This window comes from Nonomuraea cavernae, from assembly GCF_014646355.1.
GTDB lineage: Bacteria > Actinomycetota > Actinomycetes > Streptosporangiales > Streptosporangiaceae > Nonomuraea > Nonomuraea cavernae.
In genome coordinates this window covers 134,975-192,645 of the sequence record NZ_BMNH01000001.1, presented here as the reverse complement: position 1 = coordinate 192,645, position 57,671 = coordinate 134,975, and the positions used below count along the sequence as shown (strand labels likewise).

Below are 57,671 nucleotides of genomic sequence, written 5' to 3'. Positions count from 1 at the left end.
GATGTACCCCACCCGCGACGGCATCGCCGCCGCGCTCCGGCGGGTGACCGGTCTCAAGCCGGCCTAACGATAAATCGGATATACAGGAAAGGAACTGACAATGAGGGTTGAAGTCCTCCTCCCGCAATGGGGAATGGGCATGAGCGAGGGCACGATCTCCACCTGGCTCAAGAAGGTCGGCGAGCGGGTCGTCGAGGACGAGCCGCTCGTCGATGTCGAGGCCGAGAAGGTCGAGGAGACCGTGGAGGCTCCGGCGACCGGCACTCTCACCGAGATCCTGGCGACCGAGGGAGAGACCGTGGACGTTCGCGCGGTCATCGCCGTCATCGAGACGGACTAGGGCGATGACCGTGGACGGGAACGGCCCCGCCGTTCGCGACGTGGTGCCGCTGACCGGCATCAGGCGGACCGCCGCGCGCAGGATGATCAAGGCGTGGGAAGCGCCGGCCTTCACTCTGACGATCACCGTGGACATGTCGGCCGCGCTCGCCGTGAAGCGGCGCGCCGCCGGGGCGACCGTGACCGACAGACTGATCGAGTGCTGCGCGCGAGCACTGGTGGAGCACCCGCAGCTCAACGCGTGGTACGACGAGTTGACGGTCACGCGGTTCGACGAGGTCAACATCGGGGTGGCGGTCGCGACCGACGCGGGCCTCATGGTCCCCGTCGTCCAGGGCGCCGACCGGCTCGCGCTGCCGGAGATCAGGGCCGCCCGCCGTGATCTCGTCTCCCGGGCTCGGGAGGGCCGGCTCGGCAGGGCCGACGTGACGGGCGGCACCTTCACGATCTCCAACCTCGGCATGCAGGGCGTCGACCGGTTCACCGCGATCCTCAACGTGCCGCAGGTGGCGATCCTGGCGATCGGCGCGACCACCGAGCGGTACGTCCGCCGTGACGGGGTGGCGGAGTGGGTCCCCCAGGCCGACTTCACGCTCACCTGCGATCACCGGGCGGTCGACGGCGCGACGGGCGCCGCGTTCCTCGCCGAGTTGCGCGCCCTGATCGAGACGCCTTGATCCCCATGCTCCCCGCCGATCGGACCGGCCCCCCGGAGGGAGACCCGTTTCGGCATGTCGCGGGTCTCCTGCTGAAGCTCTCGCGAGAAGAGCGGGCATCCCCCATCCTGCATGTCCGTCGGTTGCCGCCGGTCGTCGCCTTCAGCCGCCGCGACACGAGGAACCCCCGATTCGAGTCCGCCGCCGCGGCGGTCGCGGCACATGGCTTCGCCGCCCACGTTCGCCCGGTCGGGGGATCGGCCGCCCCTCTGCATGAGGGCAGCCTGGTGCTCGATCACTACGGCGTCGACCCGGTCGGCGTCGTGTCCCCGCACCACCGCTTCGCCGCGGTCGCGGAGGCGCTGCGCGCCGCCCTGGCCTCCCTCGGCCTGGACGCCCGCGTCGGTCCGGTGCCACGGGAATACTGTCCGGGCGACCACAGCGTCAACGCCCGGGGCCGAGTCAAGATCGCCGGCATCGCCCAGCGCATCCGGGGGCGTTCCTGGCTGGTCAGCTCCGTTGTACAGGTCAACGGCGGCGCCGCCCTGCGCGACGTGGCTCTGTCCTGTTACGACGCGCTGGACCTCGAACTGGACCCCTCGACGATCGGCACGGTCGAGGAGGAGACGGGCATCTTCCAGCCACACATCGTCGCCGCCGCGATCACCACGGCGTACGTCACGCACGGACTCGTACGCTCCGGCGACATCCTCGACACCACCACCCCGGCCCCCGTGGGAGCCCGCGGCTAGCCGGCGGCCGGTGCCGTGTGCGGACGGCGGGCCGCTCGCGCCGCCATCCGCCGTTCGAACCACAGCGAGGTGAACGGCGGGACCGCGCACGCCAGGCCCAGCAGCACCGTGCCCCGGCTCCAGCCCGCCTCTCGGGCCGCGAGGATCACTCCGGCCGCGTACAGCACGAACAGCGCCCCGTGGGTCGGCCCGAACACCTTCACCCCGAGGTCCCCGGTCGCGGTCACATACTTGAAGAACATCCCGATCAGCAGTCCCGCCCATGAGCAGGCCTCGGCCACCGCCACGGCTCGGAACCAGCGCAGCATGTCTCTCCCTTTCACCCGAACACCGGCGCATACTCTACAGCCTGTAGAGGAAGGTGGTCGCTGCGGCTCCGGCGCCCGGGACAGTGATCGGAGAGACGGGTCAGCCGCGCCGGTCAGCCCGGTCGGCCCGATCAGCCCAGTCAGTCCCGTCGGTCGGGTCGGTCAGCCCGTTCAGTCCCGTCGGTCGGGTCGCGCCGGTCGTGCCGGGTCGGTCCGGCGCGCGGCCAGGCGGTCGGAGGACGGCCAGTGCACGTCGTGCGCCCAGCCCGCCCGCTCGAACCAGCGGATCAGCCGGGCGCTCGGGTCGAGCTGGCCCCGGAGCACCCCGTGCCGGGCGCAGGTGGGTTCGACGTGATGCCAGTTGTGCCAGCCCTCACCGAGCGTCAGCAGCGCCACCCACCGTACGTTCGACGAGCGGTCCCTGGTCCGGAACGGACGGTCGCCGAAAGTGTGCGCGACGGAGTTGACCGACCAGGTGACGTGGTGCACCACGGCGTAGCGGACCAGCCCGCCCCAGAAGAAGGCGGTCCACGCGCCCGTCCAGGACATCGACCACAGCCCGCCCACCACGGCGGGCAGCGCGAACGACAGCGCCGCGACGGCCGGGTAGGCGGCGTCGAACCGGCGCACGTCCGGATCGGCCAGCAGGTCGGGCACCCAGTGCCGTGGGCTGGAGCGCCGGCGGGCCGTGAAGAACCAGCCGATGTGGGCGTGCGTCATGCCGCGCAGCAGGGCCAGGCCGTCGTCGCCGTAGCGCCACGGTGAGTGCGGGTCGCCTTCGCGGTCGGCGTACTTGTGGTGGCGGCGGTGCTCGGCCGTCCACAGGGTGACCGGCCCCTCGACCGCCATGCCGCCGGCCAGCATGAGCGCGATGCGCAGCGGCCTGGCGCACTTGAAGGCCCGATGGGTGAAGAGCCGGTGATAGCCGATGGCGATCCCGAAAATGCTGATCAGGTACATCACGACCGCGATGACCACGTCGCGCGGGCCGATGCCCCAGCCCCAGGCGGCGGGCACGGCCAGGGCCGGCAGCAGCACCGGGAGCACCACGAGGACGATCAGGTAGACGGTCCGGCGGCCGGTGGTGACCGGCGCCGTCTCCGCCGTGCCCGAATCCGGCTGCGGGATGGAGGACGAGTTCACGCTTGCTCCCGTGATCGGCGAGGACGATACGGCTCCTCATTCAACGGTCGTCCGCCGGGATCACGGCAATGGCCGCCGAGTGATGAAGCCATCACCCAGAGGAAGCAGAACACTCCATACGGTAGCCATCAGGGGAGGGGGTTTCGGCCGCCTAGATTGTGGTGGCCACACAACGTGATGATCTCTGTTCGGTCCGACGTCACAACGGAAGGGGCCACGGCATGGGCGCTGTCGATCAGGCAACCACGGGCAGCCATCTGGAGAGATACGACGAGGCACTGGCCCGCGACCCGATGTCCGCGTTCGGCCTCGTCCGCGAGTGGATGCGCACCGACTGGCGCGCCCTGTTCGCCGAGCTGCGCGAGCGACGCCCGGTCTTCGTCACCCCCGCCTTCACGGTCGTGACCCGCTTCGCCGACGTCACCGAGGTGCTGTCCCGCGAGGAGGTCTTCTCCGTCCGGATCTTCGGCCCGCGGCTCGACGCCGCGCTCGGCGGCCCGTTCATGCTGGGCCGCGACGCCACCCCGACGAACTGGCGGGACAAGGGCCTGATGAGGGTCATGCTCGACCCGCGCGACACGGCCGGTGCCCGCGAGCTGGCGGGTCGCATCGCGGACGAGCTGCTCGACGCCGCCCTGCCGTACGGCCGAGTCGACGCGGTCCAGGCGCTGTTCCGTCCCGTCGCCCTGGGCGTGTCCGCTGGCTATTTCGGCTTCCCCGGCCCGGACCAGCAGACCCTGTCGCGGTGGACCCGGGCCATCGTCACCGACGGGTTCGCCAACTTCCTGGGCGACCCGGAGATTCAGGCCGCGTCGATCCGCGCGGGCGCGGAGATGATCGACTATCTGCGCGGCCGGCTCGCCGAGCACAGGGCCGCGTTGCGGGCGGGGCTCGACCTGCCCGACGACATCTTCACCCGGCTCGCCCGCACCACCCTGCCGTCGGAGATCGGCCTCGACGACGAGCGCATCCTGATCAATATGGCCGGCCTGCCCCTCGGGTTCGTGGAGAGCGGGCCCGGAGCCATGGTCGAGGCCGTCGAGCAGCTCCTTCTGCGTCCCCAGGTGCTCGCGGAGGCCGTCAAGGCGGCCGCCGACCCCGACCCGGGCCGCTTCGACCGCTACGTCTGGGAGGCGCTGCGGTTCAACCCGTTCTTCAAGCTGCTTCCCCGGCTGTGCGAGCGCGACTACGTGCTGGCCGCCGGCACCCCGCGCAGCACCCTGATCCCCGCCGGCACGGTCGTGCTCGCGGCTCCGGCCTCGGCCATGTTCGACGCGGACGTGGTGACGGCGCCCCACGAGTTCCGCCTCGACCGGCCGGGTCACCACCAGCTGTTCTTCGGCTACGGCCATCACGCCTGCCTCGGCGTGCATCCCGCCAGGGCCGTCGTCTGCGAGGCGGTGCGCCGCCTGCTGTTGCGCCCCGGCGTGCGCCTGCTGCCGCCGCCGGAAGGCCGGATCGCCCGCTCCCAAGGGATCTTCCCCGACCGGTTCCTCCTCGGACTCGGCGCCGACGGTCAGGAGGGATGAGCATGGCGGCAGGCAGGACGACGGCACGCGGCATCGCCACCGACGGAGCGGCCAACCGGCTCAGGTTTCTGGCTCTGACCAGCGGCCGGCCGTTCTGGGAGCTCGTACAGACCGTCCAGCCGCTACGGTCGCGGCTCAACGCCTCGTTGATCGACCACGCGATCCGCGAGATGCCGCCCCGGCCGGAGCCGCTGAGCACGATGGCCGACTACACGTCGTGGGTCTCGCTGACCGACCGCACCTACAGCGGCAGGCACCTGCCCCCGTTCGCCGGGGACGAGAGCGGGCGGCCCAGCCCCCAGCGCGCCGCCGACCTCTTCACCCGTGGCGACACCATGATCCCCTGCCCGCGCTCGACGGTGCTGTTCGCCTACTTCGCCCAGTGGTTCACCGACGGCTTCCTGCGCGGTGACGTCAACATCCCGCGCGACCCGCGCCGTAACACCTCCAACCACCAGATCGACCTCAACCAGGTCTACGGCCTGCACGCGGAGATGACGGCCGCGCTGCGCACGTTCGACGGCGGGCTGCTCAAGAGCCAGATCATCAACGGCGGGGAGTTCCCGCCCTACCTGTGCGAGAACGGCAAGATCAAACCGGAGTTCGCCGCGCTGAGCGTCATCCGCTTCGCGGAGATGACCGACGAGCAGCGTGACACGCTGTTCGCGACCGGGAGCGACCGGGGCAACATCCAGATCGGCTTCACCATGCTGACGGTGTTGTTCCTGCGCGAGCACAACCGGGTGGCCCGCCTGCTGGCCGCCTGCCATCCGGGCTGGGACGACGAGCGGCTCTTCCAGACCGCGCGCAACATCCTCATCGTGCTGCTGATCAAGCTGGTGGTCGAGGAGTACATCAACCACATCACCCCCTACCACTTCCGCTTCACCTTGGACTCGGGGCTGTCGTCGATGCTGGCCCGTGCGCCCTGGCACCGCGAGAACTGGGCCTCGGTGGAGTTCAACCTCGTCTACCGCTGGCACAGCCTGATCCCTTCCTGGCTGTCCGTGGGCGAACGCGAGCTGCCGATGGAGCAGACTCTGGTCGCCGGCGCGCTGATGCCCGAGCCCGGTCTCGGCCGGCTGTTCGACGACGCCTCCCGCCAGCGGGCCGGCCGCATCGGCCTGTTCAACACCGATCCCGTCCTGCGGGAGGTCGACGTGGCCAGCATCGCCGACTCGCGCGCGCTCAGCCTGGCCCCCTACAACAGCTACCGCGAGCACTGCCGCTTCCCCCGCATTCGCCGCTTCGAGCACGTCTCCGGTGACGAGCGGGTCAGCGGCGCGCTGCGCGAGCTCTACCGCAGCGTCGACGACCTCGATCTGTACGTCGGCCTGTTCGCCGAGGAACCCGGCGCGCCCGACGCCATCCTGCCGCCGCTCCTCACGAAGATCATCGCCATTGACGCCTTCTCCCAGGCGCTGACCAACCCGCTCCTGTCCCCACGGGTGTTCAACGCCGAGACGTTCTCCGCGCACGGCCTGCGGATCATCGCGACCACGAAAACCCTGTCCGACGTGCTACGCCGCAACGTCCCGGAGGATCCGCGCCCCCACTTCGTCAGCATGTCCCGACGGGCCGAGCGGTGAGCGGGGAGACCGGCCCGGCCGCCGGGTCGCTGCGCGCCGCGGCCCGCGAGCTGGTCGACATCGGGGTCATGATCCGTGAGGCGTCGGTCCACGCCACCGCCGCGCTCACGGACGGCGCCCTGCTCCGCGCCCTGCCGCACGCCCCCTCGGCGGCCTGTTCGGCCCACCGCTCGTTGCTGCGCTCCCTGGCCAACGGCGACGGCCTCGGATACGCGCTCGCCGGCGGCCGGTTGGGCGCGCTGGCGGCGGCCTTCGGCGCCATGGCGGGCACGGAGAGCCTGGCGGTGCGCGTGCTGGCCACCTCGCTGCGGCTGCGGATCGCCGCAGTGGCCGTCGACCACCCCGAGCTGACCGGCGACCCCATGCTCGGCCGGCTCATCGAGGCGGTCGCGGCCGACCGCGACCTGGCGGCCTTCCGCGCGCTGCGCGCCCTGCTCAAGGATCGGGGCGCGGTGCGCGCGCTCAGCGAGCTCGCCCCGGTCTTCGGCGAGGTCCTCGCGCTGCGGGCGCTGCTGGACGAGAACCCACTCAACGACGACGCCGCCTGGCTGATCGCCACCGGCGGGGGCTATGCCACCGCCGACCCGATCACCGGCCTGAGCAACCGGGCCATCGCCGTCCTCGACACGGGGGAGGGAGCCGCCCGCCGCGTCGACCTGACCGACGCCGAGTCCGCGCGGCTCTGCTCGCGGGGGTCGCTGCTCGGGTTCCTGCGCAACGTCAGCGCGGTGGGCACGACGGGGCGGGTGCTCATCCAGAGCGTCGAGGGCCCCGACGGGGTGGTGCGCCACATCGTCCAGGCCCCCGGCATGCGGGCGGGACGGCCTGACCTCGACTCGCCCCAGGACCTGCTCGGCGCCTTCAGCAGCGCCGTGCTGGACAGCAGCCCCTACAGTCGCGCGCTGGCCGAGGCCGTGGCCGACTACGGCCTGCCCCAGGGGGCCGAGCTGGCGCTCATCGGGCACAGCGCGGGTGGCGCGGCCATCATGAACCTGGCCCAGGATCCGGAGTTCTGCGCCCGTCACACCGTCACGCACGCCGTGGCGGTCGGCTCGCCCATCGACTTCAAAAGACCAGCCGACCCCCGCACCTGGGTCGCCAGCGTCACCAACCAGCACGACATCATCCCCACCCTCGACGGGCAGGGCGCGGGCGGCTGCTTCGACCTGCATCCCGGCTGGTACGTGGTCGACTACTTCGACTCCACCCACCTCTTCCCGCTCTGCCACAGCATCGACCACTACATCGCCAACATCGCCGACGACCTGATCGAGGCCCGTGACCGGATCGACGGGCAGCTCGCGCCCTACCACGGGCCGGTCGTCCGCTCGCAGGCCTACCTCCTGTTCGACCGCGCGCCCGACCCTGAGGGGTTCCCCTTCCTCACCGTGCCCACCTACCCGGTGGACGGCCCGGAGGGCCCCGTCGAGCTGCCGATCAGGTGTCACGACGGCAGCGCGCTCACGGCGTACTTCGCCGCGGATCCGGGTGCGGCGGCGGAGCTGCTGGCCGGCACCGGGTTCGGCCCCGCCGTGCGGCTCGCGGGCCGTGCCCTCGTCGCCCTGTACGCGTCCTGGAACCGGCGCACCAGCGTGGGCGGCTACCGCGAGCTCCACCTGGGGATCGTCGTACCCGGCCCGTGGTGGACACGGTCGTCACGCGTCTGGCCCGACCTGCTGCGCGGCGCCGACCGGCGGCGCTCGGGCAGCTACCTGGCCGGCTCGGTGGTCGACGCCGCCGCCGTCTCGGCCGTGGCGCCGCGGTTGTGGGGTGGCGAGCCGTACCTCGCGCCTCTGGAGTTCGAGCTCACCAACAGGTCCGCGCGCGTCACCGCCGGCGCGGCCGACGACTGGGTGCTGTCTCTGCGCGGCCTCCTCGGCCCCGGGCTGCCCGCGAGCGACCCCGACCTGGTCGGCTACACGTGGGAGGCGGGCACGACGCTGCGTTCCTGCCTGCGGACCCGCGGCCTGGGTCGTCTCCATCCCGTGCCACGACTGCGGCTGGCCGTGGCGCCACGGTCGGCTCACCCGCTGGCCCGCCGGCTTCGCGAGCTGGGTCTCGACGGCGCCCGTCCGCTGCTCTGCCTGTCGGCCGGTGCCCGCCAGACGCTCCGGCACGCCGCCACTCCGATGCCGCCCCTCTGACCGGAATGCCGTTGTCAGCCGGGCGGCCGTTGTCCTGCCGTTCCTTAACCGGAGGACTCATCTCAGGCGAACCGGGCGACCGCCGCCTGGTTCCGATCTTCTGACCGGAGGAGCCATGTCAGATGAAGCCGCGGCGATCGCCGCCCATGCCGTCGTGCTGCAGTCCGACGCCCGGACACTCGCCGAGTGCGTCGAACGCCTGCGGAAGATCGAGGCCGGGCTGGAGGCAGGCGGCCTCGCGCCTCCGTGGCTGCGCGAGGCGGTGACCGCACACCTCGGCGCCTGCGTGGCGGCCGCGGCCGATCTGAGCGTGGCCGCCGCGCACCTGCACCGTTGCGCCGGGCGGGTGCGCTCCTGAGCCGTCCCACCTGCCGTTTGCGGTCATCAGTGATATTCAAGACGGTTGCAAGTAGATGGCGACATTCTGATGGGGTTTGACCGCCAGAATGAGGAGACGCCTTGCTCTCGCATCACCCGACCGGAGGCTGCTCCCGGAGGACGCGGCGTCCGGGCCGACGGCCGCCCTCCTGGCTCCGCCGGTGACGACGACCTCGGCCGCCTCGGGGGCGGAACCGGTGACGATCAGGCTGCTCGGGCCGCTCGACGTCATCTTCGGCGACTCCGTGCGATGCGTCTCGGGGATGCGCAGGAAGACCGCGCTGGCCACGCTGGCCCTGAGGGTGGGCGAGGTGGTCAGCACCGATCGGCTGATCGACGTCGTGTGGGGCGGCCGATCGCCGGTCACCGCGGTGAACACGTTGCAGAGCCACATCTCCTACCTGCGGCGGCTGTTCGGGGCGTGCGAGTCGATCGTCACCCGCCCGGCCGGATACTGCCTGGAGCAGGGCGAGATCGCCACGGATGTGCAGCTGGCCGAGCGGCTCATCGACCAGGCGCGGCGGTCGGCGGACGCGAGCGGTCGCGCGGCCAAGCTCAGAGACGCGCTCTCCCACTGGCGGGGACGGCCGCTGGACGACCTCAGCGCCCACCCCTGGCTGGACGAGCAGGCCGAGCGCCTCGAACGGGTCCGTCTGATGGCGGTCAACATGCTCACCGACGCTCGGCTCGACCTGGGCGAGCACGCGTCGCTGATTCCCGAGTTGGAGGACCTCACCCGGCGCTATCCGTTCGACGAGGCCGTGCACCGGCAGCTGATGCTCGCGCTGTACCGGACCGGGCGGCAGGCCGACGCACTGTCCGTCTTCCACCAGATCCGGAGCAGGCTGGGGGACGAGCTGGGCATCGCCCCCGGCCGGTCGCTGCGCGCACTGGAGGAGGCGATCCTGCATCACGACGCCGCTCTGGACCCGCCCGTGCCCGCGCCCGTCGCCCGCACGCCGAACCCGGTCGTTCCGGTCGTCCCCGTCACTGCCGGGCACCTCCTCCCCGTCCTGCCCGGCCAGGTCATCCCGGCGCAGCTGCCGGCCAGGGAAGGCCGGATCGTCGGCCGGCTGGCCGAGCTCGACCAGCTCGATCACGCGATGGCACGCGGCCGCGGCAGCGAGTTGCCCAGCACCGTCATCCTGACCGTGTCCGGAACGCCGGGAGTGGGCAAGACCGCGCTCGCCGTTCACTGGGCGCAGCGGGTGGCCGGGCAGTTCCCCGACGGGCAGCTCTACGTCGACCTGCGAGGATTCGATCCCAGCGGAATGGTGATGGATCCGGCTGACGCCCTGCGCGGCCTCCTCGACGCCCTCGGTGTGCCGCCGCACGCCAGCCCCGCCGGACTCCAGGCCCAGGTCGGGCTCTACCGCAGCCTGCTGGCAGGCAAGCGGATCCTGGTGGTGCTCGACAATGCCAGGGACACGGCGCACGTCCGTCCGCTGCTGCCCGGCTCGCCCGGGTGCGTGGCCGTGGTGACCAGCAGGACCGACCTGACGCCGCTGGTCATCACCGAAGGCGCGCAACAGCTGACTCTGGGTCTGCTGTCGCCCGCCGAGGCGTACACGCTGCTGGCCGGTCGGCTCGGCGCGGACCGGGTGCGCGCGGAGCGCGAGGCCGCCGAGGAGATCATCGACGGGTGCGGCGGGCTGCCACTGGCGCTGGCCATCGTCGCCGCGCGGGCCGCCGCCTACCCCGTGCGTCCGCTCACGCGGCTGGCCGCCGACATGGGCTCGGCGCCCCTGGACGTTCTCACGGGTGGTGATCCCGCCACGGACCTGCGGGCCGTCTTCTCCTGGTCGTACCGGTCGGTCGGCTACGACGCGGCCAGGCTGTTCCGCGCTCTCGGGTCGCATCCGGGGCCCGCCACCGCGCATCACGCCGCGGCACTGACCAACCTGTCCGTGCATCGGGCGCGCCTGCTGCTCGACGAGCTCGTGGGCGCGCACCTGCTCACGCGGCACGCGCCCGGCACGTACGTGCTGCACGGGCTGCTGCGGGCGTACGCGGTGGAGCTTTGGCGGCAGCGTGAGAGCGAGAAGTGCCTCCCCTGCCGCTGAGCCGAGCCGACGACGGCCGCGTCATCGCGCGAAGCGCCCCACCGCGTGCACCGCGCCGAGAAACCGGTTGACCTCCCGTACCGTCCGGGTGTTGCCGACGGCTCCCTCCCGCAGCGCCCGCACACCCTGGGGCACGGTCATGCGCTCGGCGTGCTGCCGCCCCGAGGACCACGCGTCCGACAGCGCCCGCCGCCACCCCTTCCCGTTGCGGTGCGCGATGACCAGCTCCGGCCGGAACCGCACCGGGCTGCCGCGCTCGGCCATGGACTGGGCGAGGCTGTTGTCCCCGCCGGTCCCCTCCCTCGCGAACCCGCCCACCTCATGGAAGACCTCGGTCAGGACCGAGCTGTTGCCACCGGCGAAGAAACCGACCGGCGCGTCGCGCTCCAACCGGGCGTAGCGGACGTCGTAGCGGGCCTGGCGGGCCTGTGACAGCAGGCTGTCGTCGAAGCAGAGCACCCGCCCGGTGATCGCGGGCCGCTCATCGTCCACCGCCGCGGCCTGGATGAGCCAGTCGCCTCGCGGGGCCGCGTCGTCGTCCAGGAAGGCCAGCAGGTCGCCGGTGGCCAGCTCGACCCCGCATCGCCGGCTGGCGCCGGCTCCGATCTGGTCGCGGTTGCGCAGCACCTCGACAGGCAGCGTCGAGGAGCTGGCCGCCGCGGTCGCGTGCCCGGAGGCCGAGGCGTCGTCCACGACGATCACTTGGTGCAGCTTCGCCCGGCAGTCCGAGCCGTCCAGCCGGCGGGCGCACTCTGCCAGCGCGTCCAGGCACCGCCGCAGGTCAGAGCTCCTGTCGCGGGTGGGGATGATCACTGAGATTCGAACCACTGCTTTCTCCAACCAATAGCGAGGCCCGCCCACCGCGCCACCTGGCCGACCGGCAGGTACGTGCGGCGGATGTGCAGCGGGCGGTGTGCCCAGGACGCCGGCGCGGCCTTGACCGTGCCGAACGCCAGCACCCCGGCGGGGACCGGAGAGCGCTCGGGGATCAGGCCGTACGGGTAGGCGAACGTGCGCACCGGCCCGCCGGTCCGCTCGCCGACCCCGCGCAGCGAGGCCGCGACCTGCTCGGCGGCCTCCCCGTGACCGAGCTCGGGCAGCGGGAGATGGCTGACGGTGTGCGCGGACAGCACGTGCCCGTACGCGCTGAAGCGCTCGGCCTCCGCCCAGGTGAGGAAGGACTTCCTGGGCGGGAGCGCGGCCCGCTCGGGCTCGCTCAGCCGTTCGGCCGCGTCGAGCTCGCCCGTGACGCAGAAGAGCAGGACCTTGACGCCGAACTCCGCGAGCAGCGGCGCCGCGACCTCCAGATTGTCCCGGTAGCCGTCGTCGAACGTGAACAGCACGCTCGGCTGGTCCGGCGGCCGGAACCCGGGCCCGACGGCGGCCGGGTCGAGGGCCGGGCCGACCAGGTCCAGCACCGTCTCCAGACCCCGCCGGAAGTCGTCCGGTGAGAGCGCCGTGTAGTGGTCGACGAGGGCGTTGACGTGGTGGAAGTACAGCACCAGCGGCCAGCCGGGGGCGGAGCCCAGCGCGGGGTCGGCGAGCACGGCGCTCACCGGAGCGCCCAGCCGAGCTCGGCCAGCACCGACGCCGGCACCTCGACCCCGTGAGCGTCGGCGCCCACGGCGTGGTCCTCCTCCGGCTGGTCGGGGAACCACGGGCGGGCCGGCTCCGCCGGGTAGCCGTCCAGCACGGCCCCGCGCAGCCGCCGGACGAACCCGGACAGGCCCTCCGGCGTGTCGCCGGACGGGAAGTGCCGGACGGAGAAGCCGACGAACAGCTGCGAACAGCCCATCACCCGGTCGAGCTGCTTGCGCTGCTTGCCGACGTCGGGGCTGACCCGGCCACCGGCCAGCGCGCCGGCCAGGACCTCGGCCAGGAGCGTGACGCACAGCCCCTTGTAGTCGCCGAACAGCGGGATGGAGCCGTCGCGGTCGAGCTGGCGAGGGTCGGTGGTGGGCGCGCCCGAGGCGTCCTGCAACCACCCCGGAGGCACGGCCACGCCACGGTTCGCGGCGTCTCTGATCTTGCCCGCGGCGACGACGCCGGTGGCCAGGTCCACGCAGAACGGCTCGTCACCGTCGGTGGGGGTGACCAGGCAGATGGCGTTGCTGCCCAGGGTCGGCCTGCTCGCGCCGGGGGCGGCGATCGACGGACCGGAGGTGTTGAGCAGGAGGCCCACCACCTGACGCTCCTGGAAGGCGTGCCGGTAGGCGGCGAGCATCCCGACGTGGTTGTTGTCGCGCACCGCGACGGCCGCCAGCCCGTGTTCGGCGGCCCTGGCGGCGCACCACTCCGCCGCGAGCCGGGCCGCGGGCTGGCCGAGGCCGCCGCCGGCGTCCACCGAGGCGATCGTGGGGCTGATCTCGGTGAGATGGGGCCGGGTCCCGAGCCGGATCCCGCCCTCCTCGATCCGCCGCAGGTAGGTGGGCAGCAGGGCGATGCCGTGCGAGCGGTGTCCCCGGCGCTCGGCGTCGACCAGCACGCCGCTCGCGGCCTCGGCGGACGGCTCGTCCACCCCGGCGGCCAGCAGCGCCTCCACCGTACGGCGGTGCAGCTCGGCCAGCCGGACACGGGTGGAATCCGGTCGGGGGTCGGATTCGGGTCGGGGGTCGGATTCGGGTCGGGAGGCGGATTCGGGTCGGGGAGTGGCCGGGGTTTCGACGAACTGGCCGCCGTCCAGCCGCAGCGACCGGTACCGGCCGGGCACGCTGGGCCCGTCCCAGTCATGTCCGGCGAGAACGACCACGCTGCCCGGCTCGTCGGCCGTCGGCAGGGCGGCCGGGCTCACCCCGTCGGGACCGTCGCCCGCGTCCAGCACCGTGGTGCCCGGACTGGGCCGGAGCCGGCCGAGTCGCCCGCTGCGCACCCGGCCGGCGCTGACCACGCCGTACCTGGGGGACATGCGTCCGTCCAGGAGGGCCGTCACGCTGTTGCGGGCCTCGCGGTCCAGCCCGGACAGCAGGACCTTCTCACCCTCGCCGACCCGCAGGTCAGCGCCGCGCAGCAGCACCCGTTCGGCGCCCGGCGGCCCGACGGACAGCACGACGTCCCGCAGTTCGAGCGCGGGCGGCGGTTCGGACGGCGGCGCTTCGAGCGCGGGCGGCGGTTCGGACGACGGCGGTTGGAGCGCGGGCGAAAGTTCGGACGGCGGCGGTGTCATGCGTCCACCCCGCCATGGGCGACCGCGGTGCGCGCGAGCAGGGCGAGGGTGGATCGCACCAGGTGCTCGACCGTCCGGCCGGTGAAATGGTCGCGGCTGTACTTGATGGCGAAGGCGAATCGCTCGCCGACCTGGTCGGCCTCCAGCATCAGCAGGTACGGCTCCGCCTGCCGGGGCGAGCGGCGGCCACCGGCCGAGGTCTTCGACGGCGGCAGCCAGTCCGACGTCCTGGCGTTGATCTCGCTCATCCTGCTGCGGAAGTTCAGCCGGATGCCGCTGCCCGGCAGGTCGGTCAGCGCGGGGTGCCCGGCGAAGCGCAGCGCGTCGAAGCCGAACCGGTTCTTCGGCACCCGGTCGAACCCGGCCGCCGCGCGCTCCAGCCAGTCGCCCGGTCCGCCGGTGACCACGACGGGGTAGTTGGCCTGGAAATAGCCGATCCCGGAGGTGATGTCGGGGCCGCCCGGTAGCCGGTCGCGCCCGTGGTGATAGGTGTCCACGCTGACGGCGGGCAGCTCGAAACACCGCATGATCGCGGTGGCGGCGGCGGCCAGCACCAGCGACTCGAAGGTGAGCCCGGCCTCGGTGGCCAGCCGCTGCGCCACCGCTGTCTCACGCGCGTCGAGTTCGGCGCTCGCGACGTCCATGCTGGGCAGCAGTCCCGGCCCGGCCAGTTCGGTGGGAACCCGCGCCACCTCCTGCCAGTCCTGTCCGGCCCATGCCTTGGCGTCCTGTTCCGCCTCGGCGGAGGCCAGCCAGGTGGATACGGCCTGGGCCTGGCCTCGGGGAGTGCCGGGTTCGGCCACGGGTTCGGCGCCGGTGAGGAGCGCTTCGAGGTCGTCGGCGAGGAGCTCGACGGAGAAGCCGTCGAGCGTCAGGTGGTGCAGGGCGAGCTGGAGCAGCCGTTGCGCGGGCAGCCAGCGCGCGGCCAGTACCCGGCCCTCGGCCAGCCGGTGCCCCCGCCATCCGGCCCGCAGCACGCCGGGCACCTCGTCCCCGGGCACGTCCGCCACCGCGAACACGCCGTCCGGCACTCCGGGCAGCACCTCGGCGCGCGGCGCGCCGTCCCCGTCGAGCAGGTACCTGGTACGCAGGGCCTCGTGCCCGCGGACCAGGGCCAGCACGGCCGCCTCCACGGCGACGGTGTCCACGGGGCGGCCGTCAGGCGTGCGCTCGGGCACGTCGAAGATCCAGCCCAGGGAGAAGTGGTCGGGTTCGGCGAACCGGTTCGCGATCCACCGGCGCTGCGTCGGCAGCAGCGGCACGGCCCCGGCCCCGGCCTCGCCGACCGGCGCCGCCGCGACCGGCGTGCCCCGGGCCTCAAGCCTGGACAGGATGCCGCCGAACGTACGCCCGCGCAGGATGTCGGCGGTGGTCGAGGCGACCCTGGCCTGCCGCAACCGGCTCAGCATCCGGATCGCCAGCAGCGAGTCGCCGCCCGAGGCGAAGAAGTCCGCGTCCGGCCCGGCCGGGGGCGTGCCCAGCGCGGCCTGCCAGGCCTCGCCGAGCACGTCGGCCGCCGAGTGGGTGGAACCAGGTGTGGTCATGGCGTGGTGCTCATTTCTTTCGGTTCGGCCGGTTCTCGGGCGCCGCGGGCCAGCCACGCGCTGGCCAGGCAGCCCGCCCCCAGGACGGCGGCCAGGACGAACCAGGCGAGCTCGGGCGCCTGGGTGATGAGGAGGATGACGAGCACCGGGCCGATGGCCTGGTGCGCGGAGAAGCTGATGGAGAACAGCGACAGGTAACGCCCGCGCAGGTGCTCCGGGGCGAGGTTGACGGAGACCGTCCACTCGCCGACCGCGCCGTACAACTCGGCGACGGTGTGGGCCAGCACGGCGACCACCAGGAGGGCCACCACGAGCGCCAGCGCGTCACCGGCCACCGAGGCCGCCCAGTAGACGACGGCGGCGAGCGCGAAGGCGGCCGCGGCCCGCAGGTAGACCGGCGGCGTCTGCCCCGCGGTGGAGACGCCCTTGGTCAGCCGGACCTGCAGGATCACGACCAGCGCCGTGTTCATCGCGAACAGCACGCCGACCAGCCCCGGCGGGGCCGAGGTGTGCTGGTCGATCCAGAGCGGCACGCCCACGTTCAGGGCGGTGACGTGGGTCATGACCATGGTGTTGAGCACGGCCAGCGCGACATACCTGCGGTCGGCGAGCACCTCGCGGAAGCCGCCCCTGGTTGCCGGCGGAACAGTCTGCTCGGTGGCCTGAGGAGAGGTGACCCGCCGGTGCGTCACACGGATGCCGGTGACCAGCCCGGCGGCGACCAGGAACGAGATCGCGTCACCGGCCAGGACGGCGTGGTAGCCGCCCTGGGCGTCGAGGGTCAGGAGCGCGGCGCTGGTCAGCCCGCCGAGGCCGAAGCCGATGTTGCGGACCGACCGCTGGAAGGCCATCAGGGGCACCCGCTGCTCGGCGGTGACCATGGCGGCCACCAGCGCCTGCTTGGCGGGGCGGCCACTGTGCTCGGCGATCTCGGCGACGATCGCGACCACCAGGAAGGACGCCAGGTCCCAGATCGCGAGATAGCCGAAGTAGCCGGCCGCCGCCGTCAGGAAACAGGCGATCACCATCGTCCTGGGGCCGAACCTGTCGATGAGCGCCCCGGTCAGGGGCGCGCACACGGTTCCGGCCAGGGCGGCGACGCCGAGGCCGATGCCCACCGACGCGGCGGGCAGGTCGACCACCGTGGTCAGGTAGATCACGGTGACCGGGATCCGCATGCCGGTGCCGATGGCGTCGATGACCGCGACCCACGCCCAGCGCCGTACGCCGGGCACATCGGGCAGGCCGATCCAGTCGCGGGCCAGGCCGCGCAGTAAGGGCGGAGCCTTCATCATCCCGTCTCTTCGTCTGGGCTGAGGAACTCCAGCCGGTTCTCGTGGCAGTCGACGGCGTAGAAGCGCCGGTGACCGGGGAAGTTGTCGTCCCAGGTGACCTTGACCCCCTGGCCGCTCAGGTGCTCGGCGAGCGCGTCGAGGTCGGCCACGAGGATGCCGGGATGGGCCTTGCGCGCCGGGCGGAAGTCCTCCTCGACGCCCAGGTGGATCTCCAGGCCGTCGGTGCGCACCCACAGGCCGCCTCGGGCGGCGAGCACCGGCGGCTTCTGGATCTCGGTCATGCCCAGCACGTCCACGTAGAAGCGGCGGCACACGTCCTCCTCGCCCGGCGGCAGGGCGAGCTGCACGTGGTGCAGGCCGAGGCCGAAGGCGGACGTGATCGCGGTGGTCTCGTAGGGCAGGGGCTGCCGGCGGTCGTTCATGTGGGAATGCCTTTCATCGGGGATCTCATCGGGAACCTCCATGGTGAGGGGTGCCGGCCAGGGCCTGCCAGATCCGCTCGACGCGCGGCGGCAGCGCTCGTGGCGGCGCCGGGGGCGGACGTTCCGCGAGCAGGCCCGCGTGCGGGGCGAGGTCGAGGCCCACCGCCGTGGAGAGCCGGTCGAGGTCGTCGCCCGCGCACAGCCGGCCGTACTCGACCACGGTGCTGCGGGCGGGGTCGCGGGCGCGTTCGTGCCGCAGCCACGGCTCGTGCCAGGCGGCCCACTTGTCCAGCGCGGCCTCCCAGGTGCCGGGCCGCCAGGGACGGTCGCCGGACCAGCGCAGCATCGAGTCGGCCACGGCCGCCGGGTGGCGGACCAGCAGCACCCAGTGCGCGTCGGGCACGGTCTGGGCGAGCCGGTCGAGCTCCAGGAGGTACTCGTTGTACTTCTCGCCGAACCGGGTGGCGCCCGCGTAGGCCCGCCGTACGAGATCCCGCCGCAGCGTCGCCGCGTCGACCGCCGATCCGGCCGCGACGTCGGCGGCCGCCTCGCGCAGCACGCCCTCCACGGTGGCCAGCCACCGCTCGCTCCGCAGCCCGTACGGCGGCCGCCGGCGCAGGGCGTGCAGCATCTCGTCGGCCCGCAGGTGGCGAGCCCGGACGTCCTCCTCGGTGCACCAGCGGTGCAGCAGGTAGGGCAGCTTGCCGTTGACGGTGAAGACGCCGCCGACGGCGTCGAACGCGGCGTCGAGCACCGCGCCCAGGGCGGTGGTGCCCGAGCGTTGGGCGCCGAGCAGGATGAGCGGCGGGGACCCGGACGTGTTCACGCGCTCGCGCTCTTCCCGGTCAGCTCGTCCATCCAGCCGCGCAGCCGCCGCATGCACGCGACGCTGGCCGGGTGGCCGCCGCGCGAGAACGTCTCGCCCCACGGGTTGTCGCGCTCGTCGGCGGTCAGCCGCCTGTCCTGCCGCCAGTGCGTCTCCAGGCTGACGAACCCGCCGTAGCCGTCCTCGGCCAGTCGCCCGAGGATCGCCGGCCAGTCCAGGTCGCCGTCACCGAGCCGGACGTACCCGAGGGTGGAGTCGGGGTCCTTCACGTGCACGTGGCGGATGCGGTCACGGCCCGCCTCGTAGTCGGCGGGGAAGGGCGTGGCGTCCCAGCCGCTGAAGACGCTGTTGCCCGGGTCCCAGAGGATGCCGACGTCGTCGCGGCCGAGCTCGTCCAGGAAGGTCACGAGGTGCCGCACCGTCGGCGTGTTCGTCCGGGTGCCGTTCTCCACGACGAGCGGGACCGGCAGATCCAGCCCGTTCAGCAGCGAGGCGGCCACCCGCCCGGCTCGTACGGGGTCGGGGTCGCCGCTGCGGTAGAAGCTGAAGATCCGGACGTGCGGGGCGCCGAGCAGTGCCGCCCGGCGGCAGGAGTCGACCAGCAGGTCGGCCGCGGCCCGCAGGTCGTCGTCGGTCTCGGGCAGCTCGACCTTCAACGCCGGCGGCGCGAACCCGGCCGCCACCAGCCCGTGCTCCTCCAGGAGCGCGCGCGCCGAGCTGAGCTGTTCGTCGCTCAGCAGGTGGGGCGGCGTGCCCTCCATCGACCTGATCTCGACGGCGTCGAACCCCAGCTCGGCGGTGGTCTTGGCGACCAGCCGGCAGTCCTGGGCCAGCTCGTCGCCGATCACCGCGAGTCTCATCGGCATCTGTTCAGCTCCTCAACAGTCAGGTTCGGTACGAGGACGTGGGCGAGCACGGCCAGGTCGGAGTCCGGCACGCCGGCGCGGGACTCCACGGTGATGGACCGCAGCGGGCCACGTTCCAGGACGGTCAGGACGGGTTCGAGGTCGGGCGGCGTCAGCGGCCGGTGCCGCACCCCCGCCGGAGTGCGCAGGACGCCCTTGACCTGGGCCGCGTGTACGTGTGGCGCGAGGTCGGCGAGTTGGTGGCGGTCCGCGCCGCCGATCTCCCGCAGGCCGAGCACGTCGAGCACGACCCCCGCCCCGGTGCGCGCGGCGAGGTCGATCAGGCCGTCCACGGCCGGTCCGCCGGCATGCGTCTCGATCCACAACGCGAACCCGGCGTCGGCCGCGCCGCTCACCTGCTCGGCGACCAGGCCGAGGTCGGGCCGTTCCACGCAGAAGACCTTCACCGGCCACCGCGACGGCACCCCGGCCGCCTCGGCCGCCTCCGCCGGCGCCAGGCCGGGGTCGCCCAGCCGCCAGCCGACGCCGGTGAAGAAGACCTCGGCCCCGGCCTCGGCGACGGCGCGCAACCCTTCGGCCACGCCGTCGCGGTCCCAGTTCTGCCCCTTGCCGATCCGCAGGTCCACCCCGGATCCGCCGTACCTGAGCGTCGCGCGGGCGAGCTCGGCGGCGTCGGCCCGGGGGAGTGTCCCCGAGCTGAGCCCGATGGCCGGTATGCCGGTCATGAGAGCGGCTCCGTCACGGAGTGGGCGGGCTTGGTGAGCAGGCCGTCCAGAGCCGCGACCACCCCGGCGGCGCGGCTCAGCGCGGCCACGTCGAGGGGCGGGCCGCCCGCGGCGGCGCCGGCGAGCTCCTGGTAGAGCTCGGTACGCAGCCGCGACGCGGGACGGGACGGCGCGATGATCGGCTCCCCGCCGGACTCGCCGGTGACCGCGCCCGACCTGACCTCCAGCCAGGCGTCGGCGCCGAGCACCGTGAGCTGCTCGAACCGGGCGGCCGAACGGCTGGTGACGACGACCGACAGCCGGGCCCCCGACGCGAACACGAGGTGCCCGCACAACTGCGTGTCGATGCCCGGCGCGGCGTCGATCCTGGACAGCGGCACCACCTCGCGCGGCGGGCCGAGCAGCTGGCACGCCAGGTCGAGGTAGTGCACCCCGAGGTGGGCGGTGACGCCGCCGAGCGCGTCGCGCGGGTCGGAGCGCCAGCCCGCCTGCCGGTAGTGCGCGTCGGCGCGCGGGCGCGAGATGGTCAGGGTCGCCACGGCGCCCGCCCACCGGTCCGGATCGGCGCCGAGCAGCCGCCGGGGGAGCGCGAAGCGGTGCTGGAACATCACTGCGGCCAGCACCCCACCGGCTCCGGCCAGCGACAGCAGCCCGGCGAGCTCCTCCGGTGCGCGCGCGGGCGGCTTCTCCAGCAGCAGGTGCTTGCCCGCCGCCACCGCCGCCTCGGCGACGCCCGTCCGCGAGCCCGGCGGCAGGCACAGCGCCAGCGCGTGGACCCCGCCGTCGGCCAGCACGTCGGCCAGCTCGCGCACCGCCAGCCCGTCCGCCCGCGCCCGCGCGGCGGCGGCCGGATCGCTCTCCACCACCGCGACCGCGTGCGCGCTCCCGGCGTCGGCCAGGGCCTGTACGTGCTGCCGCCCGGCGTTGCCGTAGCCGACGACCGCGACCCCCAGCGCGGTCTCCTTGTTCTCCACTCAATCCCCCCTTGTGCAGCTGGCGTCGCCCGGTCACCCGGGGATCGGCGCCCTGGCTCGCAGTTCGTCGCCGGCCCTGGTGACGGGCCCCTCGGGCGTGTCGAAGGTGAACCGGATCGCCGGCAGACCCCGGTCCAGGACGGCGAGCATCTCCCGATGCGACGGCGCGTCCCCGACGGTCAGGTCGAGATAGACGGCCTTGCCGTCGCGCGGCAGGTCGGTGCCCGGCTGGACGAGCTGGCGGCGCGCGGTGATCCCCGGCGTCCGGGTCAGCGACCGGGCCCCCTCGATCGCGGCGAGCCGGGTCGCCTCGGGCAGCGGTCGCGCGTAGTGCTGGAAGTACACGCGGTCCACGGGGCGGGTGGACAGGTCCACCCGCTGCCCGAGCGCGAGCCGTCCCGCCGCCTCGATGAGGTCGAGGCCGGTCGCCCGCCCGTAGAGCTCGTTGATGAACCCGCCGATGCGCCCGTTGACCTCGATGACCCGAGGCCCGTGCGCGGTGATCTTGATCTCGGTGTGCGTCAGGCCGTGCCGTACGCCGAGAGCCCGCAGCGCGCGCTCCGCCAGCTCGACCACCTTGCCGCGCACGGCGTCGTCGAGGGCGTCGGGGAAGAACTGACCGTTCTCCCTGAACGGCGGCAGCAGCGGCAGCTTCCCGGTGACCCCGATGGTCTGGATGTCGTCCCCCGAGCAGGCGCTCTCCACCGAGACGTAGTCGCCGAACGGTTCGCTCGGGACCCCGACCAGGCACTCCTCGACGACGAGGCACTCCTCCGCCTCCGGGCCGCCGGGGTCGAGCAGCCGGGCGGCCAGGGCGATGCCCTCGTCGGCGGTGCGTACCAGGAAGGTGTTCCTGCTGCCCACGCCCCGGGCCGGCTTGAGCACGGCGGGCAGGCGGAGCCCGGCCGGCCACTGCGCGCCGGGGCCGCGCAGCAGCCACGACGCGGGGGTCTCGATGCCGTGCTCGCGCATCGCCTGCCGCTGGACGTGCTTGTCGGTCAGCCGCTCGACGGTCTCGGGGCTGTGGAACGGCAGGCCGGCTCCGGCGGCGAGCCGGGCGGCGACGGGCAACGTGTCCTCGCCGAAGGTCACGAGGCCCGTCGCCGCCACGGCGCGCAGCGCCCGGGCGTCGGCGCCCGCGTCCCCGGTGAGGGTGAGGACGGCGCCGGCCGAGTCGAGCAGGGCCGCGTACCTCGCGCTCTGCGGGCCCGGCGGCAGGACGAAGACCAGGTCGGGGCAGAAGCCGAGACCGACCAGCAGGTCGCCGAGGGCCACCGCGCCCTCGCCCAGGACGACCGCGAGCCTGGGCGCTGTCATGCCGGCCCCCTCGTCTGGTGGGCGACCAGCGCCGCGATCCCGCTCACGGTCGGAGCCGCGACCGCGTCCCGCAGCGCGATGGCGACCCCGGTTCGCTCCTTGAGCCGGGCGATCATGCGGACGAGCAGGAGCGACTGGCCGCCGAGCGCGAAGAAGTTGTCGTCGGGGCCGAGGTCCTCGACGCCCAGCAGGTCACGCCAGATCGCCGCGATCTCCCGTTCCACCGGCTGGCCGGGCTCCTCCTCCTCGGAGGAGCGGGCGGCGGCGGTGTCCGGAGCGGGGGTCGTGGGGTGCGCGGCCTCCGGAGTGGAGGTCGCGGGGTGCGTCCGGAGGGGCTCGGGCGTCACCGGGTCGAGCCAGTGCCGGGAACGCTGGAACGGGTAGCCGGGCAGGGGCACGCGGCGCGCGTCCCGGTCGGTGTCCAGCGCGGCCCAGTCCACCTCGGCCCCGGCGCACCACGCCCCGGCGACGGCCTCCAGCATGGTCCTCAGCGGCCGGGCCTCGTCCTTGCGTCCGGGCAGCGTGGACAGCGCGACGACCGGCCGCCCCGCCGCCGTCTCGTGCACCAGGGTGGTGAGCGTGCTGCCGGGGCCCACCTCGATGAGCAGCGGGTCACGCCACTGGAGCGTGTGCTCGACCGCGTCGGCGAACCGGACGGTCCGCCGCAGGTGGCGCGTCCAGTGGTCGGCGTCGAAGCCGCGCTCGACGGGCCGCCCGGTCACGCCGGAGATCACCGGGATCGACGGCGGGTGATAGGTGAGCCGGTCGGCGTGCGCCCGGAACTCGTCGAGCAGGCCGTCCAGCATCGCGGAGTGCGCCGCGATCGGCACCGGCACCTTCCGGTGCCCGATGCCGTCCGCGTCGAGCCGCTCGATCAGGTCGGGCATCGCGCCGGCCGGGCCGGTCACCACGACCGAACGCGGCGCGTTGACCGCGGCCAGCGACAGGGACGGCGGCAACAGCGCGGCGACGGTGTCCTCTCCGGCGAAGACCGCCAGCATCGCCCCGCCACGCACCCGGTCCAGGAGCCGGCCACGGGCTCCGACCAGCGCGGCGGCGTCGGCCAGGCTCATCGCCCCGGCGACGCAGGCCGCCGCGTACTCGCCCAGGCTGTGCCCGAGCAACGCCTTCGGCCGCAGACCCAGCGACAGCAGCAAGCTCGCGGTCGCGTACTCCATGGCGAAGACGGCCGGCTGGGCGAGCGCCATGCCGTCCAGCTCGGCCTGGGCGGCGGCGCGGTCGGTGGGGAACTCGCACAGCGTCCAGCGGATGTCGGTGCCGGTGCTCGTGGAGAACTCCCTGGCGCAGTCGTCCATGGCCGTCTGGAAGACGGGGAAGCGGTCGTACAGCTCGGCGGCCATTCCGGGATGCTGGTTGCCCTGCCCCGTGAACAGGAAGCCGATGTTCACGCCGCTCCGGCCGCGCGACGGCATCCGGAACGCGGCGGGGTCGGCCAGCTCGGCGAGGTCCCTCACCACGGCGGCGGAGCGGTACTCGCGATGGCGGCGGCCTTCGCGCAACGTGTGCGCCACGTCGCGCGCGTCGATCTCGGGATGCGAGCGCGCGTGCTCGGCCAGCCGGTCGGTGAGCCGGGTCAGGGCGGGCGAGGTGTGCGCCGAGACCGGCACGATGACGCACCCGCCGGGCGCGCGCCCGGCCGTTTCGCGTACGGGCGCCTGTTCGAGCACGACGTGCGCGTTCGTCCCGCCCACGCCGAAGGCGCTGACCGAGCCTCTGCGCGGGCCCCGCGTCGCCGGCCACGGCCGCAGCACCCGGTTGATGTAGAACGGGCCGTCGTGCAGCTTGAGCTCCGGCTCCTCCTGGTCGCAGTCGATGCTCGGCGGCAGCCGGCCGTGCCACAGGGCGAGCGCGGCCTTGATGAGGCCGGCGACCCCGGCGGCGATGTCCACGTGCCCGATGTTCGGCTTCAGGGTGCCGAGCGCGCAGGAGCCCGGCCCACCGGCGGCTCCGAACGCCTGGGTCAGGGCCTCGACCTCGATGCGGTCGCCCAGCTCCGTGCCGGTGCCGTGGGTCTCGACGTACTGGATGGTGCTCGCGTCCACGCCCGCGGCGGCGTGCGCGGCGCGGATGACGTCCGCCTGCCCGCGCACGCTCGGGGCGGTGTAGCCGACCTTGCGCCCGCCGTCGTTGTTGATCGCGGAGCCCCTGATCACCGCGTAGATGGTGTCCCGGTCACGTACGGACTCGCCGAGCCGCTTCAGCGCCACGACGCCGACCCCGTTGCCCGGCACGGCGCCCCTGGCGTCCTTGGCGAAGGCCCGGCAGTGCCCGTCGGGCGACAGGATGTCGTGCGGGCTGTACACGTAACCGGCCTTCTGCGGCAGGCTGATCGACGCGCCGCCGGCGAGCATGAGGTCCGCCTCGTGCCTGAGCAGGCTCTGCACCGCCATGTGCACGGCGACGAGTGACGTCGAGCACGAGGTCTGCATGGTGATGGCCGGGCCGTGCAGGCCGAGCCGGTAGGCCGTGCGCGTCGCGACGTGGTCCTTCTCGTGACCGACGAGCATCGCCATGTCGCCCAGGCTGCTGAGCAGCTCGGTGTGGCCGAGCACGTGACGGAGCAGGTAGTGGTTCTTGCCCGTGCCCGCGAACACGCCGATCGGGCCGGCGGCCGTCTCCTGGGTGTACCCGGCGTGTTCCAGGGCCTCCAGGGCGCATTCGAGGAAGAGCCGCTGCTGCGGGTCCGTGACCTGGGCCTCGCGCGGCGGCATGCCGAACAGGTCGGCGTCGAAGTCCTCGACGCCCGAGACGATCCCCCGGACGGGGACGTAGGCCGGGTTCGCGAGCTCGGACTCCGGCACCCCTTCGGCCGCCAGCTCGTCCAGGTCGAACCTGGTGAGGCAGTCCCGCCCCGCCGCGATGTTGTCCCAGAACCGCTCCGGGGTGTCGGCGCCGGGCAGGCGCAGCCCGAAGCCGATGATCGCGACGCCTTCCGCGCGGCTCATCGGGCCGTTCCTCTCAGGTGCTCGGCCAGCGCCCGTACGGTCGGATGCTGGAAGATGTCCACGATGCGCAGCGGGTGGCCGGGCAGTTCGGCGCGCAGGCGCAGGTGCACGCGACCGGCCAGCAGGGAGTCGCCGCCGATCTCGAAGAAGGGGTCCCGGACACCGAAGTCGCTGGTGCCGAGCACTTCTCTCCAGACCCCGGCGATGACGTCCTCGAAGTCGTCCTGCTCGTGGTGAGGGCCCTCGGCGCGGTGGGCGGGCGCCGGCCCGGTGGCGGCGGCCCGCACGGGTGGCCTGGCCGCCGTGGCCCGGCGTTCGAGTTCGGCGACGTCCACCTTGCCGTTCGGCGTGTACGGCAGCCGGTCCGTCACGACCCAGAGCACCGGCACCATGTAGCCGGGCAGCTCCTCGCGGAGCGCGTCACGCAGGCGCGCCACCAGCCCGTCGGCCCGTGCTGTCGCGTCCCGGTCCGGCGCGTTCGGGTCTGTCGCGTCCCAGGACGCGTTCGGGGCTGTCGCGTCCCGGTTCGGGACGATCGCGGCGAGCAGCCGCTTGGATCCGGCGTCGGCGCCGACCACGACGACGGCGACGTCCCGCACCTCCTCGTGCTCGCCCAGCCGCCCCTCGATCTCGGTCAGCTCGATCCGGTAGCCCCGAACCTTCACCTGGCGGTCGCGCCGGCCGTCGAAGTGCAGCCGCCCGGTGGCGTCCCAGTGCGCGAGATCGCCGGTGCGGTAGAAGCGCTCCCGCACCCCCGGCGGCCGGACGAACGCCCGCGCCGTCTCCTCCGGCGCGTCCAGGTAGTCCACGGCCAGCCCGCTCCCGCCGAGGTACAGCTCGCCGATCTCGCCCGTCCGGACCGGCTCGCCGGCCTCGTCGAGCACCAGGGCGGACGTGCCCGCGATCGGCCTGCCGATCGGCACCGGCGTCTCGACCTCCGCGACGCTCGCCATCGGGTGCACGGTGGAGAACGTCGTGTTCTCGGTCGGCCCGTACGCGCTGACGACCTCCAGGCCGGGATGGCGCGACAGCAGCGCTCGCACCGCGTCGGCGGGCACGATGTCACCGCCGGTGAACACCTGGCGCACGGTGGCGAACGCCTCGATCGCCTCGGTGGCCACGACCCGGAACAGTCCCGCGGTGAGGAACGCCGCGGTCACTTCGGTCTCCCGCAGGAACGTGGCCAGCTCGCCCGGCGACACCGGCCCGCCGGGGAACACCTCCACGGTCGCGCCGGTCGCCAGCGCGCAGAAGATCTCCAGTGTCGACGCGTCGAAGGCCAGCGGGGCGAGCCGCAGGATCCGCTCGCCGGGCCCCTGCCGCAGGTAGGAGGCCCCGCGCACCAGGCGGACGACGCCGCGGTGGGGGATGCGCACCGCTTTCGGCACGCCCGTCGAACCGGAGGTGAACGTGATGTACGCGACGTCACCGGGATCGCGCCGCGCCCAGCCCCGTACGGCCTCGTCGGCGGGCCGGCCGGTCACGGGCACCGGGGCCGGGCCGGTCAGGGCCACCGGATCGACGGGGACACAGGGGGCGGGTGCCGCCCGGACGATCGAGCGGGCCGCGGCGAAGTCGCCGATCACGGCCTTCGGCCGGACCCGTTCGAGCATCACCCTGAGCCTCGCCACTGGAAGCGAGCCGTCCATCGGGACGTAGACCGCTCCCACACTGAGCACGGCGAGCACCGCGACGATCTCCTCGGCGGAGCGCGGCACCGCGACGACCACGTGGTCACCGGCGCCGACCCCGCGCGCCAGCAGCCCGTCGGCCTGGGTCTCGACCTGGCGGAGGAGCCGCGCGTAGGTCAGCGTCAGCCCGCGTCCCGCCTCGTGGACGGCGGGCAGCCCGGCGAAGTCGGCGCCCGCCTGGACGATCAGCTCGCCGATGCCGGACTCGGCGTCGACCTCGGCCGCCCGTCCCCACTCCCGCTGCGGGGTCATGAGCGCCCGCCCTCGCCGCGTCGCGGGCCGATCGAAATCTCCCTCATTGCTCCACCCCCGGAGTCGGAACGATGGTCATCGCCGCGTCGCGCATCGCCTGCACGAGGTGGCGCCTGTTGTCCGGATGGCGCAGGTAGAAGTGCCCACCCGGAAGGAAACGCGTGGAGAACCCGCCGGTGGCGTGCCTCGCCCAGCCGGCCAGCCTGTCGTGCAGGTCGTGCTCGTCGGCCCCGGCCAGGACGTCCAGGGCGCAGGGCAGCGGGTCCCGGTCCTGGAAGCGGTAGGTCTCCATGGCCGCGTAGTCGGCCCTCATGTACGTCGCCACGATCTCCAGCAGCTCGGGACTCTCCAGCACCTCGGCGGGAATCCCGTCGTGCCGTTCGTGCAGCGTCCACAGCAGTTCGGCGTCGGGCAGGTGCCGTACCTCCGGCTCGTGCCGGGGAACGTCGGGGCTGGGAAAGCTGGACAGCCACAACCGGTCCGGCGTCCTGAGGCCGCGAGCGCGCAGCACGTGCGCGATCTCGAACGCGAGCAGGGCGCCGAAGCTGTGGCCGAACAGGCCGAACGGCAGGTCCAGCGCCAGGGTGCCGGCCAGCTCAGCGGCCAGTCCCAGCAGGTCCCGTGAGGCGGGTTCGCCGAACCTGGCGCCGCGTCCGGGGCGTTCGACGCCGACGATCCGCACGTCGTCCGCGAGGTCCGCCCACTCGCGGAACTCCCCGGCGGAGCCCCCGGCATGCGCGAAGCAGTACACGCGCGCCGTGAACGGACGACGCTCCGGCCCGTCAGCGGTGCTCATGGCGGGGTTCCTGGTGGCGTTCGTGGGGCTGATCGATCAGGCGGAGGATCTGCCGGCGGACCGCCTCGCTGCCGAGGAACTCGCCCGCGGGCACGTCCACGCGTACGAGCGCGCACTGGGCCGGCGTCCAACCCGGCGCCGGCTCCTTGTCGCTGTCGCCGCTGATGACGAGCGAGACCGGTGTCCTCGGGGTGGGCACGGCCGCTTCCGCCGTGGCGAAGAGGAAGCCGAACCAGGCCGCGTACCGGTCGGTCAGCATCGTGACACAGGTGTCGATCTCGGACTCGGGCATGCCCTCCGCCGCCAGCTTCGTCACCAGGTCGCCGGTGAGCGTCTGGAGCACGGAGGCGGGTGTGATCTCGGCGGGCGGATCGCCGGTGGCGCCGAGCGACGTGCGCAGATTCGCCAGCTCCTGCCCGATCAGGTCGGTGGTCAGCCAGGTCGGCTCGACGAGCACCACCTGTGGCGCGTGCCCGCCGTCGCCGAGGCGGTTCGCGATCTCCAGGGCGAGCGTCGCCGCGCTGCAGTAGCCGAGCACCCCGGCGGGCGGGCTCGCGAACTCCGCGAGCTCCGCGATCTCCCGCGTGTACAGCTCCGCCAGCCGGTCGATCGACATGGCCCCGTGGGTCTCCAGATCCTGTACGGCGTCGACGCGGTAGATCGCCCGCCCCGATCCGTGGACTCCCATCAGGGTCGTCATCGTGTCGGCCACGGAGAACATGGCGAAGTCCACCAGGATGACCGGCGGAAGCTCGCCTCCGACTATCTTCTCCAGCACCGTGTTCCCCTCCGAGATGTCGTGCTCACCGTCATGCGCCGGGCAGGCCGGGCACGGCCGAGCGCCGTCTCCGCGCACGGCCCTCTCCCAGGCCCCGCCACGTGGACGCGGCCCGGAAATCGGGTGAATCCCCCTGGCCACCGGCGCGGGAAAGATCGGTGTGACCTGGCGCCCGACGACCGCTCCCCTGGTCGCATGGGCGTTTCTCCGGAAACCGCCGGCCGTGGGAACTGTCGCACCGGGTGCTGAAGCGTTGCTGATGCGAGCCTGAAGCGGGGCACGGAACGGCGCCCGTTTCCGGGCTGTCCCGCCTTCCCGGCCCGGCTCGGAGCGCAGCGCCATGACGGGTTCGGCGCCGTTTCAGCGCCGTTCCAGAGCCGTCCTCCGGCGACATCGACCGGATGGCCTCGGGCCTCGCGGCGTGCCGTGCCGCCCCGGACACGCGAGAGCTCTCCCGCCGCGGGTCGCGGCGGGAGAGCTCAGGTGTCTACGTCAGGACAGGGCGGGGGCGCTGGGGAAGCGGTTCCAGACCCGGTGCTCGGTCAGGAGCTGGACGATCTCCCGCAGTGCCGTCTGGGCGTCCGGGGCGACGAGGACACCGGGTGCCTGGGTGGGCACTCCGGCCAGTTCGAGCACCCCGGAGACGTCGCCCCATCCGCCGACCGGCTTGGCGTGCCGGTAGGCCTCGGAGAGCATGAGCAGCACGCGCGGGTCGACCACGGTCTCGGTGATCGTGGCCGTGCCGGCCTTGGCGTCGCGCGCGCCGTACGCGTCCAGGCCGGGAGCCGGCGCGCCGGCCAGGAGCAGCGCGTCGAACTCCACCGATCGAGCGGTGGCGAACGTGCGCTGCACGGTCACGGGCTCGTCGCCGTCGGCCGCGAGCGTGCCGCCGGTCGGCGCGATGACCAGCGGGACCATGCCGGCGTCCAGCACCTCCTGGCGGAGGGCGCTGACCGCCCTCAGGTCGCCGTCGCCGTCGGCGATGATGCCGACGATCCGGCCGGTGACCGGCCAGGTGTCGCCCACCTGGGACAGGGCCGGGCTGGGCCGCGGGTTCGGCAGCGGCTGCGACGGCTCGGGGGCGGGCAGGCCCAGCCCCTGGGCGACCTGCCGGCACAGGTGCGGGTCGATCTCGGCGAGCACCCGCAGGTTGCGCTCCTTGATGGTCTGCTCGTAGACCTTGCCCAGCTCGAAGGTGTAGGCGGCGATGACGTGCTCCCGCTCGACCGGCGACAGGCTCAGCCAGAACAGCCGCGGCTGGGTGAAGTGGTCGGCGAAGGAGGCCGGGGCCTCCCGCACCTTGGGCGCCGCGGCCACCTCGACCGGCACCTCGACGTACGCGCCGTTCTGCGCGCCCGCGACGAAGGGGCACCCGCCGTCCAGCGAGTTGGGCCGGTACGGCGCCACGCCCTGGTGCACCGCCGTCTGGTGCATGCCGTCGCGCAGCATGTCGTTGACGGGGGCGTGGGTGCGGTTGATCGGGATCTGGGCGAAGTTGGGCCCGCCCAGCCGGGTGAGCTGCGTGTCGAGGTAGGAGAAGAGCCGCCCGGCGAGCAGCGGGTCGTCGGTGACGTCTATGCCGGGCACCAGGTGGCCGGGATGGAAGGCGACCTGCTCGGTCTCGGCGAAGAAGTTGGACGGGTTGGCGTTGAGCGTGAGCAGGCCGATCGGCTGGACGGGCGCCAGCTCCTCCGGCACGATCTTCGTCGGGTCCAGCAGGTCGATGCCCTCGAAGGTCTGCTCGGGCGTGTCGGGGAAGGTCTGGATGCCCAGCTCCCACTGCGGATACGCGCCCGCCTCGATCGCGTCGGCCAGGTCACGCCGGTGGAAGTCCGGGTCCATGCCGTTGATCAGCTGGGCCTCCTCCCAGGTCAGGGAGTGCACACCGGCCTTGGGCTTCCAGTGGAACTTCACCAGGGTGGTCGCCCCCGCCGCGTCCACCAGGCGGAAGGTGTGGATGCCGAAGCCCTCCATGGTCCGGTACGAGCGCGGGATGCCGCGGTCGGACATGTTCCACAGCGTGTGGTGGGTCGCCTCGGTGTGCAGGGAGACGAAGTCCCAGAAGGTGTCGTGGGCGCTCTGCGCCTGCGGGATCTCCCGGTCCGGGTGCGGTTTGGCGGCGTGGATGATGTCGGGGAACTTGATCGCGTCCTGGATGAAGAACACCGGGATGTTGTTGCCGACCAGGTCCCAGACGCCTTCGGTGGTGTAGAACTTCGTGGCGAAGCCGCGGGTGTCGCGTACGGTGTCGGCCGAGCCGCGTGAGCCGAGCACGGTGGAGAAGCGCACGAAGACCGGGGTCTCGACGTCCTTGGCGAACAGGGCGGCCTTGGTGACGGTCGTGGCCGTGCCGTAGGACTTGAACACGCCGTGGGCGGCGGCTCCCCGGGCGTGCACGACGCGCTCGGGGATGCGCTCGTGGTCGAAGTGCATGATCTTCTCGCGCAGGTGGTGATCCTGCAGGAGCACGGGCCCTCGGGGCCCCGCCTTGAGCGAGTGGTCGGTGTCCCGCAGCCGCAGGCCCTGGGCGGTCGTCAGGTAGGCGCCGCCCTGCGCGAGGTCCGAGGGTGGCACGTCCAGGGGCTGACCGGTGGGGGAGTAGGGCTCCGGCCCGCGCTGGTCGGGCTTGGGCGGCAACGGCTCCCTGGGCTCGGTCGGCTCCTCGAGGGCCGGCGGCCGGCTGTTCGGCGCGCCCGGGATCTCGGGGCCGTCGCCGGTCACCGCGTCGATGACCTTGTCGACCGCTGCCTTCACCGGATGGGACTCTTTCATGATCTCTCCTGGAGCGATACGAAGATCGACTTTGTGGGCGAGATGGTGGGGGGCGGCGTCTCGAGGCGCTACCCGCTGCCTATCGGCACAAACACCACATTCTGCTCATTGCCGCCGTTACGGGATGCCTGACCTCTGTCCGGCAGATCCGCCGCTCAACGCGCTCGCCGCCAGGCGTAGATCCAGCCGGCCTCCGCCAGCGCGTCCAGCAGGTACGTGGCGCGGATCCGCCCCATGGGCACGTACACCAGGTCGATGCTCAGCAGCGTCGCGGCGGTGGTCAGGCCGATCCGGCGGGCGTGCCGGACGCCCTCCGGCGTGCGGGACGCGCGGATCTGGCTGTAACCGATGCCGACCAGCAGCCCGGCGACGGTACGCACCAGCCAGCGGTCGACCTTGGGCCCGAAGACCTTCTCGAAGCTGGACATGTGCGCCAACGGCCAGACGCCGCCCAGCACGTTGCACGCCCCTTGGGTACGCGCCAGCCAGGCCCCGCCGGTTTGACCGCTTTCGGGATCCATGTCCGGTGGCTGCCCTCCGGCGTCAGGGACAAACCGCAGGCGACCGGGGCGGATGGCGCAGCTCCCCGTACAACGGCTCGGCGCGCGCGTCCGGAAGGTCAGGCGTCCTCGGGCTGCCGGCGCAGTGTCCGCCTGATTGCTCGCGCGACGGGGCGGAGCCGTGCTCTGCGCCGATCGGTCCGACACCGCCACGCTGGTCGACGCGATCAGCGGCTGACCGCCGCACTCACCGAGCTCGGCGTCGAACCGGCGCAGTCGACCAGGCAGCTGGTCCGCGAGCTCCGTGGCACCTGACCCCGTTCCGGCCCGCTCGTGCCGCCGTCATCGGCTCGTAAGGAGTGGAGCGGGGCGGCGCTCCTAGGCTCGACGGCATGACTCGAACGCGAACGCTGGCCGTACTGGCGATGGCGACCCTGCTGGCGGGCGCCTGCGGCACGATGGAACAGGACGGCATGACCCCTGGCGACGCCTCCCCGCCGACCTCCGAGATGGCCTCCGAGATGGCCTCGGAGACGACCCCCGCGCCGACCTCCGAGATGACCTCCGGGCTGACCTCCGGGACGGCCGCTCCGACGGCGTCCCAGGAGGCGGCGGCGCCGGCCTCGGTGCCCGCCGCCCTGCGGTTCTCGGCCCGGACGCTCGACGGTGAGACCTTCCAGGGAGCGGGCCTGGCGGGCAGGCCGGTGGTCTTCTGGTTCTGGGCCGCGTGGTGTCCCAAGTGCGCCTCGGAGGCGCCCGCCGTCAAGTCGGCGGCCGACGCGCGCGGTGACGTCGCGTTCGTCGGCGTCGGCGGACTGGACACCGAGGCGGCGATGAAGGAGTTCGTCCAGCGCACCGGAACCGGCGACCTGACCCACCTGTCGGATGCCAAGGGCGCGGTCTGGACGAAGCTCGGCGTCAGCGAACAGTCCACCTTCGTGTTCATGAAGCCGGACGGCTCCTCCGAGAAGGTCTCAGGCCCGCTCAACCGGGACAAGCTGGACGAGCATCTTCGCAAGCTGACCGGCCGGTAGTCGCGCCATGCCCCCCTCCGGCCCTCCCGGACACGCATGAACCTCACCGAACTGCCGCTCGCCCTCGCGCTCACCGCCGGCACGGTCGCCGCGTTCAACCCGTGCGGCTTCGCCATGCTGCCCGCCTACCTCACCCTGCTGATCAACGACGAGCAGGCGGCCCGCCCCGGTCCCGTCGTCCGGGCGCTGATCCTCTCGGCGGCGATGACCGCCGGATTCGTCACGGTCTTCGGCCTGTTCGGGCTCGCCGTGACGGCGCTGGCGGTGTCGGTGGGCGGCTACCTGCCGTGGGCGACCATGGCCATCGGAGCTGTCCTCGTGGGGCTGGGCCTCTGGTCACTGTCCGGCCGCGAGCTGCTGCTGCGCCTGCCAGGGCCGAACACCGGCCGCCCCACCTCCTCGCCGTGGTCCCTGTACGGCTACGGCCTCTCCTACGCGGTGGCCTCCCTCTCGTGCACGGTCGGGCCTTTCCTCGCCGTCACCTCGGCCTCCCTGGCCGGCGGGGGGCTGCTCGGCGGCGTCGTCGCCTTCTCCACGTATGCGCTCGGCATGGGCCTGGTCATCGCCGTGCTGTCGCTGGCCGTGGCGCTCGCCCGCGCGGCCGTCGTGACCAGGCTGCGCCGCGTCCTGCCGTACGTGTCCAGGGCCGGCGGCGTCCTGCTCACCCTGGCCGGCCTGTACGTCCTCTACTACGGCTGGTACGAACTCCGCGTCGTCGCCGGCGGAGACGCCGACGACCCGGTCGTGACCGCGGTGACCACCGTCCAAGGGGTCGTCGCCGGCTGGTTGGGCGGAGTCGGCGCGGGCTGGATCGCCATCGTGGCCGTCGTGCTCATCCTGGGAGGTCTCGTGCTGCGCCGCGCGAGGTGACCGGGGGCCGCCACGGGGCGCCGGCCGGGCGCCAGGAGCAGGGGCACCGACCTGATCGCCGTGCACGTCCCGGTCGATCAGGGGCGTAGCAGGGCGCGTACCCGGTCGATCGTCGCGGCGGCGTGCTCCAGGTTCTCCTGGAGCGCGCCGGTCGCGTGGCGGAGCCGGTCAGCGACGAGCCGACGGTCGGTGAGGAGCCCCTTGCCGGCGCCCAGGACGGCTTCGGCTCTGCCGCGTTCCTCGGTCTCGGCCTGGGTCCGCGCCTGGTGAATCAGGTCGCGAAGGGTCTCGGCGAGCGTCTGCGAGTCCATGCGCATGGCACGGGGATCGAGGCGCACCTCCCGGACACCCGACGTGCAGCCGTACTCGACTCGGACCCAGCCGTTCACCGACTCGGCGCACGCCACGGTCTCGGCGCCGCCGGGCAGGTGGCGCAGCTGTTCGAAGAGGTGGTCGGCGTCGGCCGCGAGCCGCTCGGGATCGAGGCCGAGCGCCTGTTCGAAGTCCATCGTCAATCCCAGGGGAACGAGTAGGAGCCGTCGGCGGCCTGCTCCGGAACGTACCGGCCGGTGACCGTCTGACCGCCGGTGGCGAGGTCGTTGAACGCCTTGGCACCCGCCAGTTGGGGCAGGCCGGGCGGGAGCGGCGTAGTGGCTCGCGCGCTCGGCCAGGGGCGACCGGCGGGATGGAGACCGCTGAGGCCGTGGGCGGTCAGGTCGCGCTCGATCCGGTTGGCGGTGCCCCAGACCAGCATGGGCCCCTGGGCGAAGGTCGCCGCGGCCAGGTCGCGCACGCCGCCGAAGTCGCCGCGGGCGGCCTCCAGGCCCACGTCCACGACGACGGCCGCGCCCAGCGCGGCGGCACACCCGTGCAGCAGCGTGTTGAGCAGCGACTCCACCGCTCGGTACCCCTCGAAGAGCTTGATCAGGCACTGTACGGCCAGGACCCGGGCGCCGGCCAGGCTGAGCGGCGTGACGGCGGCGGTGAGCACCCACAGCGCCACCATGGCCATGGCCGCCGCGACCAAGAACTGGAACATGACCATCGCGGCCAGAGCCGCCCCCACCGTGTACAGGGTGAGAGCCGTCACCACGGCGCGGATCTCGATGCCGCGCAGCTCGGCCAGGAGAGCGTCAACGCGGCGCTGGAAGGCCCGGCCGTCCTCGCTCCGCCAGCTCGTCACGGCCACCTCGTCCACGAGGACCATGAGGTTCCGCCTGGTGGCCGCCGCGTCGTCGTGCACCTCGAGCCAGGTCCGCGCCCCGTCGAAGAACGCCTGCGGGTCGTACTGGTGGATGTACATCTTCCCGACGAACGGCCATCCTGCCGGGACTCCCAGCGCTGACAGTGTCACCGCCGCGCCCGTGCCCATGACCAGGCTTCGCCGGGCCAGGTGCGCGAGATTCACCGCGACCTCACGGAGCTGGCACGCTCCGCGTCCTGCCAGGTCGTGATCGAGGCGGTCATGCCGTCCTCGACCCGGGAGGCGCCGTCCATCCAGTGACGCACCTCCGTCATGGTGAACGCTTCGACCTCGTTGTACGCCAGCGCCAGCGAGTAGGTGAACGACGTGAAGGCGGACTCGGCCACCGTGAGCGCGACCAGACTCGGCAGGACCTCGCCGAGCGGCCGGACGGCCTCGGGCAGGCGCGACCGGATCTCCCGCAGGCGCACCCGCTCGATCTCCACCTCGTTCGGGCTGACCGGCTCCTGAGGCGTCCCTAGGTGTTGATTTATCAGCATGTGTCGCTTTGCTTTCGTCGGCAGGTGATCTCCCCACCCTCACCCGCGGCGGCCCGGAGCGGGGCCCTCCTGACGGAACCTCTACGCGAACCCGGCGCCCCACTACGCGATCTTGACGCGGCCGTCGCCGGGTCGATCACGCCCACGTTCAGGCGTCACGATCCGGGTCGGCCCGGGGCCAGGGGTCGAACCGGGGAACGGCCGGGTCCATGGACTCCTTCATGCCTGGAGGAAGGCCGGTCTTGTGCCGCCGGAATACGTCGAAACGCGTACACGGCCGGGCTTTCAGACGGACGACGGGTGGTGGATCGGACTCGTAGCGTGACCGAGTCCGAGTTCCGATCGCCCGAAAGCAGGCCCGATGCGACAGCGACTTTCTCTGCCCGTCCTCTCCGTGTACGTCTGGATCGCCATGGTGGCGTTCGGCGGCATCGCGGTGGAGACGATCGTGATCTATCCGAACGTGTTCCACGACGTGCCCGCCTCGCTGGCCGAGACGGTGGAGTTCTTCGCGGTGACCGGCCCCGCGGACTTCTTCCCGCCGATGGGCGCGGTGACGGTGGTCGCCGCCGTGGCGTCCCTGGTGCTGGTCTGGCCGGTGCGGGACATGCGGCTGTGGGCCGGCGGCAGCCTGCTGTCGCTGCTGCTGGGCGAGTTCCTGTTCTCGGTGCTCTACTTCTGGCCGCGCAACGACATCATGTTCGAGGACGGCGCCGCCGTTCATTCGGTGGAGGTGCTGCGGCAGACCGCGTGGGAGTTCGAGGCGGGCCACTGGGGGCGGCTGGCGATGAGCGCGGTGACCGCGACGCTGGCCTTCACCGGCCTGTGGCGCCTGCATCGCGAGCGCGCCCGGGCCGCCGCCCTCGCGGGGGTCGCGTCGTGAAGGCCCGGCTCGGCCTGCCCGCCTCGGCCGTGTGGGGGCTGGCGCTGCTCGGCCTCCCGCGGGTGATCGCGCATGACCTGCGGCTCGTCGGGCCGGTGGTCAACGCGTTGCTGGTGTTCGTCCCGATCGCCGTCTGGGCGGCCGTGGTGCTGTGGAAGCGGGTGCCGAACGCGTTCGTGACGCTGCTCGCCGTGGGGGCCGCCTACGGCGTGCTGCTCGGCGTGACGCATCAGGTACTTTGGGAAAGTTCGTTCGACGGCCGGCCGACTCTGGGCGGCAACTTCGCCGGCGCCTTCTCACCCGCGGTGGAGGACCTGGTGCTGCGGAGCTTCGCCCTGGGCAGCAGCCTGATGACCGGGATGGTGGTCGGCGCGGCCGTCGGCGCGGTGGCCTGGGTGGTCACCAGGATCGTGCCGGGTTTCCGGCCGCACCCACGAGACTGACGGGGGAGGCGTGCGGGGCGAACCTCCTGCCGGCCGTGAGCTGGCGGTCGACACCGGCCTGGCCATGCTGGTCCTGGTCGTGGTCGGCACCGCCATCACGGCCGACGTCGGCCACGCGTCGGCCGGGCCTGGCATGGCCGCGTACGCGTTCGGCGCGCTGCTCGCCGTTCTGATGTTCGCCCGGCGGCGCTGGCCGGTGGCGACGCTGCTGCTCACGGCCCTGACCCTGATCGTCTACTACGGGCTGTCCTACCCGCCGATCGGGCTGGCCGCGCCGGCGGCCGCGGCCCTGTACTCGGCTGCCGAGCAGGGCGAGCTGCGCTGGTCCGTCGCTACGGCCGGCGCCCTGTTCGGCATCTCGACCACCCATCGGATCCTGGAGGGCGACGACCTGGCCTATCTGCTCGGGTTCGAGACCGGGACCACCTTGGGCCTCATGGCCGCCGCGATCGCGCTGGGCGACGGCGTACGGGCCCGGCGCGGCTGGCGGGCCGAGCTGGCCAGGCAGAGCCACGCCGCCCGGCTGGAACGCGAGCGGGAGTCGGCGCGGCGGGTGGAGCAGGAGCGCCTGCGGATCGCCAGGGACCTGCACGACCTGATGGCGCACACGGTGTCGGTGATCTCGCTGCACACGGACGTGGCCAGGGAGTCGCTGCGCGATGCCCCCGAGGTGGCCGAGCGTTCGCTGGCCGCGGCCCGGTCGGCATGCAGCGACGTCAGCCGTGAGCTGCGGCTGACCCTGGGCGCGCTGCGCGCGGGCGATCCCGACGACGGCCCGGCGCTGGGGCTGGACCGGCTGGACGGGCTCGTGGCGACGGCCGCCGCCGCAGGGCTCGACATCGACGTGCGCACCTCGGGCCGGCCGGTGCGGCTGTCGGCGATCTCGGACGCGACGGCGTACCGGGTGGTGCAGGAGTCCTTGAGCAACGTGCTGCGGCACGCCGACGCCCGGAGGGTGCGCGTCGACCTGGACTACGGCGCGGGCGAGCTGCTGCTCCGCGTCAGCGACGACGGCCGCGGCGCCGGCACCGAGACCGGCACCGACACGGGCGCGGGCACGGGCACGGGCACGGGCGGCGGCGAGTCGCGGGGGTGGGGTCTGACCGGGATGCGTGAGCGGCTGGCGCTGCTCGGCGGCGGCCTGCGCACCTCGTCGCCGGCGCAGGGCGGATTCGTGGTGGAGGCGAGCGTCCCGCTGGAGGAGCACTCATGATCAAGGTCGTGATCGTCGACGACCAGCACCTGGTCAGGGAAGGGCTGCGGTTGCTGCTCGAACGCGCCGAGGACATCACCGTGACCGGCGACGAGAGCGGCGCCGACAAGGGCGTCGAGCTGGTCGCCCGCCTCCGTCCCGACGTGGTCCTCATGGACATCCGCATGCCAGGCGGCGACGGGTTGGCCGCCACCCGGCGGATCACGGCCGATCCGGCGCTGCGCCACGTACAGGTCATCGTGCTCACGACCTTCGACACCGACGAGAACATCCAGGAAGCGATCCGGGCCGGAGCCGCGGGATTCCTGCTCAAGGACACCAGTCCCGAGCGGATGCGCGAGGCGGTGCGGATCGTGGCCGGCGGCGACGCGCTGCTGTCACCCGCCGTCACCCGGCGCGTCATGCGGGCCGCCGCCACCGGCCCGAGCCCCGCGACGGCCGCGCGGCTCGACCGCCTGACCGAACGCGAACGCGAGGTGCTGGCCGAGGTCGGCGCGGGCCGTACCAACGCCGAGATCGGCGAGCGGCTGTTCATCAGCCCGGCGACCGCCCGCACGCACGTGGGCCGCCTGCTGACCAAGCTCGGCGCCCGTGACCGCTCCCACCTCGTCGTCCTGGCCTACGAGACGGGTCTGATCACACCCGGCGCCGAGGAGCGGTATCGGGACCCGTAGGACCGGGTGGCGGCAGGACTCCACAAGATGGACTCGGAGCCATGAACCACCGCAGTTGCGATCATTCACCAGCAAGCGCGTCAGACGGCAGGGAACAGGCCCGGATGGCCGCGTGATCAGGCCGTGATCGGCCGCGGCGGAGGCCGGGTCACGTTCCGGCCGGGATCCGGGCGTCGACCTCGATCTCGACCTTCATCCGGGGGTCGGCCAGCCCCGCCTCCCACATGGTGGCGGCCGGCTTGGCCTTGTCGAAACGGCGGCGGAGGCTGGGCCAGCACAACTCGAAGTCGTTCTTGTCGGGCAGGAGATAGCGGACCCTGACGACGTCGGAGAACGTGCAACCCGCCTCGGTGAGCGCGGCCTCGATGTTGTCGAGGCACTGCTCGGTCTGCTCGACCACGTCCTCGGAGATCGACATGGTGGAGTAGTCGAAGCCTCCGGTGCCCGAAACATGCACCCAGCCGTCCAGCACCACCGCACGGGCGTACCCGACCTGCTCCTCGTAATAGGAGCCGCTTGCGATTTCAATTCGATTCGCCATGGCCGCACCATAACACCGCGGCCAGAGGAATTCCCAACTCCGCGTCACCGGAGAAGCCGGTATCGCGCCCCGCATTGTTTTCCTGGATCGTGATACGCGCGTGATATGGCCGCGTTATGGACTGGCCTGATCCTGACCTAGGTGCTCGACGAGGAGGTGGTGGGAGAAATGCCGATGGGATCGGCATCGGGCCGCATCCTCTCTGGCCACTTCCTGGTCGCAGGCCGCAAGAGCCCGACTGGTGCTGTCTCGGAGAGTGCTCAGCTCCACCAGAACATGATTCTTCACATCCTTCGTGCCTTAATGTTAGGAGCCGACGGACATGCCGAAAAGAATCGATCCCGTCCTTGACTGCCCGCTCGATGAGGTTCCGGATGCCGAGGCTCTGATCCAGGCCGCCATGCGATGGCATTTCAGTGCGGAGACGGGGACTCCGTATTGGCTTGAGCGGGCCAAGTCCTTGGATTTCGACCCGATAGGCGACGTGCGCACCTTCGCCGATCTGGCGCTTTTCCCTAACATTGTCAACGAATTGCGTACCGTACCTGCCGAAGAGCTCATCCCCAACGGGCTCCCGGAGCGTTCGGAGCTGTTCGGCGTCTTCGAGAGCGGCGGCACCACCGGCGCGCCCAAGCGTGTGGTCTGCATGGTCGACTGGATGAGGCGCTGGCTGGCCTTCGACAACCGGAACATGGACGCGTGGGGTCTTCCTCGCGGGCTCAACTGGATGACCATGGTGCCGAGCGGCCCGCACATGGCCTCGGCGAGACCGCGCGAACAGGTGCGCAGCCGTGGGGGGATCCTGTTCACCATCGACATGGATCCGCGCTGGGTCAAGAAGTGCATCGTCGAAGGGCGGCCGGAGGACGCCGAGCGTTACCTTGACCACCTCCTCAAGCAGGCGGAGTTCCTGCTGAAGACGCAGAACATCGGGATCCTGACGATTTCGCCGCCGTTGCTGGAAAGGCTTGCGCGAAGCGACCTGCTGGTCGATCTGGTCAACGAGAAGGTGCGGATGATCGTCTGGCAGGGGGCGCACATGGGCGCCGACACCCGGCACATCCTGCGGACCGAGGTTTTTCCTGAGGTCAAGTTGCGGGGCTTCTACGGCAGCACGATGGTTCTGGGCGGCGCGTTCGAGCGCATGGACCTGACCGATGACGACCGGTGTGTGTTCGACCCGTTCTCTCCGTACATCTCCTACTCCGTCATCGATCCGGAGACCGGCGCGGCGGTCGAGTACGGTGAACGCGGCCAAGTCGTGATGCACCACGTCAGCAAGGGTCAGCTGCTGCCCAACAACCTCGAACGCGATACGGCCATCCGCGTGAAGCCGCTGCCCGGGCAGCTCGGCGACTCGGTGGCCGATGTCCAGCCGGTCGCCAGTTTCCATGGCAAACCGGTCATCGAAGGGGTCTACTGATGACCGGACCGATCCAGCTCGACGCGCTGGGACACAACGGTGCCTACCGGTCCCGCGATCGGCTGACCGTGTCCGACGTGACGGGGACACCCGTCGCGGAGCTCAGCCTGGTGCCGCGGTTGTTCGTGGACCGCGCCATGGCGGCCTTGCGCCGGGCGGATGGCGTCCCGGCCGATCGGCGAGTCGCCGCGGTGACCCAGGCGGGCCGCACGTTCGCCGACGCGATGATCGACGGGTTGTCGGTGTCGGACTACCAGTACGCGGTCAGCCGCGTCTGCGGCCTCCCGATCTCGGTGGTACGAGGCACCACGGAGGCGATCAGGGACGCCGCCGCGCACGCATACGGCAACGCTCGATCTGCCCGCCCTGTGGGCGCGGTCGACCACTGGGCGGATCCTTCGACCCGTACGGGCACCGCGCTCTGGACCCGGCGCGGAGATGTGTTCGCCGTGCACGCCTCGGGCAATCACCCCGGCGTGCACGCGTTGTGGCTGGAGGCTCTGGCGCTCGGCTATCGGGTGGCCGTACGTCCTTCCAGGCGCGATCCCTTCACGCCGCACCGGTTGATCACCGCGTTGCGCGCAGCCGGCTTCGGTGACGACCAGGTGGTGCTCCTGCCCACTGCGCACAGTGTGGCCGGCGACATCATCGGCGGGGCCGATCTCGCGATCGTCTACGGCGATGACGCCGTGGTGAACAAGTACGCCGGAAACAGCACTGTGCGGGCGCAGGGCCCCGGCCGGTCGAAGATCCTGCTCACCGGCCAGACCTGGCGATCCCACCTGGACACCGTCATCTCCTCGATCGCCAGCCGGGCCGGGACGGCCTGCGTCAACACCACGGCGGTGTTCGTCGAGGGTGACCCGACGCCGGTGGCCCAGGCCATCGCCGAAGAGCTGAGCGCCATCCCGAGCCTGCGGCCTGAGGACGACGAAGCGATGTTGCCGGTCAAGCCGCTGGCCACCGCGAGGGCCATGGAGGAGTTCCTGCTCGGCCGTGCCGAGGGCACCAAGGCCTGGCTCGGTGGTGACGGTGTGGTCGACGATCTCGGCGACGGCAGCGCGGTGATACGTCCTGCGGTGTTCCAGGTGGACGACGCGGCCGCGCCGCAGGTCGGCGTGGAAATGGGTTTCCCGTGTGTCTGGGTGGCGCCATGGTCGAGAGCCGAGGGAATTCGACCGCTGCGGAACACACTGGTGCTCACCGCGATGACCGATGACGAGCGGCTCATCGACGAGCTGGTCAACGAGCCCACCATCGGCAACGTCTACGTCGGTGACCATCCCACCTGGTGGTTCCGGCCAGGCGTGCCGCATGACGGCTATCTCGGGGAGTTCCTCATGCGCACCAAGGCGATCATCCGAGACTGAACCCGCGGGCACCCTCCGTCCCCTTGCTCGATGTCCCGAGCATGGCGCGGCCCCTCGTAGGGGCGTTCGTCGGATCCGCTGATCCGGATGCGGCGGCCCGGCCCTGCCATGCGCACCAAGATCTACTTCCAGGACGTTGAACAGCTATGATCGATTCTTCATCCGTCCCGTCATGCGTGATGGTTGGTCCCAGACGGGATTGGTCCGCCCCTTTCGGCCTGCCTGGTCTCGTGCGAGCCAGTTCGGAACGGACTCCGGACGCCGTCGCACTCATCGACGATGCCGGGACCCTCACCTATGCCCAGCTGGAGGCGGAGTCCGACGCGCTGGCCGCACGGCTTCGCGCCGCGGACGGCCGGCCCGGTGACGTGGTCGCCGTTTGCGTGCCCCGCGGGCGGAACATGGTGGTCGCCCTGCTCGCGGCGCTCAAGGCTCACATGCCCTACCTTCCGCTGTCGGTGAACGATCCACAGCGGCGCCGTGACCTGCTGCTCGATCTGTCCGGGGCGCGCCATGTGCTCGTCGATGCCGAAGCGGAGCCGTTGGTGGGGCGACGCGACGACCTGGACGTGATCCGCGTCGAGCTCGGAGCGGCGGGTGACAGCTGGTCCGAACTCGTTCCCTGTGACGGGGACCAGCCGGCCTATGTGTTGTTCACCTCGGGAACCACCGGGACCCCCAAGGGAGTCGTCGTTCCGTCAGACGCGCTGATCAACCGGTTGTACTGGGCGCATGAGACCTTCGGGATACGGTCGGATGATCGGATCCTGCAGAAGACCCCGTACACCTTCGACGTCAGCGGCTGGGAGCTGTGGAATCCGCTGATGGCCGGCGCGACGATGGTGTTGCTGTCGCCTGGCGCGCACCTGGATCCCGGCCAGGTCGCCCAGTGCATCGTTGACCGGTCCGTGACTCTCTGCCACTTCGTTCCCTCGATGCTCGCGGAGTTCCTCCGATGGCCCACCGCGGGACAGTGCGAGTCGCTGCGCGCGGTGTTCTGCAGCGGCGAGGAGCTGACTCCCGGCCACGTGCGCCAGTTCCGGCGGGTGCTGGACGCGGAACTGCACAACCTCTACGGGCCGACCGAGGCCGCGATCGACGTCACACACTGGGCCGTCCCGGACATGGCTGACGTTCCGCGTACACTCATCGGGGGGCCGATCAGCAACTGCACGCTGGTCGTGCTCAACGAGGACCGTTCGCCGACGCCCCCCGGTGCGGTCGGCGAGCTGGCGATCGGCGGAACACCGCTGGCCACCGGCTATCTGAACGAGCCGGACCTGACCCGCGAGTCCTTCATCGACGCGCCGTCCTGGGCTCCCGTGTCACGGCTCTACCTGACCGGCGACCTGGTCCGCCGGCATCCCGAGGGACTGGAGTACCTGGGCCGAAAGGACTCCCAGGTGAAGATTCGCGGGCAGCGGGTGGAGCTGACAGCCGTGGAGGACGCCCTCCGGGAGTCGGAGGGCGTCAGGGACGCCGCGGCCACGACGGTGGAGCGCGGCAGCGGGCAGGACCTGTGCGCGCTGGTGGTCCTTGCGCCGGGAGCGGACGACCTCGGCCTCATCCGGTCCGGGCTGCGCCAGGTGCTGCCCGACAGCCACGTGCCGACACTGCTTTTCCCGGTCGCGGACATCCCGCTGAGCTCGAGCGGCAAGCAGGATCGCCGGCAGGTGCGCGAACGGGCGGCCGCCCTGGCCGGCTCCCTCGGCCGTGCTGCGGCGCCTGCCGGAGACGACCTGCCGGCCCGGCTCTGGTATGAAGCGACCGGGTCGTACCCGGCCAGTGCCGACACCGGTTTTCTGGACGCCGGCGGTCACAGCCTCGGGGCGGTCCGGCTCGTGGGGCTGGTGCTGGCGCGCTACGGCGTGCGCCTGCCGCTGCGGGAGCTGTTGCGTACCAACATGTCGCTCGCCGAGTTGCGCGTCCGGCTCGACGCCACCGCACCGGAACCGGCGGCCGCTCCGCCGACGACTCCGGCTCCGGCCGGAACCGAGCTCTCTCCGCAGCAGCATGGGCTGTGGGTGTGGTCACGGCTGTTCCCGAAGTGTCCGGCGTACAACGTCACGGTGGTGCTCGACCTTGACCAGCAGGTCGATACGACACGTCTTGAACGCGCGGTGAACGACCTGGTGCGGCGCCATCCCGCGCTGCGCACGACCTTCCGCGACACCGGCCAGGACGTGCGGCGCCAGGTGCACCCGGCAGACGAGGCCGGTGTGCGGCTGCACGTCGGACAGAGCGAAAGCCTCCTCACAGACGTGCTCGACCACCTGTTCATCCCGCATCTGCTGCCACGACTCTCCGTCGGTGTGCGGCAGCGCGTGGACGGGCAGGGCGACACCCTGCTGCTGGCCATCGATCACCTGGTCGCCGACCAGCACAGCCTCGATCTGCTGCTTGCCGAACTCGCCGAGATCTACGCGGGACGTCCCGGTGCGGCCAGCGAGACGGCCAGCGAGACGGCCAGCGAGACGGCCAGCGAGACGGACCGCGCGGCGGGCGACGTGACGGTGACGCCGCCACCCGGCCCCGAGCAGCGGGAGCGAGACCTGGCGTTCTGGCGGGACCGTCTGCGGGACGCGCCGAGATCGCTGGACCTGCCGTGGCGGCTGCGGCGACCCGTGGTGCCGAGTTTCCGCGGCGCGTCCCTGGACGTGGAACTCGGGACGGACGGGAGCAGCCTCGTCGAGCGGTTCTGCGCCAGGGCACGGGTCACCCCGTTCGTCTTCGTGCTGACGGTCTTCGCGCGGCGGCTCGCCCTGTGGGCCGGCGTCGACGATCTCGTGGTGGGAGTGCCCATGACGGGCCGTGAGTCGCCGTGCGAGCAGGACGCGGTCGGCTTCTTCGTGCGAACACTGCCGGTCCGGCTGCGGGTCACCGCGAAGCAGCCGATCCAGGACGCCGTCGAGGCGAGCGCCGAGGCGCTGTTCGAGGCGGCCGAGCACGCGGCGGTGTCGTTCGAGGAGATCGTCGAGCACCTGGGCGGCTCACGGGACCTGGCCCGCAACCCGATGTTCCAGGTGTGGTGCAACGATGTCAGCCACGAGCAGGTGCCCACCGCTTTCGGCGAGGCCGCGGTGACACCGGTGCGCCCGCCCGCCAGGTGGTCTCTGTTCGATCTCGGCCTGTACCTCTGCCGGGGCGAAGCGGGAACCCTGCGGCTACGGCTGACGTACGGCACGGATCTGTGGAGCGAGGACACGGCGGCGGCGTTCCTGCGGCAGTGCCACGACGACCTGCTGCTCGCGGCTGACCCGGACCGCGCTGAGTTGGCCGTCGCCACGGGACAGGTGGCTCCCACCGACACCAGGCGGACGTGCGGTGACCTGGTCGACGCCGTGCTGGCCCACGCGGAGGCGGCACCGGACCGTGTCGCGACCACGGGTGCCGGACACGACGTCACCTTCGGCGAGCTACGGCGGCGCATTCTTCAGGTCAGTGCGGCCGTTCGCGCCCGGACCGGTGGACGGGCCGCGGTCGTCGGCGTGCTGGCCCGGCGGCACGCCGATCTGGCGCCGGCGATCTTCGGTTGCTGGCATGCCGGTGTGGCGCCCTTGCTACTCGGCGCCGACGCGCCGAAACGGTGGCAGGCCGACGCCATCCGCGCGGCGGACTCCACAGTCGTGCTGGACGTGGGCGCGCTGGGCACGGAGGGCGACGCTCTCCGGCTGACCGACGAGTTCTGGGCCACGGCGGTGGTGGACGCTTCGGTGAGCCGAGCGGAACCCGGCCGGATCGGGCATGTCCTGCTCACCTCCGGCACGACCGGCGGGCCCGGCGTGGTGGCACTGCCCTCCGAGGCGTTGCCCGCCGTTCTCGACGGCTACCGTGACGCACTGAGCCTGACGGCGAACGACGTCTTCGCCTTCACCGTGCCGCCTGACCACGATCCGGTGTTCCGCGACCTGGTGCTGCCGCTGGTGGTCGGGGCGACGGTACACGTCGCCGCGCCGACGGAACATCACCAGCGCGGACTGGCGGCCTGGCTCGACGAGATCGGCGCGACGGTCCTGCACATCACGCCCTCGCAGGCGATGCTGCTGACCGCCGCGCGCTCGGGCCGGGTTCTGCGGTCACTACGCCGGGTGGTGGTTCACGGTGACACCCTGCGCTACGACACGGTCGCCGCGCTCCGCGAGCTCGCCCCCGGAGCGGAGATCTACAACCTCTACGGCACGACGGAGACGCCACAGGCGAGCGGGCTGCGCCGGATCGAGCCCGCGGAGAAGGGCAGCGCAGGCGACGCCGTGCCGATCGCCGCGTCGGCGCCGCACCGAAAACTGCTGGTGCTCGGCCCGCATGCCGACGACGAGATCGGCGTCCTCGGGGAGATCGGGGTGACCGGGGCCGGCCTCACCCTGGGATATCTGGGAGGGACCGGCGCTACCGACGGGCACGACTGCTACCGCACGGGAGATCTCGGGCGGTTGCGCGTGGACGGCCTGATCGATCTGGTCGGTCGCGCCGACCGTCAAGTGTCCGTGCGAGGACACCGGGTCCAACTGGACAGCGTCGAGGCGGCCATGCGTGAGATCCACGGAGTCGAGGACTGTCACGTCGCCATGGAGACCGGTACATCACGGTTGGTGGCATGGTGGAGCGGTTCCGGCGAGCCGGATGCCACGGAGATCGTCTGGGCGTTGCGCGCCCGACTCCCCGCCGCCGCGGTACCCGCACAGATCCGCGAGGTCCGGGCCATCCCGTTGACCGCCAGGGGAAAGGTGGACACGGAGGCGCTCCTGCGGGACTCCGCCGAGCAGGAGAGGCCGGCGCCCCTCACTGGCGTCGAGCCGGTGATGGACCTCGTGCTCCGGAGTGTGCGCGAACAGCAGCCGGGTCTGACCATCGGCCCGGACGACGACTTCTTCGCCGCGGGCCTCACCTCGCTCAACCTGTTGCGTCTGCATGAGGCGTTGAGCGACAGGCTCGGGGAGCACGTCACGATCGCCGATTTCTTCCGGCTGCCGACCGCCCGCCAGCTGTCCGACCACGCGGCCGGCGCTGCGACGGCCGCCCATCGCACACCCTCACGCCGGCGTGAGAGAAGTGATCTCGCCGCTGAGCTGAAGCTGCGTCGCGGGATGCGACAGAACATGGCCAACAGGCCGGAGAAGGGGCGCTGACCATGGGAATCGAACCGATCGCAGTCATCGGTCTGGCCGCGCGGGTCCCTGACGCGAGGTCCGCCGACGAGTTCTGGGCCAACCTTCTCGCCGGGCGCGACAGCATTCACCGACTGACCGAGCAACACCTCCTGGACGCCGGCGAGGATCCCACCTTGATCGCGGCTCCCCACTACGTCAGGGCCCGGCCGCTGCTGGACGACGTTTGGGGATTCGACAACGCGTACTTCGGGATGTCGCGCCGCGAAAGTGAGCTGCGAAACCCCCAACACCGCCTGTTCCTGGAACTGTGCGACACCGCTCTGCAGAGCGCGACGACGGTGCCCGAGCGGTTCGAAGGCACGATCGGGGTGTACGGCGGCTGCGCCACGGACCGCTTCTTCGAGGACCACGTCAGGGCTGATCCGACGCTCATGGAGCAGGTCGGCGAGACGGCCGCGGCCATTTCGAACAACGTCGACTTCATGGCCGCCCACGTGTCCTACAGACTCGGGCTGCGCGGGCCGAGCCTCGCCGTGCGCACCGCGTGCTCCACCTCGCTGGTGGCCATCCACCTCGCATGCCAGGCGCTGCGGGCCGGGGACTGTGACATCGCGCTGAGTGGCGGAGTTGAGATCGAGACGCCGTACGGGCGCGGCTACCTGCATGTGGAGGGCGGTATCGACTCGCAGGACGGAGTCTGCCGCCCGCTCGACTCCGCTGCGAGCGGCACCGTGTTCGGCAACGGCGGCGGTGTGGTCGCGCTCAAGCGGCTGTCGGACGCGCAGGCGGATGAGGACCGGATATTGGCGGTCATCCTCGGATCGGCGGTGAACAACGACGGTGCGCAGAAGGCCGGGTTCACCGCCCCGAGCAGCACCGGCCAGAGCGAGGTCATCGCCGAGGCGATCGCGGTGTCCGATGTGGACTCGGCGAGCATCTCGTACGTCGAATTGCACGGCACGGGAACGAAGGTCGGCGACCCGATCGAGATCCGGGGCCTGCACGAGGGCATGGCGAGAACGGCACGGAGCGAGCTCGCGCCGGAAAGCTGCGTGGTCGGGTCGGTGAAGTCGAACATCGGCCACCTCGGTCCAGGCAGCGGTGTGGTCAGCCTGATCAAGACGGTGCTGGCGCTGCACCACGAGTTGATCCCTCCCACGATCAACGTGCGCGAGGTCAACCCGAGGTTGGAGCTCCATCGCACCCCCTTCGCCGTCGCCGAGGGGGTGCGGCCATGGCCGCGAGTGGTGGGGGCGCCGCGCCGGGCCGGGGTGAGCAACTTCGGGTTCGGCGGCACCAACGCGCACGTCGTTCTCGAGGAGGCGCCCGAGCCCGCACCGGAGGCCACGGGCACCGGCGGCGCGCAACTGCTCGTATGGTCGGGCGTGGACCACCAGGCACGTGAGGAGGTCGGGAACGCGCTGCTGCGCACCGCCGCGGAGGCGGCGGAGGCCGACCTGCCCGCCATCGCCTACACGAGCCAGACCGGCCGCCGTACACTCCGGTCGCGAGCAGCGCTGCGGATCGACGGTCCGGGGGCCGCCCGCGCGGCGCTGACGGATCCCCGCGCGATCCTGACCGGGGACGGGCATTCCCGTAAGCCGGTGCTTCTCTTCCCCGGGCAGGGATCCCAGTTCCCCGCGATGGGCCTGGACATGGGCCGATGGTTGCCCGGCCACACCGCGTCGGTCCGGCGACACCTGGCCGGCTTCAGCAGCCTGCTCGGCACCGACCTGGTCGGACTCTGGGAGAACGAGCGCGACCCGGCCGTGCTCTCGGCCACCGTCCACGCGCAACCGCTGCTTTTCTCGATCGGGCTGGCGTGCGCCCAGTCCTTGGACGAGCTGGGTGTACGGCCCGCGGCGGTGCTCGGACACAGTGTCGGCGAACTGGTGGCCGCCACGGTGGCCGGCGTGTTCAAAGTGGAGGAGGCGATCCAGGTCGTCGCCGAGCGGGCCCGGCTCATGCGGATGATGCCCCCGGGTGTCATGCTCGCGGTCTCCGCGCCTGTGGCCGAGGTGCGGCAGGCCCTGCTCGACGTGCCCGGCGGGGTGTGGGTGTCGGCCGTCAACGGCCCGAGTCAGACCGTGGTCGGCGGCGCCGCGGAGTCGATCACCGCGTTCCAGCCGGTGCTCGACAGCCGGGGGATCGACTACCGGAGGCTGTCGACCTCGCATGCCTTCCACACCCCCATGATGGGCGACGCGGCAGCGGAGTTCCTGTCGATCCTCGGCAAGATGGCGTTGGCCGAGCCTGTGCTGCCGCTGGTGTCCGCGGCGTCCGGCCGCCTGCTCGAAGCCGGGGACGCGGTGCGGCCGGAGTTCTGGGCGAACCAGCTCGTCGAGCCGGTTCTGTTCGCCGACGCGCTGGCGAACCTGCCGATGACGGACCCGGTGCTCGTCGAGTCCGGGCCCGGTTCGGCACTCAGCGGTTTGGCCCGCCGTCATCCGGCGGTGGGCGGCGCCGCGCGGTCGGTCGTGGAGTTGCTGCCCGACCGCGCCGGGCACCACGTTCTCGACGCGCTCGGCGCGCTGTGGGTCAACGGCGTCGACGTCGACTTCGGGAAGATGCCCCGGGAGAGCCGGCGCACGTATCCGCTCCCCGTCTATCCCTACCGGCGCACCGCATTCCTGCTACCCGACCGCAGCGGTACCGTCCGAGGCTCCAAGGCGGCGATCGGAGCGCCGGAGACGACGCGAGCGAGCGAGCCGGTCAGCGGACCCGGGCACGACGGGCGACCGGTCGTCGGCCTCCCGGTATGGCGGTCCGCGGGCGTGCTGACGCCGTCGCGGCCCTCCCCGCTCGGCGTGCTCGGCAACGCCGTCGTCCTGCTGCCCGAGGACGACGTGTCGGCAGCCGCCGTCCGGAGGGTCGTGCAACGGGCCGGATACCGCGTGCTGCCGATCACCTACGGCGAAGACCTCGACACCCAGGACTACGGCTGTGTGGTCCGGACCGATCATCCCGAGGATTTCGACGCGGCGATGGCAGTGCTGACCGGCAGCGACCGGATCGATCTGATCGTTCACGCGGGCGGCTGCGGGCCGGTGGACACAGGGACCGACCCCGGCGCGCCGCACCTGCTCGAACGCTCTGTGCTGTCGGCGCTGCGGATACATCGGCAGGCGAACCGGCTGAGGAGACAGTCGGGGCGCGCGGTGCCGATGCTCGTGCTGACCAGGGGCGCCGTACCGGTGACGGCCGCCGAGCCGCTGGAGCCCGCGCGGGCGGCCATCGCGGCGATCGTGCGTTCGGCCGTCCTGGAGTCCGGCCAGGGCGCCGCACGCATGCTCGACATAGCGGGCGTGAGTGATGACGTGCTCGCCGCCGAAGTCGGCACGCCCACGTTCCCTGACCCGGTCCTGGCGGTGCGCGGCAAGCAGGTATGGCGGCCCGGCCGGGTCCGGTGCCCGCTGCCCGAATGGTCCTCCTCGCTACTCGAACCGGAGGGCCGATACGTGATCACGGACGGTCTCGGCGCCACCGGACTGGCCCTGGCACGGGGACTCGCCGACACCGGACTCCAGCCGAAAATCGTCCTGCTGGTGAAGGACGCCGATCCGGCTCGCCACGATCCGCTGACGCGGCGGCGACTCGCCGCGCTCGAAACCGCAGGGGCCGAGGTCGACGTCGTGACGGGCGACGTCTCCGACAGTGGGGCGATGACCGAGGTGTTCGAGCGCATAGCGGCCGGACACGGGCCGGTGACCGGAATCGTGCACATCGTGGCCGATGCCGTGCAACGCGATGTCAACGGTGCGGTCGTGCTGCGCGATCTGGCCCTGGCCGTTCCGTCGGTCCGATTTCTGGCCCTGTTCTCCGGCTGGTCCGCCCGTCCGGCCGGCCGCCCGGACGAGGCGGCGGCCGGAGCGTTCATGGACGCGTTGGCCGCGACGGCACCTCGCGACCGCAGGACCACGATCGTGAGTGTCGACTGGCAGGACCGGCACGACGGATCCGCCGTGCCGGGAGCCGTTGAGGAGCTGACCGAAGAGCAGAAAGTGGCCACGGCCCTGCGCTTGTTGTGCGACCAGGTGGAGCCGCACGTGGTCGTGGTGCCCGCCGAGGAGTGGACGGATGAGCCCGTGCCGGCGACCGTGACACGACCCGCGCCGACCGCCGGGGCGGGTTCTGATCCGCTGCCGGCCGCCGGGCGGTCCGGTGGGCTCGTCGACGAGGTCAAGAGCATGTGGGCCGAAACCCTGGGCCTGCCGGACCTCACTCCGGACGCCGACTTCTTCGCCATCGGAGGCGACTCGCTCGTGGCAAGCCAGCTTGTGTCCCGCATGAGGGAGCGGTTCGGCGTCGGGCTCACCGTGCTGGAGCTCTACGACGCGCCCACGCCGACCGGCTTGGCGGGCCTGATCGAAGCGAAGACAGGATGACCGCACCGGCCAGACCGATGTCGAGAAGAGCCACCACCCGGTGGCGGAACACTCCCCGCTGCTCCCAGAAAGATCCTCATCCATGTCTCGACCTGCCCAGCTGAGCCCTATCCGACGCATCCTGACCGGGGTGGACGCCGGTGGCCTGTCCCGCATCGTTCAGGACGGGACCGTCTCGGCGATCTCGGAGGTGACCGAACGGCCCGGTTACGTCAATGCCAACCTCTACCGCACCCTCGGCCCGCAGGCCGCGGTCGACGGCCCGGACACCGCGGCCGAGCACCAGGGTCTCCTCCCGCCGGCCGGCGGCACCGTCATCCGCGCGATCGACTTCCCGCCGGAGTCCGCCGATGCGGAGGAGCGGCGCCGCCAGGCCGCCGGGACGTTCGCGGCGATCTTCGCCGACGTCGAGTACCAGCCCAGCAGCGATCGTCATCCGTCCATGCACACCACCGACACGGTCGACTACGCGATCGTCCTGGAAGGCGAGATCCACGCGGTCCTGGACAAGGACGAGACCCTGATGCGGGCCGGTGACGTCCTCATCCAGCGTGGCACCAGGCATGCCTGGTCCAATCGCTCGGATCGGATGGCCCGCGTCGTCTTCGTCCTCATCGACGGCCGGCGCGGCACGGCATGATCGCCCAGGATTCGTGGACCGTCTCCTCCGTCCCCTCCATCCACAAGGTCGATCCTGCCGAATGGGACCGTGTCGCAGGCGGGCGCGGCCTCTACGTCAGTCATCCGTGGCTCACGGCCACGGAGGAGGCCGCGGAGAACCGCGGGGCCACCGAATATCTGCTGGTCCACCAGGGACCGGAGCTCCGCGCGGCGATGGCCCTCTACCCGAGGACCCGTCCTCCTGAGGACCGCTTCTACGACGTCATCTCACAGTTCGCCGAGCCCAGCGGGTGCGAAGACCGGGAGGGCTGGTACCCGTCCGTACTCGGTGGGACCATCGCGGCCTACTGGAACGACCTCCTCGTCGACCGGACCGCTCCTCCTCAGGCCCGTGACACCGCCATGAAGCTGCTGCTGGAGGCGTTCGACCGGGCGCGGGCCGGGCGGGCGGCCGCGCTGCGGTATCTGACCGCCGAGGCGGCCGAGGCGGCCGGAGCGCATTTCGGAGAGCGGGCGCAGGTGTTCTTCAGCGGCGGCGCGCAGACCACCATCGACGTGCAGTGGTCGTCGTTCGAGGACTATCTGAGCTGGCTCCCTGGACGCCGCCGCATCGAGGCGGGCAGGGAGATCCGGAAGTTCCACGCGTGGGAGGCGGACCTGACCTCCCCCGGCTTCGGGGACCGCATCGGCGAACTGGCTCCGTTGGTGGCTCAGCTGAAGAGCAACTACGGTCATGCCGCCGACGAGTCCACGATCAGTGACCAACTGCACGCCCAGGAGAAGTATCTGGGCGATCGGGCGAAGGTGTTCGCCTCCGAGCTGTCCGGAAGGGTGGTGGCCTTCTCCCTGTCCTTCGTGTGGGAGAACGAGCTCTACGTCCGGTCGGTCGGGTTCGACTACGCCCGAACCGAACGCACCTTCGCCTACTTCAACCTCACCTATTACGAGCCGATCAGGTTCGCCATCGAGAACGGCCTGCGACGGGTCCACCTCGGTCTGGGCACGTACGAGGCCAAGCAGGCGCGAGGCGCGCGCCTCGAACCGTCCTGGTGCGTGGTCTTCCCGCCTGCGGGGACCGGTGTCCGGGCCCGCGACGCGCTGGAACGACAGGCGGCCACCGGCTTGCGTCGGTGGGAAGAGCGGTACGGGCCGATCCCGGCGGTGATCCGATGAAGGCCACGGGACTTCGGGGCCCCGCCATGTTCTCCGGTCTGCCGGGCGGGTTCTGGCTGCTGTGGACAGGAACCCTGGTGAACCGGCTGGGCACGATGGTCCTGCCCTTCATGACGCTCTACCTGCAGACCGTGCGCGGGCTGCCGCTGACGACCGTCGGGGTGCTCATGGCGCTCTTCGGCGGCGGACAGGTGCTGTCCCAGCTGATCGGGGGAGCATTGACCGACCGGGGCGGCCGGCTGCCTACCCTCACCGGCAGCCTGCTCGCCAGCGCCACCGTCATGGTCCTCCTCGGACAGGCTGAGAGCCTGCTCGCCCTCGCAACGGGAATCTTCCTGCTGGGCCTCGTCGTGGACGCCTACCGCCCGGCCGCCACCAGCCTGATCGCCGACCTCGTGCCGCAGCGCGACCGGGCACGGGCCTACGGGCTGATGTTCTGGGCGGTGGGACTCGGCTTCTCCGTCGCGACACTGCTCGGCGGCACGATCTACGAGCTCGGCCCGCGCTGGCTGTTCTGGGTCAACGCGCTCGCCACGGTGGCGTTCGCGCTGCTGATCATCGGCTGGTGGCGACGCGGCACCGTGCCGCGGGAGCGGCCCACCGGCAAGCGCGAGGACGGCGGCACGTTCGGCGCGGTCCTGAAGGACCGGCCCATGGTCGTCTACTGCCTGGTCACCCTGGTGTACGGGATCGTCCATTTCCAATCGATCACCACCCTGCCGCTGGTGATGCACGCGGACGGCCTGGACGCCCGGGCGTACGGGACCCTCATGGCGCTGAACTGCCTGATCATCGTGGTGGCCCAACCCGTCGTCAGCGCGCGTGCCGGCAACTGGGACCTCACGACCGTGTTCGGCGCGGGGGTGCTGCTGCTCGGTCTCGGGTTCGGAATCGGCGGCCTGGCCTCGTCCTTGGCCGGGTACGCCTGTTCGGTCCTGGTGTGGACCGCGGGTGAGATCGCCATGGTCAGTGTGGGCCAGACGATCGTGATCGGTCTCGCGCCCGAGCATTCGCGCGGCCGCTACAGCGGACTGTGGGGCACCTCGTGGGGAGGCGCCGCCGCGATGCTGGGTCCTCTGATCGGCACCTCGCTGCTGGCCGGAGGCGCCGGCCTGTTGTGGAGCACGTGCCTGGCCTCGTGCGCACTGGGGGCCCTCGTCATGTGGACACTCCGCGGCGAGATCCGCCGCAGATGCGCCGTGACGGAAGAAGAACACGCTCATGACCGTTGACGTCCGGCTCTAGGAGGCTCTGTGGACACCAACGCACCGGGACTGCTGCTCGTCGGCAGCGGAGCCCAGCAGTACCGTGAGTACATCTTGGCGGCCGTGTCGCGCCACTTCAGGGTGTGGCTGCTCGACTCTGACGCGCCCACCTGGCAGCTCGCCCACCTCGAAGGAGCCACCCGCCTGGACGTCCGGGACCCCCAGGCGTTGCAGCGCGCCGCCCGAGAGGTGATGGACCGACTCCCGGTCGCGGGAGTCCTCACCTACGACGAGTGGCTGGTGCTTCCCGTGGCGCGGCTCGCACGGGAGCTGGGACTGCCGGGGAGCTCTCCCGAAGCGATCCTCGCCTGCCGCGACAAGGCACGCACGCGGAGTGTGCTCACCGCCGCGGGAGTGCCGCAGCCCGCCTACGCCGTGGTCTCCACCGTGGAGGAGGCCATCGAATCCGCGACCGCGATCGGTTATCCCGTCGTGGTCAAGGCACGCGATCTCGCCGGCAGTCTCGGGGTGGTCCGTGCCGACGATCCCACCGCCGTCATCGCCGCCGTCAGCGCGGCGGTGACGGCCCGCTATCCGGGAGTGCCCCGGGAGGGAACCGACCTGCTCGTTGAGGAATACCTCACCGGTCCGGAGATCAGTGTGGACACCGTCGTCGCGGCGGGCGTCTGCACACCGCTGGTCGTCGCGCGCAAACAGGTCGGTTTCGCTCCGTACTTCGAGGAGATCGGTCACACGGTGGACGGCGCGGACCCCCTTCTTCATGACCCGGAACTGCTGGAGCAGCTGAGCGGGATCCACCGGGCGCTCGGCTTCGACTACGGGTTCACGCACGCGGAGTTCAAGATGACGCCTGGCGGGCCGCGCCTGGTCGAGGTCAACGCCAGGCTCGGGGGGGACCTCATTCCCTATCTCGGGATGCTCGCGACCGGAGTCGATCCGGCCGTCGCGGCAGCGCGGGCAGCTGTCGGCCTCCCTCCCGACACCACCCCTCGGCACCGCAGATTCGCGGCGGTGCGTTTCCTCTATCCGGAAGCCGACTGCGAGGTGCTCGACCTCACCGTGCACGAGGACCGTCAGGGCCCCACCGTGCACCGGAGCTCGGCCACGGTGGGGCCGGGGACCCGGCTGGAGCTCCCGCCCCGCGGCTATCTCTCGCGCTACGGGAACGTGATCGCCGTGGGAGACGACAGAGCCCAGGTCACCGCCGATCTCAGCGAGGCCGAGTCGATCGTGGAACTGCACGCCAAACCTCTCGACTGAGTTTCGAGAAAGCCCATGAAGCCGCGATCCGTGCTGAAGATCGCCTTGGTTGCCAAAGGAATGACATGCTCAGTTCGCACCTCAGAGGGGAGCAATCTCCCCAGGGGATCCAGGCCGCAGCCGCGGGACGGGTGACGGCTCCGTTGGCGAGCCGGCTCCGGAAGATCCCGCCCTCGGTGTTCGGGCGGATCGCCGCGGTCCAGACCCGCACCGGCGCGATCAACTTCGGGCAGGGATTCCCGGACCAGGAAGGGCCGCCACAGGTCGTCGAAGCCGTGGTCACGGCGCTGCGCTCGGGCCGTAATCAGTACGCCCCGGTACGCGGCGACCAAGCGCTGCGCGAGGCCGTCGCCCGTCATCAGGAGTCCTACTACGCGCTGACGGTCGACCCGGACACCGAGGTCGTGGTCACCACCGGGGCCTCGGAGGCCATCGCGTCGGCGCTGCTCGGGCTGGTCGAACCCGGCGACGAGGTCGTCGTGCTCGAGCCCTACTACGACGCCTACGCAGCCGGTCTCGACATGGTGGGCGCCGTCCGGCGCCCGGTGCTGCTCGCCGCACCGGACTTCAGGCTGGACGAGAAGGCCCTGCGCGCCGCGGTCACCGCCAGAACGAGCGCCATCATCGTCAACAGCCCGCACAATCCAACGGGGAGGACCCTCACCCGTGACGAACTCGACCTCGTCGCCGCGGTCGCCCGGGAGAACGACCTGATCGTCATCACCGACGAGGTCTACGAGCACATCACCTTCGACGGCCGAGCGCACATCCCGCTGGCCACGCTGCCCGGGATGTGGGAGCGCACCCTGACCATCTCGGGGTCGGCCAAGTCGTTCTCGTTCACCGGCTGGAAGGTCGGATGGACGATCGGGCCCGAACCGCTGGTGTCCGCCGTGCTCGCGGCGAAGCAGTGGCTGACCTTCACCACCAACGCGCCCGCGCAGGCGGGCATCGCCGTCGCGCTCACCGAGCACACCGACTACCTCGACGGGCTGGGCGCCGACCTGGCGGCACGGCGGGACCTGCTCTGCGAAGGCCTGGCCGCCGCGGGTCTGCCGGTGTTCGTCCCCGAGGGCACCTACTACACGCTCACCGACGTAGGCGAGCTCGGCTGGGACGACGCACTGCAGTTCTGCCTCGCCCTCCCCGAAAGAGCGGGCGTCATAGCCGTGCCGGTGAACGGTTTCTACGACGACCCGGCCGGCGGCCACATGGTCCGCTGGGCGTTCTGCAAGCACCGCCCCCTCATCGAGGAGGGGATGCGAAGGCTCGGCTCGGCCCGCCTGCGCCGCTAACCCGGGCAGGAGCCACGGAGCGACATCCGGCTCCACGATCGGTCATTCCGAACCACCCCTCTACGAAAGGAATCATGCGGTGTCGGTCGACAGCCGTTCCCGGCAGATGTCGTTGGCGGCCTATGTGATGGTGCCCACGGCACATCACCATGGCGCCTGGCGGCACCACGATGCCGACCTGGGGTTTCTCGACGCGCACTGGTGGATCGAGCTGGCCCGGATCTACGAGAGGGGCCGGTTCGACATGCTCTTCCTCCCTGATCTGCTCGCGATCCCGGACCAGGCAGGCGGCTACGAGGCCACCGTTTCGAAGGGTTCCCAGGGCGCCGTCCAACTGGACCCGCTCGTCACCCTGGCGGCGGTGTGCGCGCACACCACCCACCTCGGCCTGGGCATCACCCGCTCGGTGTCGTTCCACCCGCCGTACGACATCGCGCGGTCCATGGCGACGCTCGACCACCTCAGCGGCGGCCGGGCGGCCTGGAACATCGTCACGACCAGCATGCGGAGCGCCGCCCTCAACTTCGGCCAGCCCCTGCCCGAACGGAACGAGCGATACGACCGCGGTGACGAGGTGATCGAGGCGTGCATCGCGTTGTGGGAGAGCTGGGCCGGCCACGC

48 protein-coding genes (2 of these 48 running past the window's edge) are annotated in these 57,671 nt (G+C 71.9%); 25 read left to right on the top strand and 23 right to left on the bottom strand.

The window, feature by feature from the left end; translation table 11 throughout:
• The 4 genes in view from IEY82_RS00940 to IEY82_RS40225 are tightly spaced (at most 33 nt apart) and all read left to right on the top strand, a layout consistent with a single transcriptional unit that may run on beyond the window.
• Positions 1–67, top strand: the end of a protein-coding gene (locus tag IEY82_RS00940) for an alpha-ketoacid dehydrogenase subunit beta (RefSeq protein ID WP_189122007.1). Its footprint begins 941 nt before the window's first position; 67 of the gene's 1,008 nt are visible here — the last part of the coding sequence; its start codon lies off the left edge, out of view; its stop codon occupies positions 65–67.
• A 33-nt stretch (positions 68–100) separates the two neighbouring features.
• Positions 101–340: a biotin/lipoyl-containing protein gene (locus IEY82_RS00935; protein ID WP_189122006.1), complete on the top strand. Its 240-nt coding sequence runs from the start codon at positions 101–103 to the stop codon at positions 338–340.
• A gap of 4 nt (positions 341–344) precedes the next feature.
• Positions 345–1,016 carry a dihydrolipoamide acetyltransferase family protein gene (locus tag IEY82_RS00930; RefSeq protein WP_189122005.1) on the top strand — a complete coding sequence of 224 codons (672 nt, stop codon included), beginning with the start codon at positions 345–347 and terminating at the stop codon, positions 1,014–1,016.
• Between the two features lie 5 nt (positions 1,017–1,021).
• Positions 1,022–1,747 (top strand): lipoyl protein ligase domain-containing protein, encoded by a 726-nt coding sequence (locus tag IEY82_RS40225; protein ID WP_372459679.1) that lies wholly within the window; start codon positions 1,022–1,024, stop codon positions 1,745–1,747.
• Here IEY82_RS40225 and IEY82_RS00920 read toward each other — a convergent pair.
• Both IEY82_RS00920 and IEY82_RS00915 read right to left on the bottom strand, forming a co-directional pair.
• Entirely contained in the window at positions 1,744–2,055 is a 312-nt protein-coding gene (locus IEY82_RS00920; protein ID WP_189122003.1) for a DUF3817 domain-containing protein, read from the bottom strand. The two genes, IEY82_RS40225 and IEY82_RS00920, sit on opposite strands and share 4 nt — an antisense overlap.
• Before the next feature lie 171 nt (positions 2,056–2,226).
• Positions 2,227–3,198: an acyl-CoA desaturase gene (locus tag IEY82_RS00915; protein ID WP_189122002.1), complete on the bottom strand. Its 972-nt coding sequence runs from the start codon at positions 3,196–3,198 to the stop codon at positions 2,227–2,229.
• 221 nt (positions 3,199–3,419) lie between these two features.
• Here IEY82_RS00915 and IEY82_RS00910 point away from each other — a divergent pair, with 221 nt between their 5' ends.
• The 5 genes from IEY82_RS00910 to IEY82_RS00890 all read left to right on the top strand — a co-directional run bounded on the left by IEY82_RS00910 (position 3,420) and on the right by IEY82_RS00890 (position 10,901).
• Complete coding sequence (locus tag IEY82_RS00910) at positions 3,420–4,727, top strand: cytochrome P450 (RefSeq protein ID WP_189122001.1); 1,308 nt, start codon at positions 3,420–3,422, stop codon at positions 4,725–4,727.
• Positions 4,728–4,729: 2 nt separating this feature from the next.
• The gene (locus tag IEY82_RS00905; RefSeq protein ID WP_189122000.1) at positions 4,730–6,316 is read left to right on the top strand and encodes a peroxidase family protein; all 1,587 of its coding nucleotides are present in this window, start codon (positions 4,730–4,732) and stop codon (positions 6,314–6,316) included.
• Positions 6,313–8,460, top strand: a complete 2,148-nt coding sequence (locus IEY82_RS00900; RefSeq protein WP_189121999.1) for an alpha/beta hydrolase family protein — start codon at positions 6,313–6,315, stop codon at positions 8,458–8,460. Before IEY82_RS00905 ends, IEY82_RS00900 begins: the two co-directional genes overlap by 4 nt.
• Before the next feature lie 115 nt (positions 8,461–8,575).
• Positions 8,576–8,818, top strand: a complete 243-nt coding sequence (locus tag IEY82_RS00895; RefSeq protein WP_189121998.1) for a hypothetical protein — start codon at positions 8,576–8,578, stop codon at positions 8,816–8,818.
• 181 nt (positions 8,819–8,999) lie between these two features.
• Positions 9,000–10,901: an AfsR/SARP family transcriptional regulator gene (locus IEY82_RS00890; protein ID WP_189121997.1), complete on the top strand. Its 1,902-nt coding sequence runs from the start codon at positions 9,000–9,002 to the stop codon at positions 10,899–10,901.
• A gap of 21 nt (positions 10,902–10,922) precedes the next feature.
• On the opposite strand, the gene IEY82_RS00885 is transcribed toward IEY82_RS00890, so the two are convergent.
• The 17 genes from IEY82_RS00885 to IEY82_RS00805 all read right to left on the bottom strand — a co-directional run bounded on the left by IEY82_RS00885 (position 10,923) and on the right by IEY82_RS00805 (position 31,809).
• The gene (locus IEY82_RS00885; RefSeq protein ID WP_189121996.1) at positions 10,923–11,729 is read right to left on the bottom strand and encodes a glycosyltransferase family 2 protein; all 807 of its coding nucleotides are present in this window, start codon (positions 11,727–11,729) and stop codon (positions 10,923–10,925) included.
• Positions 11,711–12,457, bottom strand: coding sequence for a polysaccharide deacetylase family protein (locus IEY82_RS00880; RefSeq protein ID WP_189121995.1), 747 nt, complete (start codon positions 12,455–12,457; stop codon positions 11,711–11,713). The genes IEY82_RS00885 and IEY82_RS00880 overlap by 19 nt, the downstream gene beginning before the upstream one ends.
• Complete coding sequence (locus tag IEY82_RS00875; protein ID WP_189121994.1) at positions 12,454–14,064, bottom strand: Ldh family oxidoreductase; 1,611 nt, start codon at positions 14,062–14,064, stop codon at positions 12,454–12,456. Before IEY82_RS00875 ends, IEY82_RS00880 begins: the two co-directional genes overlap by 4 nt.
• Positions 14,061–15,608 (bottom strand): condensation domain-containing protein, encoded by a 1,548-nt coding sequence (locus tag IEY82_RS00870; RefSeq protein WP_189121993.1) that lies wholly within the window; start codon positions 15,606–15,608, stop codon positions 14,061–14,063. Before IEY82_RS00870 ends, IEY82_RS00875 begins: the two co-directional genes overlap by 4 nt.
• Positions 15,605–16,903, bottom strand: a complete 1,299-nt coding sequence (locus tag IEY82_RS00865) for an MFS transporter (RefSeq protein ID WP_189121992.1) — start codon at positions 16,901–16,903, stop codon at positions 15,605–15,607. Before IEY82_RS00865 ends, IEY82_RS00870 begins: the two co-directional genes overlap by 4 nt.
• The gene (locus tag IEY82_RS00860; protein ID WP_189121991.1) at positions 16,900–17,325 is read right to left on the bottom strand and encodes a VOC family protein; all 426 of its coding nucleotides are present in this window, start codon (positions 17,323–17,325) and stop codon (positions 16,900–16,902) included. The genes IEY82_RS00865 and IEY82_RS00860 overlap by 4 nt, the downstream gene beginning before the upstream one ends.
• Before the next feature lie 25 nt (positions 17,326–17,350).
• Complete coding sequence (locus IEY82_RS00855; protein WP_189121990.1) at positions 17,351–18,151, bottom strand: sulfotransferase; 801 nt, start codon at positions 18,149–18,151, stop codon at positions 17,351–17,353.
• Positions 18,148–19,017, bottom strand: a complete 870-nt coding sequence (locus tag IEY82_RS00850; RefSeq protein WP_225261921.1) for a sugar phosphate isomerase/epimerase family protein — start codon at positions 19,015–19,017, stop codon at positions 18,148–18,150. The genes IEY82_RS00855 and IEY82_RS00850 overlap by 4 nt, the downstream gene beginning before the upstream one ends.
• Positions 19,008–19,742 carry a hypothetical protein gene (locus IEY82_RS00845; protein ID WP_189121989.1) on the bottom strand — a complete coding sequence of 245 codons (735 nt, stop codon included), beginning with the start codon at positions 19,740–19,742 and terminating at the stop codon, positions 19,008–19,010. The genes IEY82_RS00850 and IEY82_RS00845 overlap by 10 nt, the downstream gene beginning before the upstream one ends.
• Positions 19,739–20,716, bottom strand: a complete 978-nt coding sequence (locus IEY82_RS00840) for a Gfo/Idh/MocA family protein (RefSeq protein WP_189121988.1) — start codon at positions 20,714–20,716, stop codon at positions 19,739–19,741. Before IEY82_RS00840 ends, IEY82_RS00845 begins: the two co-directional genes overlap by 4 nt.
• Before the next feature lie 33 nt (positions 20,717–20,749).
• A complete protein-coding gene (locus IEY82_RS00835; RefSeq protein ID WP_189121987.1) occupies positions 20,750–22,033 on the bottom strand; it encodes an ATP-grasp domain-containing protein in 1,284 nt (427 codons plus the stop codon).
• Positions 22,030–24,999: a type I polyketide synthase gene (locus IEY82_RS00830; protein ID WP_189121986.1), complete on the bottom strand. Its 2,970-nt coding sequence runs from the start codon at positions 24,997–24,999 to the stop codon at positions 22,030–22,032. Before IEY82_RS00830 ends, IEY82_RS00835 begins: the two co-directional genes overlap by 4 nt.
• Positions 24,996–26,942 (bottom strand): non-ribosomal peptide synthetase, encoded by a 1,947-nt coding sequence (locus tag IEY82_RS00825; RefSeq protein WP_189121985.1) that lies wholly within the window; start codon positions 26,940–26,942, stop codon positions 24,996–24,998. The genes IEY82_RS00830 and IEY82_RS00825 overlap by 4 nt, the downstream gene beginning before the upstream one ends.
• A gap of 43 nt (positions 26,943–26,985) precedes the next feature.
• The gene (locus IEY82_RS00820) at positions 26,986–27,738 is read right to left on the bottom strand and encodes a thioesterase II family protein (protein ID WP_189121984.1); all 753 of its coding nucleotides are present in this window, start codon (positions 27,736–27,738) and stop codon (positions 26,986–26,988) included.
• Positions 27,725–28,516 carry a hypothetical protein gene (locus tag IEY82_RS00815; protein ID WP_189121983.1) on the bottom strand — a complete coding sequence of 264 codons (792 nt, stop codon included), beginning with the start codon at positions 28,514–28,516 and terminating at the stop codon, positions 27,725–27,727. The genes IEY82_RS00820 and IEY82_RS00815 overlap by 14 nt, the downstream gene beginning before the upstream one ends.
• Before the next feature lie 492 nt (positions 28,517–29,008).
• Positions 29,009–31,288: a catalase gene (locus tag IEY82_RS00810; RefSeq protein ID WP_189121982.1), complete on the bottom strand. Its 2,280-nt coding sequence runs from the start codon at positions 31,286–31,288 to the stop codon at positions 29,009–29,011.
• Positions 31,289–31,443: 155 nt separating this feature from the next.
• Positions 31,444–31,809, bottom strand: a complete 366-nt coding sequence (locus IEY82_RS00805; RefSeq protein ID WP_189121981.1) for a hypothetical protein — start codon at positions 31,807–31,809, stop codon at positions 31,444–31,446.
• Between the two features lie 371 nt (positions 31,810–32,180).
• Here IEY82_RS00805 and IEY82_RS00800 point away from each other — a divergent pair, with 371 nt between their 5' ends.
• Together IEY82_RS00800 and IEY82_RS00795 are read left to right on the top strand one after the other, a co-directional pair.
• Positions 32,181–32,822: a redoxin domain-containing protein gene (locus IEY82_RS00800; RefSeq protein WP_189121980.1), complete on the top strand. Its 642-nt coding sequence runs from the start codon at positions 32,181–32,183 to the stop codon at positions 32,820–32,822.
• A 36-nt stretch (positions 32,823–32,858) separates the two neighbouring features.
• Complete coding sequence (locus tag IEY82_RS00795; RefSeq protein WP_189121979.1) at positions 32,859–33,692, top strand: cytochrome c biogenesis CcdA family protein; 834 nt, start codon at positions 32,859–32,861, stop codon at positions 33,690–33,692.
• Positions 33,693–33,769: 77 nt separating this feature from the next.
• Here the strand turns inward: IEY82_RS00795 and IEY82_RS00790 are convergent, their stop codons facing one another.
• From IEY82_RS00790 to IEY82_RS00780, 3 genes are read right to left on the bottom strand one after another with little or no spacing between them, the layout of a single operon-like run.
• Positions 33,770–34,201 (bottom strand): YbaB/EbfC family nucleoid-associated protein, encoded by a 432-nt coding sequence (locus IEY82_RS00790; protein ID WP_189121978.1) that lies wholly within the window; start codon positions 34,199–34,201, stop codon positions 33,770–33,772.
• A 2-nt stretch (positions 34,202–34,203) separates the two neighbouring features.
• Positions 34,204–35,100, bottom strand: a complete 897-nt coding sequence (locus IEY82_RS00785) for a hypothetical protein (protein WP_189121977.1) — start codon at positions 35,098–35,100, stop codon at positions 34,204–34,206.
• Positions 35,097–35,381: a hypothetical protein gene (locus IEY82_RS00780; protein ID WP_189121976.1), complete on the bottom strand. Its 285-nt coding sequence runs from the start codon at positions 35,379–35,381 to the stop codon at positions 35,097–35,099. Before IEY82_RS00780 ends, IEY82_RS00785 begins: the two co-directional genes overlap by 4 nt.
• Positions 35,382–35,796: 415 nt before the next feature.
• Here IEY82_RS00780 and IEY82_RS00775 point away from each other — a divergent pair, with 415 nt between their 5' ends.
• From IEY82_RS00775 to IEY82_RS00760, 4 genes are read left to right on the top strand one after another with little or no spacing between them, the layout of a single operon-like run.
• Positions 35,797–36,318, top strand: a complete 522-nt coding sequence (locus IEY82_RS00775; protein ID WP_189121975.1) for a DUF1772 domain-containing protein — start codon at positions 35,797–35,799, stop codon at positions 36,316–36,318.
• Positions 36,315–36,761 (top strand): hypothetical protein, encoded by a 447-nt coding sequence (locus IEY82_RS00770; RefSeq protein ID WP_189121974.1) that lies wholly within the window; start codon positions 36,315–36,317, stop codon positions 36,759–36,761. The genes IEY82_RS00775 and IEY82_RS00770 overlap by 4 nt, the downstream gene beginning before the upstream one ends.
• A 10-nt stretch (positions 36,762–36,771) precedes the next feature.
• Entirely contained in the window at positions 36,772–37,974 is a 1,203-nt protein-coding gene (locus IEY82_RS00765) for a sensor histidine kinase (protein WP_225261919.1), read from the top strand.
• The gene (locus tag IEY82_RS00760; protein WP_189121973.1) at positions 37,971–38,648 is read left to right on the top strand and encodes a response regulator; all 678 of its coding nucleotides are present in this window, start codon (positions 37,971–37,973) and stop codon (positions 38,646–38,648) included. Before IEY82_RS00765 ends, IEY82_RS00760 begins: the two co-directional genes overlap by 4 nt.
• 148 nt (positions 38,649–38,796) lie before the next feature.
• On the opposite strand, the gene IEY82_RS00755 is transcribed toward IEY82_RS00760, so the two are convergent.
• Positions 38,797–39,189: a RidA family protein gene (locus IEY82_RS00755; RefSeq protein ID WP_189121972.1), complete on the bottom strand. Its 393-nt coding sequence runs from the start codon at positions 39,187–39,189 to the stop codon at positions 38,797–38,799.
• Positions 39,190–39,511: 322 nt separating this feature from the next.
• Between IEY82_RS00755 and IEY82_RS00750 the strand changes: the two genes are divergently transcribed.
• From IEY82_RS00750 to IEY82_RS00705, 10 genes are all read left to right on the top strand, one after another.
• The gene (locus tag IEY82_RS00750; RefSeq protein ID WP_189121971.1) at positions 39,512–40,612 is read left to right on the top strand and encodes an acyl-CoA synthetase family protein; all 1,101 of its coding nucleotides are present in this window, start codon (positions 39,512–39,514) and stop codon (positions 40,610–40,612) included.
• Entirely contained in the window at positions 40,612–41,982 is a 1,371-nt protein-coding gene (locus IEY82_RS00745; protein WP_189121970.1) for an aldehyde dehydrogenase family protein, read from the top strand. Before IEY82_RS00750 ends, IEY82_RS00745 begins: the two co-directional genes overlap by 1 nt.
• Before the next feature lie 230 nt (positions 41,983–42,212).
• On the top strand, positions 42,213–47,108 hold the full coding sequence (locus IEY82_RS00740; RefSeq protein ID WP_189121969.1) for a non-ribosomal peptide synthetase: 4,896 nt from the start codon (positions 42,213–42,215) through the stop codon (positions 47,106–47,108).
• A gap of 2 nt (positions 47,109–47,110) precedes the next feature.
• Positions 47,111–51,475 (top strand): type I polyketide synthase, encoded by a 4,365-nt coding sequence (locus IEY82_RS00735; RefSeq protein ID WP_189121968.1) that lies wholly within the window; start codon positions 47,111–47,113, stop codon positions 51,473–51,475.
• A 130-nt stretch (positions 51,476–51,605) separates the two neighbouring features.
• Entirely contained in the window at positions 51,606–52,115 is a 510-nt protein-coding gene (locus IEY82_RS00730; protein ID WP_225261916.1) for a cupin domain-containing protein, read from the top strand.
• Positions 52,112–53,269 carry a GNAT family N-acetyltransferase gene (locus IEY82_RS00725; protein ID WP_189121966.1) on the top strand — a complete coding sequence of 386 codons (1,158 nt, stop codon included), beginning with the start codon at positions 52,112–52,114 and terminating at the stop codon, positions 53,267–53,269. Before IEY82_RS00730 ends, IEY82_RS00725 begins: the two co-directional genes overlap by 4 nt.
• Positions 53,266–54,501, top strand: coding sequence for an MDR family MFS transporter (locus tag IEY82_RS00720; RefSeq protein ID WP_189121965.1), 1,236 nt, complete (start codon positions 53,266–53,268; stop codon positions 54,499–54,501). Before IEY82_RS00725 ends, IEY82_RS00720 begins: the two co-directional genes overlap by 4 nt.
• 21 nt (positions 54,502–54,522) lie before the next feature.
• Positions 54,523–55,755, top strand: coding sequence for an ATP-grasp domain-containing protein (locus IEY82_RS00715; protein ID WP_189121964.1), 1,233 nt, complete (start codon positions 54,523–54,525; stop codon positions 55,753–55,755).
• Between the two features lie 65 nt (positions 55,756–55,820).
• Positions 55,821–57,050, top strand: coding sequence for an aminotransferase class I/II-fold pyridoxal phosphate-dependent enzyme (locus IEY82_RS00710; RefSeq protein WP_189121963.1), 1,230 nt, complete (start codon positions 55,821–55,823; stop codon positions 57,048–57,050).
• Positions 57,051–57,129: 79 nt separating this feature from the next.
• Positions 57,130–57,671, top strand: the 5' portion of a protein-coding gene (locus IEY82_RS00705; protein ID WP_225261914.1) for an LLM class flavin-dependent oxidoreductase. 787 nt of this gene lie beyond the right edge of the window; only the first 542 of its 1,329 coding nucleotides appear in the window; it begins with the start codon at positions 57,130–57,132; its stop codon lies off the right edge, out of view.

Excerpts from the sequence above, each read along its gene's own strand:
- IEY82_RS00935 (WP_189122006.1), top strand. The coding sequence starts at position 101 with ATGAGGGTTGAAGTCCTCCTCCCGCAATGGGGAATGGGCATGAGCGAG.
- IEY82_RS00930 (WP_189122005.1), top strand. The coding sequence starts at position 345 with ATGACCGTGGACGGGAACGGCCCCGCCGTTCGCGACGTGGTGCCGCTG.
- IEY82_RS40225 (WP_372459679.1), top strand. The coding sequence starts at position 1,022 with ATGCTCCCCGCCGATCGGACCGGCCCCCCGGAGGGAGACCCGTTTCGG.
- IEY82_RS00920 (WP_189122003.1), bottom strand. The coding sequence starts at position 2,055 with ATGCTGCGCTGGTTCCGAGCCGTGGCGGTGGCCGAGGCCTGCTCATGG.
- IEY82_RS00910 (WP_189122001.1), top strand. The coding sequence starts at position 3,420 with ATGGGCGCTGTCGATCAGGCAACCACGGGCAGCCATCTGGAGAGATAC.
- IEY82_RS00905 (WP_189122000.1), top strand. The coding sequence starts at position 4,730 with ATGGCGGCAGGCAGGACGACGGCACGCGGCATCGCCACCGACGGAGCG.
- IEY82_RS00895 (WP_189121998.1), top strand. The coding sequence starts at position 8,576 with ATGTCAGATGAAGCCGCGGCGATCGCCGCCCATGCCGTCGTGCTGCAG.
- IEY82_RS00875 (WP_189121994.1), bottom strand. The coding sequence starts at position 14,064 with ATGACACCGCCGCCGTCCGAACTTTCGCCCGCGCTCCAACCGCCGTCG.
- IEY82_RS00870 (WP_189121993.1), bottom strand. The coding sequence starts at position 15,608 with ATGACCACACCTGGTTCCACCCACTCGGCGGCCGACGTGCTCGGCGAG.
- IEY82_RS00865 (WP_189121992.1), bottom strand. The coding sequence starts at position 16,903 with ATGATGAAGGCTCCGCCCTTACTGCGCGGCCTGGCCCGCGACTGGATC.
- IEY82_RS00860 (WP_189121991.1), bottom strand. The coding sequence starts at position 17,325 with ATGAACGACCGCCGGCAGCCCCTGCCCTACGAGACCACCGCGATCACG.
- IEY82_RS00850 (WP_225261921.1), bottom strand. The coding sequence starts at position 19,017 with ATGCCGATGAGACTCGCGGTGATCGGCGACGAGCTGGCCCAGGACTGC.
- IEY82_RS00845 (WP_189121989.1), bottom strand. The coding sequence starts at position 19,742 with ATGACCGGCATACCGGCCATCGGGCTCAGCTCGGGGACACTCCCCCGG.
- IEY82_RS00835 (WP_189121987.1), bottom strand. The coding sequence starts at position 22,033 with ATGACAGCGCCCAGGCTCGCGGTCGTCCTGGGCGAGGGCGCGGTGGCC.
- IEY82_RS00830 (WP_189121986.1), bottom strand. The coding sequence starts at position 24,999 with ATGAGCCGCGCGGAAGGCGTCGCGATCATCGGCTTCGGGCTGCGCCTG.
- IEY82_RS00825 (WP_189121985.1), bottom strand. The coding sequence starts at position 26,942 with ATGACCCCGCAGCGGGAGTGGGGACGGGCGGCCGAGGTCGACGCCGAG.
- IEY82_RS00820 (WP_189121984.1), bottom strand. The coding sequence starts at position 27,738 with ATGAGCACCGCTGACGGGCCGGAGCGTCGTCCGTTCACGGCGCGCGTG.
- IEY82_RS00810 (WP_189121982.1), bottom strand. The coding sequence starts at position 31,288 with ATGAAAGAGTCCCATCCGGTGAAGGCAGCGGTCGACAAGGTCATCGAC.
- IEY82_RS00805 (WP_189121981.1), bottom strand. The coding sequence starts at position 31,809 with ATGGATCCCGAAAGCGGTCAAACCGGCGGGGCCTGGCTGGCGCGTACC.
- IEY82_RS00800 (WP_189121980.1), top strand. The coding sequence starts at position 32,181 with ATGACTCGAACGCGAACGCTGGCCGTACTGGCGATGGCGACCCTGCTG.
- IEY82_RS00795 (WP_189121979.1), top strand. The coding sequence starts at position 32,859 with ATGAACCTCACCGAACTGCCGCTCGCCCTCGCGCTCACCGCCGGCACG.
- IEY82_RS00790 (WP_189121978.1), bottom strand. The coding sequence starts at position 34,201 with ATGGACTTCGAACAGGCGCTCGGCCTCGATCCCGAGCGGCTCGCGGCC.
- IEY82_RS00775 (WP_189121975.1), top strand. The coding sequence starts at position 35,797 with ATGCGACAGCGACTTTCTCTGCCCGTCCTCTCCGTGTACGTCTGGATC.
- IEY82_RS00760 (WP_189121973.1), top strand. The coding sequence starts at position 37,971 with ATGATCAAGGTCGTGATCGTCGACGACCAGCACCTGGTCAGGGAAGGG.
- IEY82_RS00755 (WP_189121972.1), bottom strand. The coding sequence starts at position 39,189 with ATGGCGAATCGAATTGAAATCGCAAGCGGCTCCTATTACGAGGAGCAG.
- IEY82_RS00750 (WP_189121971.1), top strand. The coding sequence starts at position 39,512 with ATGCCGAAAAGAATCGATCCCGTCCTTGACTGCCCGCTCGATGAGGTT.
- IEY82_RS00745 (WP_189121970.1), top strand. The coding sequence starts at position 40,612 with ATGACCGGACCGATCCAGCTCGACGCGCTGGGACACAACGGTGCCTAC.
- IEY82_RS00735 (WP_189121968.1), top strand. The coding sequence starts at position 47,111 with ATGGGAATCGAACCGATCGCAGTCATCGGTCTGGCCGCGCGGGTCCCT.
- IEY82_RS00725 (WP_189121966.1), top strand. The coding sequence starts at position 52,112 with ATGATCGCCCAGGATTCGTGGACCGTCTCCTCCGTCCCCTCCATCCAC.
- IEY82_RS00720 (WP_189121965.1), top strand. The coding sequence starts at position 53,266 with ATGAAGGCCACGGGACTTCGGGGCCCCGCCATGTTCTCCGGTCTGCCG.
- IEY82_RS00710 (WP_189121963.1), top strand. The coding sequence starts at position 55,821 with ATGCTCAGTTCGCACCTCAGAGGGGAGCAATCTCCCCAGGGGATCCAG.